This is a genomic window from Microbacterium sp. OR16 (assembly GCF_047306725.1).
Lineage (GTDB): Bacteria > Actinomycetota > Actinomycetes > Actinomycetales > Microbacteriaceae > Microbacterium.
In genome coordinates this window covers 2,157,148-2,199,013 of sequence record NZ_JAZEXK010000001.1, presented here as the reverse complement: position 1 = coordinate 2,199,013, position 41,866 = coordinate 2,157,148, and the positions used below count along the sequence as shown (strand labels likewise).

Annotated in this window: 36 protein-coding genes and 1 pseudogene (1 of these 37 cut by a window edge); 25 read left to right on the top strand and 12 right to left on the bottom strand. The window is 66.3% G+C overall.

From position 1 onward, the window contains the following. Together V2S05_RS10680 and V2S05_RS10675 are read left to right on the top strand one after the other, a co-directional pair. Positions 1 to 431, top strand: a pseudogene (locus V2S05_RS10680) (hypothetical protein); the annotation flags it as partial. An 88-nt stretch (positions 432 to 519) separates the two neighbouring features. After that, positions 520 to 2,325, top strand: a complete 1,806-nt coding sequence (locus V2S05_RS10675) for an RNA-directed DNA polymerase (RefSeq protein ID WP_413635175.1) — start codon at positions 520 to 522, stop codon at positions 2,323 to 2,325. Between the two features lie 186 nt (positions 2,326 to 2,511). Here V2S05_RS10675 and V2S05_RS10670 read toward each other — a convergent pair whose 3' ends face one another. Next, positions 2,512 to 3,141 (bottom strand): hypothetical protein, encoded by a 630-nt coding sequence (locus tag V2S05_RS10670; protein ID WP_413635174.1) that lies wholly within the window; start codon positions 3,139 to 3,141, stop codon positions 2,512 to 2,514. 320 nt (positions 3,142 to 3,461) lie between these two features. Here V2S05_RS10670 and V2S05_RS10665 point away from each other — a divergent pair, with 320 nt between their 5' ends. Beyond that, positions 3,462 to 4,193 carry a hypothetical protein gene (locus tag V2S05_RS10665; protein WP_413635172.1) on the top strand — a complete coding sequence of 244 codons (732 nt, stop codon included), beginning with the start codon at positions 3,462 to 3,464 and terminating at the stop codon, positions 4,191 to 4,193. Positions 4,194 to 4,375: 182 nt separating this feature from the next. Here the strand turns inward: V2S05_RS10665 and V2S05_RS10660 are convergent, their stop codons facing one another. Then, positions 4,376 to 4,549: a hypothetical protein gene (locus tag V2S05_RS10660; protein WP_413635171.1), complete on the bottom strand. Its 174-nt coding sequence runs from the start codon at positions 4,547 to 4,549 to the stop codon at positions 4,376 to 4,378. Between the two features lie 370 nt (positions 4,550 to 4,919). Here V2S05_RS10660 and V2S05_RS10655 point away from each other — a divergent pair, with 370 nt between their 5' ends. Continuing rightward, positions 4,920 to 5,465: a hypothetical protein gene (locus V2S05_RS10655; RefSeq protein ID WP_413635169.1), complete on the top strand. Its 546-nt coding sequence runs from the start codon at positions 4,920 to 4,922 to the stop codon at positions 5,463 to 5,465. Between the two features lie 238 nt (positions 5,466 to 5,703). Here the strand turns inward: V2S05_RS10655 and V2S05_RS10650 are convergent, their stop codons facing one another. Together V2S05_RS10650 and V2S05_RS10645 are read right to left on the bottom strand one after the other, a co-directional pair. Continuing rightward, the gene (locus V2S05_RS10650; protein ID WP_413635167.1) at positions 5,704 to 7,116 is read right to left on the bottom strand and encodes an ATP-dependent DNA helicase; all 1,413 of its coding nucleotides are present in this window, start codon (positions 7,114 to 7,116) and stop codon (positions 5,704 to 5,706) included. 2 nt (positions 7,117 to 7,118) lie between these two features. Beyond that, positions 7,119 to 8,207, bottom strand: a complete 1,089-nt coding sequence (locus V2S05_RS10645; RefSeq protein ID WP_413635267.1) for a relaxase domain-containing protein — start codon at positions 8,205 to 8,207, stop codon at positions 7,119 to 7,121. Between the two features lie 686 nt (positions 8,208 to 8,893). Here V2S05_RS10645 and V2S05_RS10640 point away from each other — a divergent pair. The 3 genes from V2S05_RS10640 to V2S05_RS10630 all read left to right on the top strand — a co-directional run bounded on the left by V2S05_RS10640 (position 8,894) and on the right by V2S05_RS10630 (position 11,540). Next, positions 8,894 to 9,322, top strand: coding sequence for a hypothetical protein (locus tag V2S05_RS10640; protein ID WP_413635166.1), 429 nt, complete (start codon positions 8,894 to 8,896; stop codon positions 9,320 to 9,322). Between the two features lie 296 nt (positions 9,323 to 9,618). After that, a complete protein-coding gene (locus tag V2S05_RS10635) occupies positions 9,619 to 10,398 on the top strand; it encodes a DUF6414 family protein (protein ID WP_413635164.1) in 780 nt (259 codons plus the stop codon). Next, on the top strand, positions 10,395 to 11,540 hold the full coding sequence (locus V2S05_RS10630) for an AAA family ATPase (RefSeq protein WP_413635163.1): 1,146 nt from the start codon (positions 10,395 to 10,397) through the stop codon (positions 11,538 to 11,540). The genes V2S05_RS10635 and V2S05_RS10630 overlap by 4 nt, the downstream gene beginning before the upstream one ends. A gap of 59 nt (positions 11,541 to 11,599) precedes the next feature. Here V2S05_RS10630 and V2S05_RS10625 read toward each other — a convergent pair whose 3' ends face one another. Then, on the bottom strand, positions 11,600 to 13,225 hold the full coding sequence (locus tag V2S05_RS10625; RefSeq protein WP_413635162.1) for an exonuclease domain-containing protein: 1,626 nt from the start codon (positions 13,223 to 13,225) through the stop codon (positions 11,600 to 11,602). A 372-nt stretch (positions 13,226 to 13,597) separates the two neighbouring features. Here V2S05_RS10625 and V2S05_RS10620 point away from each other — a divergent pair, with 372 nt between their 5' ends. Genes V2S05_RS10620 through V2S05_RS10605 form a run of 4 tightly spaced genes read left to right on the top strand, consistent with a single transcriptional unit; the run spans position 13,598 to position 18,575 of the window. Further along, the gene (locus V2S05_RS10620; protein ID WP_413635161.1) at positions 13,598 to 15,127 is read left to right on the top strand and encodes an McrB family protein; all 1,530 of its coding nucleotides are present in this window, start codon (positions 13,598 to 13,600) and stop codon (positions 15,125 to 15,127) included. After that, the gene (locus V2S05_RS10615) at positions 15,124 to 16,359 is read left to right on the top strand and encodes a 5-methylcytosine restriction system specificity protein McrC (protein ID WP_413635160.1); all 1,236 of its coding nucleotides are present in this window, start codon (positions 15,124 to 15,126) and stop codon (positions 16,357 to 16,359) included. Before V2S05_RS10620 ends, V2S05_RS10615 begins: the two co-directional genes overlap by 4 nt. A gap of 30 nt (positions 16,360 to 16,389) precedes the next feature. Then, on the top strand, positions 16,390 to 16,848 hold the full coding sequence (locus V2S05_RS10610) for a nucleotide pyrophosphohydrolase (RefSeq protein ID WP_413635158.1): 459 nt from the start codon (positions 16,390 to 16,392) through the stop codon (positions 16,846 to 16,848). Next, positions 16,848 to 18,575, top strand: coding sequence for a DNA/RNA helicase domain-containing protein (locus V2S05_RS10605; protein WP_413635157.1), 1,728 nt, complete (start codon positions 16,848 to 16,850; stop codon positions 18,573 to 18,575). Before V2S05_RS10610 ends, V2S05_RS10605 begins: the two co-directional genes overlap by 1 nt. A gap of 325 nt (positions 18,576 to 18,900) precedes the next feature. Here V2S05_RS10605 and V2S05_RS10600 read toward each other — a convergent pair whose 3' ends face one another. Both V2S05_RS10600 and V2S05_RS10595 read right to left on the bottom strand, forming a co-directional pair. Further along, on the bottom strand, positions 18,901 to 19,536 hold the full coding sequence (locus V2S05_RS10600; protein WP_413635156.1) for a class II aldolase/adducin family protein: 636 nt from the start codon (positions 19,534 to 19,536) through the stop codon (positions 18,901 to 18,903). 68 nt (positions 19,537 to 19,604) lie between these two features. Next, positions 19,605 to 20,321: a GntR family transcriptional regulator gene (locus V2S05_RS10595; protein ID WP_413635155.1), complete on the bottom strand. Its 717-nt coding sequence runs from the start codon at positions 20,319 to 20,321 to the stop codon at positions 19,605 to 19,607. A 176-nt stretch (positions 20,322 to 20,497) separates the two neighbouring features. Between V2S05_RS10595 and mtnA the strand changes: the two genes are divergently transcribed. The 5 genes from mtnA to mtnK all read left to right on the top strand — a co-directional run bounded on the left by mtnA (position 20,498) and on the right by mtnK (position 26,598). After that, on the top strand, positions 20,498 to 21,520 hold the full coding sequence (gene mtnA / locus V2S05_RS10590) for an S-methyl-5-thioribose-1-phosphate isomerase (RefSeq protein WP_413635154.1): 1,023 nt from the start codon (positions 20,498 to 20,500) through the stop codon (positions 21,518 to 21,520). A 45-nt stretch (positions 21,521 to 21,565) separates the two neighbouring features. Beyond that, a complete protein-coding gene (locus tag V2S05_RS10585; RefSeq protein ID WP_413635152.1) occupies positions 21,566 to 22,669 on the top strand; it encodes a substrate-binding domain-containing protein in 1,104 nt (367 codons plus the stop codon). Positions 22,670 to 22,753: 84 nt separating this feature from the next. Further along, on the top strand, positions 22,754 to 24,283 hold the full coding sequence (locus tag V2S05_RS10580) for a sugar ABC transporter ATP-binding protein (RefSeq protein ID WP_413635151.1): 1,530 nt from the start codon (positions 22,754 to 22,756) through the stop codon (positions 24,281 to 24,283). A gap of 1 nt (position 24,284) precedes the next feature. Beyond that, positions 24,285 to 25,331: an ABC transporter permease gene (locus tag V2S05_RS10575; RefSeq protein ID WP_413635150.1), complete on the top strand. Its 1,047-nt coding sequence runs from the start codon at positions 24,285 to 24,287 to the stop codon at positions 25,329 to 25,331. Between the two features lie 46 nt (positions 25,332 to 25,377). Further along, the gene (gene mtnK, locus V2S05_RS10570) at positions 25,378 to 26,598 is read left to right on the top strand and encodes an S-methyl-5-thioribose kinase (protein WP_413635148.1); all 1,221 of its coding nucleotides are present in this window, start codon (positions 25,378 to 25,380) and stop codon (positions 26,596 to 26,598) included. A gap of 209 nt (positions 26,599 to 26,807) precedes the next feature. Here mtnK and V2S05_RS10565 read toward each other — a convergent pair whose 3' ends face one another. Beyond that, on the bottom strand, positions 26,808 to 27,737 hold the full coding sequence (locus V2S05_RS10565) for a hypothetical protein (protein ID WP_413635146.1): 930 nt from the start codon (positions 27,735 to 27,737) through the stop codon (positions 26,808 to 26,810). 78 nt (positions 27,738 to 27,815) lie between these two features. On the opposite strand from V2S05_RS10565, the gene V2S05_RS10560 reads away from it, so the two are divergent. From V2S05_RS10560 to V2S05_RS10540, 5 genes are all read left to right on the top strand, one after another. Further along, a complete protein-coding gene (locus tag V2S05_RS10560) occupies positions 27,816 to 28,820 on the top strand; it encodes a nuclease-related domain-containing protein (RefSeq protein ID WP_413635145.1) in 1,005 nt (334 codons plus the stop codon). Positions 28,821 to 28,952: 132 nt separating this feature from the next. Then, positions 28,953 to 29,111, top strand: coding sequence for a hypothetical protein (locus tag V2S05_RS10555; RefSeq protein ID WP_413635144.1), 159 nt, complete (start codon positions 28,953 to 28,955; stop codon positions 29,109 to 29,111). Positions 29,112 to 29,133: 22 nt separating this feature from the next. Beyond that, positions 29,134 to 30,285, top strand: coding sequence for a hypothetical protein (locus tag V2S05_RS10550; RefSeq protein ID WP_413635142.1), 1,152 nt, complete (start codon positions 29,134 to 29,136; stop codon positions 30,283 to 30,285). A gap of 124 nt (positions 30,286 to 30,409) precedes the next feature. Continuing rightward, positions 30,410 to 32,950, top strand: a complete 2,541-nt coding sequence (locus V2S05_RS10545; protein WP_413635141.1) for an ABC transporter — start codon at positions 30,410 to 30,412, stop codon at positions 32,948 to 32,950. A 38-nt stretch (positions 32,951 to 32,988) separates the two neighbouring features. Next, positions 32,989 to 33,324, top strand: coding sequence for a hypothetical protein (locus V2S05_RS10540; RefSeq protein ID WP_413635140.1), 336 nt, complete (start codon positions 32,989 to 32,991; stop codon positions 33,322 to 33,324). A gap of 21 nt (positions 33,325 to 33,345) precedes the next feature. Here the strand turns inward: V2S05_RS10540 and V2S05_RS10535 are convergent, their stop codons facing one another. Genes V2S05_RS10535 through V2S05_RS10520 form a run of 4 tightly spaced genes read right to left on the bottom strand, consistent with a single transcriptional unit; the run spans position 33,346 to position 37,515 of the window. After that, positions 33,346 to 34,668 (bottom strand): hypothetical protein, encoded by a 1,323-nt coding sequence (locus V2S05_RS10535; protein ID WP_413635139.1) that lies wholly within the window; start codon positions 34,666 to 34,668, stop codon positions 33,346 to 33,348. Next, complete coding sequence (locus V2S05_RS10530; protein ID WP_413635137.1) at positions 34,665 to 36,137, bottom strand: PD-(D/E)XK nuclease family protein; 1,473 nt, start codon at positions 36,135 to 36,137, stop codon at positions 34,665 to 34,667. The genes V2S05_RS10535 and V2S05_RS10530 overlap by 4 nt, the downstream gene beginning before the upstream one ends. Beyond that, entirely contained in the window at positions 36,134 to 36,424 is a 291-nt protein-coding gene (locus tag V2S05_RS10525) for a hypothetical protein (RefSeq protein WP_271638873.1), read from the bottom strand. Before V2S05_RS10525 ends, V2S05_RS10530 begins: the two co-directional genes overlap by 4 nt. Beyond that, positions 36,424 to 37,515 carry a hypothetical protein gene (locus tag V2S05_RS10520; RefSeq protein WP_413635135.1) on the bottom strand — a complete coding sequence of 364 codons (1,092 nt, stop codon included), beginning with the start codon at positions 37,513 to 37,515 and terminating at the stop codon, positions 36,424 to 36,426. The genes V2S05_RS10525 and V2S05_RS10520 overlap by 1 nt, the downstream gene beginning before the upstream one ends. Before the next feature lie 241 nt (positions 37,516 to 37,756). Here V2S05_RS10520 and V2S05_RS10515 point away from each other — a divergent pair, with 241 nt between their 5' ends. From V2S05_RS10515 to purL, 4 genes are all read left to right on the top strand, one after another. Further along, positions 37,757 to 38,242, top strand: coding sequence for a pyridoxamine 5'-phosphate oxidase family protein (locus tag V2S05_RS10515; RefSeq protein WP_413635133.1), 486 nt, complete (start codon positions 37,757 to 37,759; stop codon positions 38,240 to 38,242). Positions 38,243 to 38,322: 80 nt separating this feature from the next. After that, positions 38,323 to 38,631, top strand: a complete 309-nt coding sequence (locus V2S05_RS10510; protein ID WP_271638876.1) for a hypothetical protein — start codon at positions 38,323 to 38,325, stop codon at positions 38,629 to 38,631. 20 nt (positions 38,632 to 38,651) lie between these two features. Then, the gene (locus V2S05_RS10505) at positions 38,652 to 39,599 is read left to right on the top strand and encodes an FHA domain-containing protein (protein WP_413635131.1); all 948 of its coding nucleotides are present in this window, start codon (positions 38,652 to 38,654) and stop codon (positions 39,597 to 39,599) included. A 73-nt stretch (positions 39,600 to 39,672) separates the two neighbouring features. Continuing rightward, positions 39,673 to 41,866, top strand: the 5' portion of a protein-coding gene (gene purL, locus V2S05_RS10500) for a phosphoribosylformylglycinamidine synthase subunit PurL (protein ID WP_413635129.1). The gene runs 128 nt beyond the window's last position; only the first 2,194 of its 2,322 coding nucleotides appear in the window; the start codon lies at positions 39,673 to 39,675; its stop codon lies beyond the right edge, outside the window.

Here is a 41,866-nt window from a genome sequence, read left to right as displayed (position 1 = left end):
CGGTGCCCGGCAAGAAGAACGTCGTCGCGCTAATCGCGATGATCGTCGCCATCGTGGGGTTCATCTTCGCGTGCGTTCCCGGTGCGCTGACCGTCGGCTGGGTTCTGCTGCCGATCGCCTTCGTGCTCAGCATCGTCTCGCTGTTCCTCAAGGGCGGACGCAAATGGATGGGCGTCGTCGGCCTGGTCGTGTCGATCCGGCATGTTCGCCGACGAGGTGTTCGTCAAGCCGTAAGCCTGCAACGCCGGGGGCTACGGGTGGGGACCCGGGCTCCTGGCGTGACGGGTGCGCTTCCGAGGACCTTCATTCGCGGCAGTCCTCGAAGCATCCGAGCCGTCCGCTTCTCGACGGCTGCGACGGGGTTGCTTCGCAGGCTGAGGCTTAGGGGGCGTCAACCCATGTGGTATCCCCCATACCAAACTGGCGGATGATTCCGTTGCGAGGGTAACGCGATCTGAGTTGGGTGCACCTAGGTGCCCACCTTCCAGTTGGGCGCGAACCACTGTCACGATTGAGTCCTTGTCTGCTCGAGACGGCAGCAGCCCCGACGCCAAGTACGAACGCGCGGCGCTCAGGGTGGTGTACATCTCGAGGTTCGCTGCGGCACGCTTTCGTTGGAGACGATATCGGAGCGCTGAATCCAAGTCCCCATACGATGTGAGGAGACTCACGGCGGAGTCTCAATCGCAAACCCGTTTGAGAGGCTTGGAGCTAGTGCCAACCGCGCTAACGAACATTACTGAATCCGAACTGGTGGACGCGCTGAAAGTGGCCGACGGGCGGAATGATCTCTTCCCTCCGAGAGACGGCGACAAAGTCGCCGGCCGCATCGCAGCCGGGTTCGCACGTGGTCTCCATACGCGGCTACAAGATGGCAGCTACCAGCCCGATCCTGCTGACTTCGTTACGGTTCGCAAGCCGGGACTCTTGACTCGACCGGCGGCGGTGATGACCCTCAAGGATCGAGTGGTGTTCGAGGCACTTGTAGCCAGGGCGCGGCCGAAGATCCAGCGGCGGCTTCCGCCTGACACCGTGGCAATCTGGCCGCGGGCCGACGGAAGCACGCCGTCTTGGAAGAAGTTGGACGAGTTCGTACTCACCTCGCCTGAGGCGTTTGTGCTACACGCTGACGTTGCCGGGTTCTATGAGTCGATCGATCATGCGCGCCTGCGACGCGCCCTGGCCGACGCCGGAGTCGACGCAATGCTAACTGACACGTTGATCACGTTCCTCCGGATGATTATGGGTGCCGATCGCGGGTTGCCTCAAGGACTCGGCTCGTCGGACTCACTCGCGACGCTCTACCTTGCGGGCGCTGATCGCGAACTGATCGCGAGCGGAGTACGTTTCGCTCGACACGGAGACGACTATCGCCTACTTGCACTAACAAAAGATGCCGCGGTTAGGGCGGCTCACCTCTTCGAGGCCGCGTTACGTCGATGCGCTCTTCTTCCGAACGGGCGGAAGCTGTGGATCCAGCCACGTCAGCGCTACGAAGCGGAGTCTCGCGATGTGTCTACGGCCAGCGAAGAGTTCAAGGTGAGAATCCGAGAGGCTCGGGTGGATGAGCTTGGAGACAAGTCGGAGGAGGAGCTCGCTGAGATCGCGTCCGAGTACGAGATCGATGAGGATGCTCAATGGCGCTACTTCTATCACGGCTCAATGGATCCTGAGGAATTCAGGGACCTCATCGCTCCCTTCCTGAACCCCTCTGCCCAAGAGGTGCTCGAAGAGCTCTACCGCGATGCCATAAATCGCGAGGGGGACCTCCCGGCACAGCTGCGCCACGCTCGAATCGTCTACTGCCTCCAGCGCTTGGCCAGCGTAAAAGCGCCGGGTGCCCTCGGAACGGTCCTCGAGGCGTTGCGCGACTTCCCTGACGAGACGGACGAGGTTTGCTCCTATCTACTCAGCTTGTGCGAGACACACGCGGATCACGTGGCGGCGATCTGCGGTGAGTTCCTCGTGGGGACCGCCTACATGACGGATTGGCAGCAGGCGTGGGTCCTTCGAGTTCTCAGTCGATGCGTCGCGTCAGCAGAGCCGGCCACGGTCGCAGCTGTGACAACGTTTCTAAGTGAGCCCGCAATGGGCTGGCTGCCGCGGCTTGAGGCGGCACGCGTCCTAGCTGCAAACGGGACGCTGCGCGGTGAGGATGCTCGTGCGCTGAGAGCGCAAGCGCCCGAGGCGTACAAGAGTGATATCGCCGGCCTCGTGGCGGCCAATCATGATCGACTGGCGTGGTCGGAGAGCTTCCTCGATGGCATCCGTGAAGATCACCTGGCGGACGTTGTCATCAAGGGAATTATCGACTCGAAGTCGTAGACGGACCGCAATCTCGCACAGGACAGCTCAGCATCTGCGCGTCCTTCCCAACGGTGATGCTCGGGGGAAGGATAGCCGCGGTTTCGCGAGTGCCCTAGCTGCACCCGGCGCCGAAGCGGGTCCATGGACGAGCAGAGACTCGAGTCGCACGGAGCGGCAGCGGATCGAAGAACTTCATTCGCGGCATCACTCGGCGGACTCGGCTGCGGGTGAGAGGAAATAAGTTGATCCGTCTCCCTGCGCCCAGTACCAATTCAGTGAACCGTGGAGCTTGAGCAGCTGGAGGGAGTCCGAAGTCAGAAACGTGGCGGGGTTCTCGGCCGCACCCACAGGCGCCGCTGGCGCGGGGTAAACCACTTGCGGTCCGGACACAGCGAGCGGCGCCTCGTCGTAATCGAAATCAACGATCGGCTCCGTCGTGGTCACTGCTCGTTTGACAAGGGTGTCGTAATTGAAGGTGAGAACGACTGCGCGCTCGGCGTGCCAGAGCGCCACGAGTTGCGATAGCCATAGCGGCGGAGCGTCGCGAGACGCAAGGTCGGCGCAACGCTCCAACTCGATAGCGATCGCAGCCGTCACTCGCTCAGCTATCGCCCGCCGTTCTGTGTTTGCGTAACCCTCGAGAAATGGCAGTGGGGTAGACAGCAGGGTCAGCCAGTCTTCGAAGCTCCCATTGATGGATTCCGGTAAATTATCCGCGCCCACCTGGTTTCGGATCGCGTCACCGAGCGCGTCGGTGAGGGGCATGTGCTCACTAATCGCACGGGAGAACCCCGCGCCGAGTACGTAGACAGGACGACCGTATTCGTTGACCACTGCCACAGTCTGGCCTAACAACGCGTAGTCGCGCCCGCGCTCACCGGTGGGCGCGCACATCGAGGTCGATGAGCGTGTGCGGGTGGGGGTCCACCACCGGTTGCGCTCGGAGGATGGCGGACGCCTTGGTGGAGTTCAGTTCGTCTCCGACACTTCCGGCGCGACAACGCCCGCACTGACCGGCGCTGACTCCACTCGTGGACGACCGGCACCACGAGTGTCGCGGTGCGCATACGAAATACTTGGGTGTGCCCACCGCCCCCACCGCCCGCCTACTTGCACGCGGATCCGAACTGGCGGGCGCTCTTGCTGGCGCGTCCGTGTCTGCTGTGGTCGGCGACTTTCCTGGAGCGATCGGCGCGGTCCTAGGCGGCAGCGTCGCATCAGCGCTCGGCGAGATGACCGACCGTGTGCTCTCGCAACGAGAGGCTGCGCGTGTCGGCGCAGTCCTAATCATGGCCAGGGATGAGGTCCTTGCTCACATCGCTAATGGACGGGCCGTGCGCGGCGACGCCTTGATGCGGGAGCGAGTGCAAGGACGCGCTCCGATAGATGAGGTGATCGAGCATGTCCTGCGCGTCGCGCAGAAGACGTACGAAGAACGCAAGCTGCCCTATGTCGCCGCAGCCTTGGCAAATATCGCCACTGATTCATCTATCGATGAGCGCACGGCTCATCGCCTTCTATCTGAGTTGGAGCGTGCTAGCTGGCCTAAACTCGTCGCGCTTGCCGCTGTGCGTTCGCGCGAAGCTTCGCCCCTTCCCGACATCGAAGCGGGTGAGCACCCTCCCCAGTGGAGCATGTGGAGCGCCCACGAGGTCTTCACCGAGCTCTACTACGTTGATCAGCTGTTGGGTGCCTCGCAGCGCCTGGACGCAGAAGGCTTGCCTGAAGTGGGCGGGGCGCGTTTCAGCGACTTCGGGCTCACCACTGCGGGGTCCCTCCTGGTTGATGGAGCGGGCCTTGAACGGATACCGAACGCAGACCGCGTCGAGTTATTGACTGCGATCGCTGTCAGCGCGTCCGATGCGGCCGGCCCTACTGCCGACTAGGACCGCTGCGCGCCGTGCACCCAAACAGTGTGCGAGTCCCCGGCGCCGGCTATCAGGACTGGCGCCCTGACCGTGAGCCGGTCCCGCGGCGCTGCTTTGAGGTCAACGGACGACAGATTCATCAGCGAGGACCGGTAGCACTTCGGAAAGGGCCCAACGAGGAGGCACGCCTCTGTCGGTCGTCAGCGCTGGTCGTGGTGCTCGCGATATTGCCGCGCGCCGCAGTCTGTACAAACGCGGTAACCGTCGCTGACCCCGCGAAAATCCACGGACTCTTCAACGTTGTTGTGCTCGCACGGTACCTGGAACTCGGGAAGTGGGTTGTTGGGTTCGAACTCGTCATATCTGTCGCTCATGCTGTATTTGTACGTCCGTATCGTCCGGTTGACAAACACCGAACACTGATTGATCGCGATCTCCCTGCTCGCGGAAACGACGGTGTCCCGACTGCTTGACCGAGATCACTGAATCACTGCTGCGCCGTTGGTTGCGCAGAATCTCGTAAAGTCCGCTCGTCGCTGTGTCAATCCAATCCTCGCCGATGGTCGCGGCGACCTGGCTGGGGTCGCGCAGCGGGTTCCTCCAATCGAAAGCTTCGCCGCTGCGGCTCGAAAGATTGTCCGGCGACTGCTCGTTGCTGCGCGTCGGCTGGCGGCGGAAGTTGGATAGTGAGGTTCGAGTGTGGGGCGTCCGGGTAGTTAAGGGCTCGAACGCTAGTCTCACGATGTGTCATGGGCAGATCTCTGGAACAACTGGGCGAAGATGTGGGGCTACGAAGTGTGGGAGTGGGGCAACGTCGCAGACTGGATCGCGGCGCTCGGCACGACCGGGGCGTTCATCTTCGGTTTCTACTTGCTGAATCATCAGCGGGAAACAGCGGAGCGAGCACAAGCAGACGGATTCGTGACATGGTTCGCGTGGGAGGCGAAGAAGGGCGCTGACGACAAGTACGTCTATGACGCGGTGATCCAAGCACAGAACGCCACGGACTATCACATCCCGATGGTGTGGGTATTGAACGAGTACGCCGACAAGTCGTTCAAGCGCAAGCGATTTGCCGTGGGAGGCAAAGACGTGAATGGGCTAGCTCCCCGAGAGGAGGGGAGCGTGCGCCTTGCCGGCTACTCGGACGCTGAACTGCCTCTCACCCTCATCGAGATTCGGGATGCTTCCGGTCGGTTGTGGGTGCGCAACTTGCAAACGGGCGCGTATCTCAACTCTAAGGAGGCAGAGCGGTATGCCAAGAAGAAGTCGATCTATCCTGCGGTCTGAGACCGCGCTGATACGCCAGGTGCTGGTTGAAGCGGGCTGCGAGCGAAACGAGTTCGAGGTGAACTCGATGTTCGGCCAGGCACATGTATAGCGCTGGGCTCCAGACCACCGTGCGCTGTAGGCGCCTCCGGACCATGCCTATGAGTTGAGGTGGGATGCTCAGGCTACGTCATCGGTAGTTCTGGCTTCTGGCTTCTGGCTTCTAGCTGTGCTGGATGCCCGCATGCCGGTCCTTTAGCTATACAGGCGCGGAGATAGCGCTAGGGCCCTTGTTGTCGGCGCATCCAACCTCACCCGAATAGCCGGCTCTCGGCCGCCTGCCTGCTGAGCGCCCGTGTATCGAAACGCCGCTACATCCCGATCCCGCGCCCCGCACTCGGCCCCCGACCACCGGCCCCGTAGCCATCGCCGCCTCCCGGTTCCTCGCCGCACGCCGCGCCTCAGCCTGGGCCGCGCGCACAGCGTCTTGCATGGTCAATTCCGGAGTCCCGCGCTGCATCGACTCGACGAGGCACTCGCGGGCCGCGGCATCCGTCCGCGCCACGTCGAACGCCACGTTGCTCAGCCGACCGCGCGTGAGGCCCACGTAGAGTCCCGCTGCATCGACATCCGGCCCGACCACCGAGGCATCGGCGGTGTCGCCCTGCACGCCGTGCACGGTGGATGCGTAGGCGAGCTGCAGGTGCTCGCGCGCGTACTCGGTGGACACACGCGCCACCTCGCCGCTGTCGCTCACGGAAACAAGAGACAGGTACTCGTTGCGGATGCCCCGCACGATCCACTTCGCGCGATTCTCGACTCCCGTGAGCCGGTCGTTGCGACGCGTCTGGACGGTGTCGCCGACGAGGATGCGCTGCTGCCCGATTCCCCACGCAGCGACGCGGACGTCCAGGTCGCCCTGATCGACTCGCCGCTGCTGGATGGCGTCGTTGATCGTATCCGCCTCAGCATTCGTGCCAGATACCAGCGTCACCCGCCTGCCGCGTGCGTGCCAGTCGAAGTAAGCGTCGATCATCCGCTCGCGCGCCGCGTCGTGATGTTCGACCCGGTCGACGTGACCGTGTTCGGCAAGCTCGCCCGCAACCACCAGCGCTCGCTCGCGATCACCCGCATCCCGCAGCCGCAGTGTGAGCGCCGCGTAGCCGGGATCGCGGAACCGGTGCACCGTGTCGAGCTCGATCGCAGCATTCGCGTGCCGGATCGCAGAACCCATCGCACCCGCATGTCCGACCGGCAACGCCTGATGCGTGTCACCCACGAACGCCAGCCCGACACCCTGCTCGATCGCGAGCTCGACGAGGACGTTCGCCGTCTGCAGGTCCACCATGCCGGCTTCGTCGACGACGATCCGATCGCGAGAACGCAGCACGTACCGGGTTGGTCCGCCGTATACGGCGCCCGTGCTGGGATCGACTTCTCCCACTCGAAGCCTGGTCCACACCTTCGCGCCGGCCTTGTCGGTGCCCCATCGGTAGCCATGGTCCGAAAGCAAGGCATGAATACTGGATGCCGCGGCCCCCGCCTCGCGAGACGCCATCGAAGCAGCCTTCCGAGTGGGTGCGACAACGAGCATCCGCCGCCGCTGCGAGGTGAGCGCGGCGAACGCAGCGCGCAGCATCGTCGTCTTGCCCGCGCCGGCGGGACCGGTCACCGTCACGAGCCCGTCCGTGCCGGCGATGGCGCACGCGGCAACGCTTTGCGACGCATCCAGGCCGACAGATCCTGGTTCGGTGCGAGCCGGTGCAACTCGCCCGGCAGCAGGGAACGCCCGGGGCGGGCGAGCACGTCCAAGCGGCCCGCGAGACGCACCTTGGCGCGCACGGTCTCGGTCGCCATGAACGCCTTGACGTGCGCCGGCGGATCATCCGCAACGAGCCGGTAGACGGAACGCGTGGCACGTTCCGTGATCTCGGCGATCACGCCATCGAGCCGGTCGCGCTCCGCCACGACGCCCGTGCGCGAGAGCGCTCGTATCGCTCCGGCGCGGATGTCGAGGATGCCGAACCTCCCGCCGCATGACGTGGACCGTTCGTCCGCGTCGACGACCGCCTGTGCCGCGAGTAGATCCAGGTCGACCGCATGCGGGTCTGTCGCAGCAATCGAAAGGGGTGCGCGGGGATTGATCAGACTCGGATCGATCGCTCCGATCTCGTCGCGGACACGCGCCTCCCACGAAGCCTCATCGAGATCGGCCGGCTTGTTCGGACGCGACACCGCCCACGCGCGCCGATCGATCTGCTGCAGCACCTCCACGCTCGGCGCAGATCCTCCGTGCGCCGCCGACCACTCCGCGATCAGGCGCGCGCGGTTGCCTTCGATTTGCGCCGACCTGCGCGACACAGGTCGGACGGCGCCAGCGAACGCGGCGATCTCCCCATCGAGGTCGAGCGTGTAACCGTGCCGGGCGAGCGCGGCGATCCAGGCCGGATCGGTGCGGGCGGCGAGCTCACCCTCGGCGTTGACCACCGTGTGCATCTTCATCGCGACGCGCGAGTCGAGGTTTGACCACTTGCCGTCCGCGCCCAGCACCTTGATGTTCAGCCAGAGGTGACGGTGGATGTGCGGGTCGAGCGCGCGCGAGCGCCGATGCTGCAGCTCGACGACCTCGATGTGGGTGACCTCCTCGCGGATGAGCCCGCCGTGCCCGCGCCGCGCGTTGAGCTCCGTCTGCCATGTGAGCAGGATGCGGTCGCGCAGCCTATCCTGGAGCGATTCGAACTCGGCGGCGAGTTCGGGATGCAGCAGCGCAGCGATGCTGTACGACTTCGGGTGGTTGATCGTCCCGTCGAGCAGCAGGTCGGCGTCGGGGCTCAGCCGCTGATGGCCGCGCTCTTACCCGGTGACCGGGTCGTGGCCGGTGAGCCAGACGCGCAAGCCGCCGGCGGTGAGGCCGTCGGAGGTGATGACGCCGTTCTCGACGATGAACCGTGGGACGGTTGAATCGGATGCGGCACCGTACGCTTCGAGTGCGTCAACGCCGGGGGAGTGATACGTGTGAGCATCGCAGGTGCCCTCGAGCGCGTACGAGATCGCTTGTCGAACCCCTCGGGATTCGACACCTCGCTTCCATCGCTCGAGGCCTCCTCTCATGCCGCCAGAGTAAGTTACGTTTTCCTGTTTATCCAGGGATTTTTATGGCGTGAAGGTACGTGTAGGAGAGTGCTTCTAAAGGGTGTCGCTCACGCCGGGTGCCTGCGTGCATTGCGGGTTCACTCTCTCTGCTTCAGTTCATTCTTGGTCTTCCTTGTTGGCTCTCGACTTGCGGCTCTTGCCTCTTGACTCTTGGCTCCAGCTCGGTTGCGACATGGTGTCCGTGATCCTCGATACGATCGCGACATGTGTAGCCGCGCTGCGCCCGTGGATCGAGGGCAATGAGTCAGTCAACGTGCATCGCGTTGTCCGCCGTCTTTCCTCTGCTTCTTGTGACCATGGCGATCGAACACCGTCGTGTGATTCGGGATGTGCGTCGGCATCAGCGCGTATTCAACTGGATAGTCGAATCTGGCATGCTCGCGGCGCTGGTCGGCCTTGTCGTGACAGTCGTGGGTGTGCAGACCCACGGCATTGACCAGATCCTGGGTTTCGCGGGATGGGCGGCGTTCGCCTGGTCGGTGTTTGTGCTGTTCGGCTATCTCTTGTGGATTGTTCTCCAGGACCGGGAGGATCACGCCGCAGTGATTGAGCGCGAAAGGCAAGAAACGAAGCGGCGTGAACGCGACGAGCAAGCGCGGGTGGAACGAGAAGCCATCGAAGCGGCGCGCCGCTCGCGCGTCTGGTGGCGACGCTGCCCTCGGAGTTCGCGCGAGCATCGTTCAGCAGACCACGGGCCTAGCGCCTCTGCGCACGACGAAATGTGAAGCGGATGCGCCCGCCGGCGCGCCTGGCTCTTCAAGCGCGCACCGCCCTCGCGCCGGCCGACGTACGCACGGGATGACTAGTTCCCACGCTAGGACCCGAACGTGGCGGCAAACGTGAACCACGTTACGCACCGCCCGGGTCGCCACATCTCTGGGCGTTCGCCGACGAGGTCGAGCCCGGGCGCGCACGCATCGTCAGCAACGTGAGGTCCAAGCAGGGACGCGGTGTCGGTGGTGAGCCATAGTGTGGAACCACTGGGGCGGACTTCCCGTCCACCGGGGAGATTGGGCGGGTCGTGGGCGGCGAGGAAAAGGCGAAGCTCTTCATCAAAGTTGTGTACTTCGACGAGCAGACGGCGTCTGACTATTTGGACATCGCGGCCGGCGGGAAGGAAGCGACCACCGAAGAGCAGCGGCGCGAGCGAGCTGTGCAAGCACATGCCGAGGTCACGACGAAGATCGCCGCCAAGCTCAGCTGGATCCCGTTCGTCGGGGGGTCGGCCGAGGTCGGTGGCGGCGTGGACGCGTCCTCGCTCGGACAGAGCTTTCTCAGCAAGACGCTGTCGAACACTATCCTCACCGACTACCTGCGCGAGTCGGCAGCCGACGAGCTTATCGACAAGATGCGGGATGTCACGGTCGCGGCCGCACCGGGTTCGATGGCCTACATGAAGATGTTCACACCGTTCATGGTCATCGCCCGGACCGCTGACGCCGGCGTCGACCTGGCCATGCTCGACGAGGCGCTTGAGCGGGCGAAGGGCTACTACGAATTGGTTGCGACGCCTGGGGACGGGAGTGCCCGGCGCATACTGCGGTTCAACATCCGCGCGTTCCGCAACAACTACGGCCTCGCGGACCTGGCGAAGATGAACCTGGTCTTTCACGGGATCCGCGTGGGCCAGGTTCGCGAGGACCGTCTGGACATGCAGGCTGAGATGGGAGCGCCCGCGCAGGATGCGGACGTATCCGGTGTGGCCCTCTTGGCGAATGTGGATTCGCAGAGCGCACCGGCGGCACCCGAAGCCGAGATGCTCGACGTGTACGACGTGGTGCTGGCAGGTATCGAAGGATGAAGCGACCGGTCATCACCGTCTACTTCGGCCCGCTGCACTGGTTCGACGAGGAGACCTCGCACCTAGCAGCGACACAGCTCGCGGAACACATCACCGCTATTGATGTCGACCGGCGAACCTTCCGGGTCCGCGGTGAAGCTCAGGAAGATGAGCGTGAGCGGCCCGGGCATGTTGTCGCCACCTCAAGTGACTACATGACGCTCAGCGAAGCCTGGCTGAATAACTTCGCCGGGTTGGTGTTGGAGATCGATCCCAAGCACTTGCATCTGCAGAATCCGCCCGTCCACGTGCAGGACCAGCTCCAGCGAATCTTCGAGGTAGAGGTCAAGAACTACATTTACCCGCGCCTCGACCTGGCGGCGCTGGCGCGGGTTCGGCGGTCGTTCGCGGAGCGTGTCATCGGCCAAGAGCAGGTGCGAGAGCGGCTCCTTCCGGCGCTTTACCAGCTGACCGCGCCGGCGGCGGGGAAGCCGGTGGTGTTGATGCTGTATGGCCCGTCCGGAGTCGGCAAGACCGAGACGGGTCGCCTGGTTAACGACTTTCTCGGCGGAAAGCTGCTCCGCATCCAGTTCTCGATGTACCACAGCGAAAAGTTTGCGTCCTATATTTTCGGAGGAAGCCATTCGGAGCGGTCGCTGGCGCATGACCTGCTCGATCGTGAGTCGGGCGTGATCCTCATCGACGAGTTCGATAAAGCACATCCCACCTTTCATAGCGCGTTCTATGAGATGTTCGACGAAGGAGTCTTCGTTGACAAGAACTATCGCGTAGACCTCGGCCCCGCGCTCATCATCTGCACCTCTAATTACAGTTCCGAACGCGAAGTGCACAACGAACTCGGCGACGCGCTCGCCTCCCGCTTCACAGCGATGATTCAGTATCAGGCGCTGTCGGAGGAGGCTGTGGCGAAGATCGCCGACCAGCTCATCGACTCCAAGTACGCTGACCTTTCTGACGCGGAGCGCGAACATGTCGACCTCGACCTCGTCCGTGCCGCTATCCATAGTCATCACGGGTTCAGTAACGTCCGGACGATCGGCAAGACGGTCGACGAGATAATCTCGCACCTTCTCGTCCACGCCGCCCTCGACGCCCAGGAGCACGACGAGGCGGAGGTGGAGAAGCGCGGACCCGCACGTTGAACGAGCCCCTGAGGCGCGCAAGGGCGCCACCCGAGGGCATTGTTTGAATACGGACCGGCTTACGGACCTGCGGGGTCCGTCTGCGCATCGAGCAGCGCAAGCTCGTATGCCTGAACCAGTTCCGTCGAGAGCCTGCCGCGAACTCCGACGGTGTAGCCGTTCTCGATGCCCCATGCGCGGATCGCACCGGGAGAGGTGGTCGTTTGAAAGGTGACGGGCGTGCTCCCAGCGACGGCGGTCGTGGTTGCTGCTGCGGCACGTCTCGGCTTGGGTGCTGCGGCCCTGGCGGGTTGAAGGTGCTTGACCAGGATGGCGTAAGTCTCGGGGTCAACGACGCGGGTCCCCAGCTCCTGTGCTCGCGCGAGCTTGCCGCCTGCGAAGGACCCGTCGCTCACGAGCATCGCGGTGAGGCCGGAAACAGTTCCGAGCACGCGGACGCCGAGCTCCTGGGTCCGCCGCTCCAGCCGTGTTCGTTCACGCTCTCGCCCGTCGAAGCCGGTGAATACGACCTTGTCACCGACGCGCAGCGGCTCCCCGACTGCCCAGTTGGCAGGAAGCGGACCGAGTTTCGCGCTCAGCCGTATTTCGCGTGCGGCATCTGCCTCGGCGATCAGCTTCGGAATGAGCTCGCCCGACAGCCGCAGCGACGATGCGATGGATTCCAGTTCGGTCCGCTCGTCGCGGGAGACATGGCCGTCGTCGAGCGCCTTGTGTGCGAGAGCGAGTACGAGGGCCTGGTGTGCGTCGGCGACATCGGCGTCACTGAGCTCGTAGACCTCGACGAGGTCCTGCAGAGCGGCGGCTTCATCTTCGGAGATGACGCCGTCCTCGAGCGCGTCGAGGAGGGTTTCGACGTACGTCAGTGATCCGACCGGTGCCCCCTCGTCGAGCACCTCGACAAGGCTGAGTTTCGACAATTGCGTAATGAGCGCCGGTTGCTTCGGCTTCGCGCTGGTGACCCTGATGGGACGCGACCGCGCCGAGACCTGCTCGTCTGGCAGGAATTCGAGTGGTGCACGGCTAGGTCCTGCCGGCCACACCACGCCTCGTGCGCCTTCTTGCACCGAGACGAGTGCCGGGTGCGGACGCAGTCGACCCTGGGCCTGCAGGTAGTGGCGAAGAAGGCCGGCAGTCGCACGAGCATCGCCGAGGGCTGAGTGAGCGTCGTTCAGCGGGATGCGAGCGCTCCAGCAGCAGTCGACGAGGCGGCGACGGTCCAGATCAGGCATGTAGTGGTGGCTGCCGTCGAGCGTGCAGTACGCCGGCAGCCACGGAACGTCCCAGCCAGCGCGGCGGAACTCTGCGCGGAGGAACGCAAGGTCGAAGCGTGCGTTGTGCGCGGCGATGGGCAACCCCGCGATGTACGGCACGACGGAAGCGGCGACATCGCGGAATAGTGGCGCGTTCGCGACATCGGCCTGCTTGATGCCGTGGATGTGGGTCGCACCGACGGGCCCCTCGGGGTTGAACCGGGTTGACCACTCGTCGACGACGTTGCCGCCTTGATCCACTCGGACGACCGCGAGCTCCAGCACGCGGTCCTTCTTCGGGGATAGGCCCGTTGTCTCCACGTCGATGATGGCGAAGTGGGGCGGGCGTGAAAGCGGAGGCGGCGAGGCCACTCGCGGTGCCGCGGCATCCTTCTTCGCACTACCCCCGCCGAACAACCAATCGAGCCAGCCCATGCTTCTCCCCACGTCGCCGCGCTGCCGATTGACGAGCGCACTCGACCCATCTTGCCGCGGCGCGCCGATGTCGCACGTACGCTCGCGATGACCCACAGGTATGTCGTCGAGTGTGTAACGGGTTCAGGTCCCGCTACTCATCCCGATGCCCGCGCCCGACAATCGGGCATCGGGCGACTCCTCTAGTAATGGAGGAGTCCGAGGCCGCCACAACGCCACAGAGGTTTCCAGCCGCTCAGAGTCGCGACGCGTCCGCGGTCGGTCCGAGTCGCGGACGTTCGGCGTGCGCGAATTGGATCGTGTGTTCTCCTTCGCCCGCGGGACGCGGGATGGCGTGGCCCGCCGGAATCGCGCCTGCAATAGGTTGGCGTGATGACAGACGAACTCCAAAGCCTCCCGCGTGGCCTTGGCGAATTGATCCAGGGAGTGCTCGAGCTCCAGGTCCACTTCACACCCCTTACTTCGCCCGCGATGTCGCGCCGCCGCGAACTGATCAACGCAATCGCAGCTGAGTTCGCCTCACTTCTCGCCGCGTCAGATGATCACGTATCGCAGGTGAAGGGAAGCAACGGGGCCGGCAACAATGCAAAGGTGCCCTGGGTTCGAGTCTTCGACCCTGCTCAATCGCCCCGACCAACGCTCGGCTGGTACGTCGTGCTGCTGTTCGCCGCGGATGGATCTGCGGCCTATTTGTCGCTCAACCAGGGCGTAACCAAGCTGGATCCGGCTGGCATCGAAGTCAACGTTTCAGATGGATGGGGCCGAGTGTCCGAATCTCCGGCCTCGAGGACTTCATTGATGGACGAAGCAACGCGCGATGTCGACCTCCGCGACCCGGGTCTCGGTGCCCAGTACGCGCGCGGCAACTTGCTGGCCTTCAGATACAGCCGAGACGGGATCCCGAGTGACGAGGACATCAAACGGCATCTTCGCTGGCTGTCAGAGCTCCTGACGATTCTTCCGACTACTGACGCCCTCCCCAGTCAGAACCGCGCCGCGGCGGAGTCGGGAGTCCTCGACGTTCCGACGTTCCAAGACGTGGGGGAGGCGGAGCTCAGGACGATCAGAAACGCGATCCACTGGTCTGAGGACGAGATCCTGAACACGGTTGAGAGCCTTCGGGACGCGAGTCCGCAGATCGTATTGGCAGGACCGCCAGGCACGGGCAAGACCTTCGTTGCTCGCCACCTCGCTGCCTACCTTCTCGGGCAAGCGGGATACGTCGACCACAATCCGCAGATCGAGGTCGTGCAGTTCCATCCGACATACGGGTATGAGGAGTTCGTCGAGGGTCTCCGCCCCACGATTGGCCCCGCCGGCGCCTTCGAGTTCGCCCCAGTTGCCGGGACCATCGTCCAATTGGCCGAGGCCATCGCAGAAGACGGCCAGCCGCGGGTGCTCATCATCGACGAGATGAATCGGGCGAATCTTCCCCGGGTGTTCGGCGAGCTGTACTACCTGCTTGAGTACCGCGAGCAGGAAGTCCGACTCATGTACCGGGATAGATTCGCGTTGCCGGAACAGCTGTTCATCATCGGAACCATGAACACCGCGGACCGAAGTATCAGGAGCGTGGACTTTGCGCTACGAAGGCGTTTCGACTTCTTCGATGTCACGCCATCATCGGAGATTCTGAAGGCGCACTACTCCGAGAACGGCCATGTGAATGAGCTGGGACCGTCCCTCTACTCCGGATTCGATGCCCTAAACGAAGCAGTCTTCGCTCTCATGGGTGACCGTCACCATGGCATCGGCCACAGCTATTTCATGCTGGATCGAATGAGTCGGGCCACTCTGCGGGCAGTGTGGGAACGACAGGTGCAGCCGCTACTGGAGGACTACGTCGGCGGAAACGTCGCCAGTCTTGATGGCCTGAGCGTTGAGAGCCTCTTCGGCGAATGAAAACACTCCGCCTCGCGGAGGCGCGAACAGCCACACATGCGCTCACCGATGATCAAGCAGGGAGGCTGGCACTGCTTGGCAAGAAGCTCGCGGGTGAGCGCCGGTGGTGGGGGAACAGCGGCGCGCACAGCGACGACTCTCGGTCCGTCTTCCGGCTGACCAAACTCTTCGGGGGTAGCTGGCGTGTCGAAGTTGGCAACGTAGTTGGGGTTGTCGGACTTCCGGACTTGACGATAATCGTCGAACCGAAGATCGGCATGCAGCACTTCATGCATCTGCTCGCGAGGTCAAACGGCATGCCGCGCGTCGACTCGTCTATGACGTCGCTGGAGGGCGCATTAGGACTTCAGCGAGTGATCATCGAGTGGTTTGTCGGAGAGCTCGACGACCTGTTCCGGCGAGGCCTTGTGAAAGACTACGTGCATTCTTCGGCGCGTCTTCCAGTCGTGCGCGGCCACGTCGACTTGGTGACAACGTCCCGCCAGTGGCTTCAGGGTCGTGTTCTTGTCGACTGCGAGTTCGATGACTTCACCGAAACCACGCCGTTCAACCAGTTGCTCGCGGCGGCTGTCTCCCAGTCCATTCGCTCCCCGGCGGTTGACGATCGCCTTCGAATGAGGCTGGCATACTTTGCCCGCGAGCTGCCACCTGCATCCTCTCAAGCTAGAGACGTTGATCTCGAGCGTCTCCCCGCGCGATATCGCCCCTATAAGCCGGCCCTAAAGTACGCGATGGACCTTCTGACCGGCGTCGGTCGCTCCCTCGAGTCGGGCGACCATGCGTCAGGGACGTTCCTCTTCAACTCGGCAGCCGTTGCCGAGGACGCGATCCGCGAGGTGCTCGCCGAAGCACTCGCCCCGATGCGCGTGGTCAAGACCGGTGGACGCCGCCTGCTACCCGCGTTTGTGTCCGTGAATCCGGACCTTGAGATCGGACCACCTCCATTCACCGGAGATGTCAAGTACAAGATTGGCGATCGAAGCTGGAATCGCCAGGACCTCGCCCAGGCCGTCCTGTTCGCGGCTGCGTACAAGAGTCCGCACGCGGTGATCGCGGACTTTGCTCAGATGGAGGTACTTCACCCTTCGCTAAAGGTCGGCGACATCCAAGTTTCGCGCCTCCGCTGGGCGATTGGCGACGGCACTGATCCCGAAGACTCTGAGCGCCGCTTCGCAGAGTCTGCTCGCGCGCACATAGAGCAGTCCGCACCCAACCTCTTGGCCAGACTCTGAGAGGAGACGGCCGCGCGCGGAGTGACAGCCGTGAACAACGCAGGCAGCATCCAGAGCGCGAGCAGACCGACGACCCAGACGAACAGCCGCGACAGCACTGGCACCCCACACCAGATCAACGCTATCGCGATGGCCACCGCCGGCATCTTTGCTACCTTCTGTTCCATGCCGTCCCCCGCAACGCTGCAGGCCCTTCGCGAATTCGCCGTCGAACGCGACTGGGAGCAGTTCCACTCCCCTGAGAACCTCGCGAAGTCGATCTCGATCGAGGCGGCCGAACTGCTCGAGCTGTTTCAGTGGGGGCAGACGCCCGATCAGACTCGCGTAGAAGAAGAGCTCGCCGACGTGCTCACCTACTGCTTCCAGATGGCGGCGAGGATCGGCGTCGACATCGATGAGATCGTGCTGAGCAAACTCGAGAAGACACGTGCGAAGTATCCGGTCGAGATGTCAAAAGGTCGCATCGCCAAGTACACCCATCTGCAGTGATGAGCGAGTTCAGCATCGAGCGGCTTCCTTTCGAACGCAAGCAGGTCGACGCGTGGGCGCGCAGCGACGCGCAGCACACCGACTGGCCGGTCGTGTACGTGCTCGACAGCTCGGCCCGCAGCAAGAAGCTCTATGTCGGCGAGACCGTGAACGCGGCATCCCGGATGCGGCAGCACCTCGCCAGCTCGAAGAAGCACGAGGGTCTCGAGTCGATCCGCGTCGTCGTCGGCGAGCGTTTCAACAAGTCCGTCTGCCTCGACCTCGAATCGCACCTGATCCGCTGGTTCCACGGTGACGGTCAGTACAGCATCCTGAACGGCAACGACGGCCTCAGCGACGCGCGCTACTACGACCGCGACATCTACCGCGAGTCGTTCCGCGACGTCTTCGAGGCGCTGCGCGCCGAGGGGCTGTTCAGCCGCAGCATCCCGCAGATCGAGAACAGCGACCTCTTCAAGCTCTCGCCGTTCAAGGCGCTCACCGACGATCAGGCCATCGCGATCGAAGACATCGTCGAGGGCCTGCTGGCCGATCTGCAGCATCCGGATGCCCGCTCCACTCTCGTCGTGCAGGGTGACCCTGGCACCGGCAAGACGATTATCGCGATCTTCCTCATGAAGCTGCTCGCCGACATCCGCGACTACCAGGATCACGACGACGTCGAGCCCGACTCGATGTTCGCCGAGTTCTTCACCGCCGAGAATCGTGAGCTGCTGCGCGATCTGAGGATGACGCTCGTGATTCCGCAGCAGTCGCTGCGGCAGTCGGTACGGCAGGTGTTCAAGAAGACGCCGAAGCTCGATCCGGCGATGGTGATGACGCCGTTTCAGATCGGCGAGTCGGATGCCATGTTCGACCTGATCCTGGTCGACGAGACGCATCGACTCAATCAGCGCGCCAATCAGGCGTCGGGTGTGCAGAACAAGAAGTTCCGCGAGATCAACGAGAAGCTCTTCGGCTGGGACGATCCGTCGCGCACACAGCTCGACTGGATCAAAGCGCGCAGCCGCCACCAGCTGCTGCTCGTCGATGGTGCACAGAGCGTTCGGCCACATGACCTCGCGCCGGCGACGCTCGAGCGGGAGCTTCGGGATGCCAGGGACTCGCACCGCCATTTCCGGCTGACCACCCAGATGCGCGTGCGCGCCGGTGCGGATTACGTCGAGTACGTCCGTGCGCTTCTGCGCGGCGAGCACCCAGAGCGCCCGGATCTTGGCGACTACGACCTGCGCTTCTTCGACGACCTCGGCGAGATGCGTCGGGCAATCCGTGCCCGCGATCGCGAGGTGGGGCTGTCGCGTCTCGTCGCCGGATACGCGTGGGACTGGGTGTCGCGTCGAGATCCGTCGGCGTTCGACATCGAGATCGACGACGAGCGGATGCGCTGGAACAGCACCGACAAAGACTGGATCAACGCTCCCGGGTCGCTGGAGGAGGTCGGCTCGATCCACACGGTGCAGGGATACGACCTGAACTACGTCGGCGTGATCATCGGGCCGGATCTGCGTCTTGCGTCGGATGGTTCGATCGTCGCGGATCGCGAGGCGTACCGCGACAAGAAGGGCAAGGAGAACACCGGGCACCTGAAGAACGCCTTCGGCGACGATGATCTGCTCGTGTTCGTCCGGAACATCTACGGGGTGCTGCTCACGCGGGGGATGCTCGGGACGTATGTGTATGTATGCGATGGAGGGCTGAGAGAACGGCTTCGGAGCTACCTGGATTGAGCTGGGCCGTCAGGAGCATCAATCGGCTCTCCCTGTTCGTTCTGTCGAGCCTGCCTTCGGCGTGATCGCTGAAGATGGACACCGTGCTTGATCGCTTGCTCGCGATGATTCCGCCCTGCGTTGCGCCGCCGTACTCGGTTGCGAGATCTCGTCGGGTCACGTAGTCGCCGATACCCAAGCGGACGGGACTGACGTACATGCTCACGCCATTGGGGAGGCGTCACACGTGATGTACGCGCAAGGCATCGAACGGTCGCCGTATGCCACCACAACGGGCGCTGGGCATGAGCGCAGCCTTGGGGCTGCGAGCGTGCGGGCTCTCGGCTCAGGCGTGGTGCAGGTGGGGCTCCGACTCCCAGGGGAAGTCGAGGTCGCCGTCGCCGGCGAGGAGCGCGCGGTAGGTCAGCTCGGCGGCGTTCTCGAGGTTCAGCGCCCGCCGCAGCGCCATGTCGCAGTCGTCACCCACGGTCGTCGATCCGTGGTTGCCCATGATGACGCAGTTGTGCTCGGCGAGCTGCTCAGCGGCGGTGTCGGCGAGCTCATCAGACCCGTTCGGGTAGTACGGCGTGCGGCCGACCGATCCCACGTAATACGCGTGGTCGAGAGTCACCAACCGGATAGGCCGACGCAGCGCGTCGAGCAGGATCGCGTGGGCGGGATGCACGTGCACGACCGACCCGACGTCGGGGCGCGCACGATAGGCGCGCTGGTGCAGCTTCCACTCGCTCGAAGGTTTGGTCGCGCCGTCGATGACGTCGCCGTCCAGGTCCATGATGGTGAACGAGGTCTCATCCAGGCGATTCAGCCAAGTACCCGACGCCGTCACGACGAAGCGGTCGGCGTCGAGCCGGATTGACAGATTGCCGGCGCTGGCCAGAGCCAAGCCGGACTGCACGATCTCAGAGCCGGCGCGGATGAGCTGCTGCACGGCATCAGCGACGGATGTGGAGTGATTCGTCATCGAGTTTGTCCCAATCGCTCAGAGGCTGTTGTCAGACAACACTACTGGACGAAAGTGACGACCCGAGGTCAAGCGTGTCGAATGATCGAGAACGTATAGCGACCATCGAGGAAGTAGGTACGCGAGTAGGCGACCGCGCGCTCGTCCTGGTCGTAGTGCACCTGGTCGAGCAGTAGCGCCAGGCCGTTGCGCCCCTGAGGAGCGTCCCAGATCACGTGGTCGGCGACGACTGGGTGGATCTCAGCGACCGCGCGCACCGGAATGATGCCGCGAGCCTCGCGAAGATATCCGAACACCGATCCGTCGAGCACTTCCGGGGACTCGCCCTCGGGAAAGACCCCGATCGGCAGCAAGTCGTACGAGTAGGCGACGACCTCGTCATCCGCAAGGATCACTCGGCGGGTCTCGAGCGCAAGATCGTTGGCGGTCAACTCGAGCTTCGCCGCCTCTTCCGGAAGTAGCGGCCTGATGGTGCGGCTGCGGTAGCGCATGCCCGGCTCCCGCCCGGTGCGGCGGATCGAGTCCGTGATGGACTCGAGGCGCTCCAGCCCTGCGGTCACCGCTGGGGGCTCCGACACAAAAGTGCCCACGCCGTGGCGCGTGTGCACGAGTCCGGCGGTCTTCAGCTCGCTCAGCGCGGCGCGCACCGTCGGGCGCGACACCGCGAACGACTCGCCGAGTTCCGACTCGGTCGGCAGACGGTCGCCCACCGGATAGGTGCCGTCGCCGATGCCCGCACGGATGCCCGCGACCACCGCATCTACGCGGGATGCCCTCCGTGCCATTGCGAACCCCTCCATCGCTCGGTCTGCCGTTATCGACCCAACCGCTTCAGTGTGGCCGCCGGTCGTAGAGACATCATGCCAGATCGCCCGGTTGTTTGATCTTGTTGACACAGTTGTCCGACAACTGTTAGCGTCCTCGCGTACCCGACGACGGAGTACGCGAAAGGAGAGACACGGTGGTTAAAGCGATTGAATGGATCGAGGATGCCGACGGCCCGGCCGTGCGGATCATCGACCAGACCGTGCTCCCGACCGTCGAGTCCTACCTCGACCTGCGCACCGTCGACCAGCTCGTCGACGCGATCGCGCGTCTCGCTGTTCGCGGAGCCCCCGCACTCGGCGCAGCCGGGGGCTACGGTGTCGTCCTCGCCGAGCGCCAGGGCGGTGCAGAAGGATGGAGCGCCGACCGACTCGACGCAGAAATCGAGCGGGTGGCCCTGGCTCGACCGACGGCCGTGAACCTCGAATGGGGTGCCCGCCGCGTGGACGCCGTCCGCCGCACCGGCTCAGGGCAGACTCTCGCTGAGGCACACCGCATCGCCGAAGAAGACGAGGCCGCGAACCGCGAACTCTCGCGGCTCGGCGCGGACTGGTTGCTTGAGCGCATCGGCAAGCGCCAGCTGCGTGCACTCACCCACTGCAACACCGGCGCCCTGGCGACGACGGCTTGGGGAACCGCATACGGTGTGCTCAAAGAACTACACGAGCGGGGCGCGCTCGAGCTGGTCTACGTCGACGAGACGCGTCCGCTGCTGCAGGGTACCCGGCTCACAAGCTGGGAACTCGCGAAGGACGGCATCCCCCACGTCGTCGAGGTCGACGGCGCCGCCAGCAGCACCATCCTGCGCGGACTGGTCGACTTCGCAGTGATCGGCGCCGACCGCATCGCCGCCAACGGCGACACCGCCAACAAGATCGGCTCGGTCTCGGTGGCGCTGGCGGCGCACCGCGCCGGCATCCCCTTCCTGGTGGCGGCACCGATGTCGACCGTCGACGTCACCCTGGCCTCGGGCGACCTCATCGAGATCGAGGAGCGTGACGAGAACGAGGTGCTCGCCTTCGGCGGCACCACGATGTCGGCTCCGGGCGTGCGCGGATTCAACCCGGCCTTCGACGTCACCCCGTACGACCTGATCAGCGGCATCGTCACCGAGCACGGTGTGGTCGAGCCGACGGTCACCCAACCCGCTTTCGCCTGAACGCGATCAGCCGAAGCATCCAAGAAAGGAATCGCAATGAAGCGCATGTCATCCCGGAGCCTGCGCCGCAGGCTCGCCGCGACCGGAGCGGTCGGACTGACCGCCGTACTGGCACTCACCGCCTGCAGCCAGGGCGCGCCGGCCACGCAGGAGACCGCAGACTCCGGTACTGTCAGCGAAGCGAGCAGCGAGATGCCCGCAGAGCTGGTCGGCGCCAAGGTCGCCATCGTGCAGCAGTCCGGTCAGGGCGACTACTTCCAGCAGTACCTCAACGGCACGCGCCAGCAGGCCGAAGCCCTCGGTTTCGAACTGTCGGCCTATGACGCCCAGGGCGACAACGCCACCCAGGCCACTCAGCTCGAGCAGGCGATCTCGTCGGGCGTGGATGCGATCATCGTGCGCCACGGTTTCCCAGACACGCTGTGCCCCGGCGTCAACGACGCCATCAGCAAGGGCATCGCGGTCATCGCCTACGACGTCAACGTGTCCGAGTGCGCCGACGGCGTGATCCAGACCCAGCAGTCCGACGAGATCATGGCCCAGCTCGTGCTCGACCGCATGCTCGAAGACGTCGGCGAAGGCGCGGTCGTCGGCTACGTCAACGTCGAGGGCATCGCGCCGCTCGACCGCCGTGACGCCGTCTGGCGCCAGTTCGTCGCCGACAACGGCTGGGACCAGCTGTTCAAGACCGGTTCGTTCACCAGCTCGTCCGCCAGCGACAGTGCTCCGATGGTCGCCGCAGCAATGCAGGCCAACCCGTCGGTCACCGCGATCTACGCCCCCTACGACGAGTTCACCAAGGGCACGCTGACCGGCCTCGACCAGGTCAGTGGCAGCGACGACGTACTCGTCTACGGCGCCGACATCTCGAACGCCGACATCGAACTCATGCGCGCGGAAGGCAGCCGCTGGGTCGCCACTGGCGCGACCGACCCCAACGCGATCGGCGCCGCTGTGCTGCGCACGCTCGCCCTGTCGATGGCCGGTGAGCTCGATGCCGAACTCGTCGAGTTCCCGCCGGTGCTCGTCACCCAGGAGATGCTGCGCGAGGACGACATCAAGAACATGGAAGACCTGCGCGCCGCTGTCACCGAGTTGAACCTGTCGCAGGTGTCGACCGCAGACTGGATGTCGGTCGTCAGCTTCTGACGCACCCCCGGTGGGACGGCGCCCCGACGCCGTCCCACCGCCCCTCCCATCGCACACACCCGCTCAGCGAGGAGCACCCACATCATGACCACGCCGCGCGACGCCCACCCGCCCGTTCTCGAGCTGCGCGACATCCGCAAGTCCTTCGGAGCGAACACCGTACTGAAGGGCGTGGATCTCACCCTGCGCCCCGGCCGCATCACCGCTCTCCTTGGCGCGAACGGCGCCGGGAAGTCCACGCTCATCAAGGCGCTGTCGGGCGTGCACCAGCCCACCGGCGGCGACATCCTTCTCGACGGTGCCCCGGTGCAGCTGGAGAACCCGATGGCCGCATCCCGGCTGGGAGTGCGCACCGTTCACCAGCGGATCGACGACGCGATCATCCCCGGGCTCAGCGTCGCTGAGAACCTCGTCTTCGAGCAGATCGCCCTCGGCGAGACGCCCTCCATCTCGTCGCCGAAGTCGCTGCTGCCGCGTGCCCGCGAGGTCGCCGCCGCGCTCTCGCTCGACTGGGACGACGCCTTCCTGCGCCAGGACGTCTTCGAACTGGGCATCGCCGACTGCCAGATGCTCCTGCTGGCGCGCGCTCTCGTCACCGACCCCAAGGTGCTCATCCTCGACGAGCCGACCTCGACCCTGTCGCAGTCCGAGGCCGAGCGGCTCTTCGAAACCATCCTCGCGCTGCGCGACCGGGGCGTCGCGATCCTGCACGTCTCGCACCGGCTCGCCGAGATCGACCAGCTCGCCGATGACATCGTGGTGCTGCGCGACGGCCGGATCACGGCGACGCAAGAGCGCCCGTTCGACTTCGCCGCCGCCGTCACCTCCATGCTGGGCGAGGGCGCTGAACGCGACATCGAACAACTGGTGCACCTGACCGGTGAGCAGGTCGCCCTCGAGATCGACGGCCTGCGCGTGTTCCCCGAAGCGCCCGAGATGTCGGTGGCACTGCGCAGCGGAGAGGTCACCGGCGTGATCGGACTGATCGGCGCCGGCAAGACCGAGCTGGCCGAGTACGTGTTCGGCGAGTCCACGGCGTCCGGCACCGCCACGATGAAGCTCGACGGCAAAGCCTATGCACCCCGGCATCCGAAAGACGCGATCGCGCGCGGCGTCTTCCTCGTCCCCGAGGATCGCGCCGCTCAGGGCATGCTGCCCGGCTGGTCGATCGCGCGCACCTTCTCGCTCCCCTTCCTCTCGCGCTTCGCCCGCGGTCCGCTGCTGCAGAAGGGTTCTGAGACGACCCGTGCGGCACAGGCGATCACCGACTTCGGTGTCGTCTCGACCGGCCCCGGGCAGTCGGTTGATGCCCTCTCGGGCGGCAACCAGCAGAAGGTCATGGTGGCGCGCTGGATGCAGACCCCGCCCGAAGTGCTGCTGCTCGATGAGCCGTTCCGCGGCGTCGACATCGGCGCCAGGCGCGAGATCGCCAAGCGCGCACGCGAGCAGGCGGCCGACGGCAGCTGCGTGGTGATGCTGTGCAGCGATGTCGACGAGCTGCGTGAGATCGCCGACCGCGTCCTCGTCCTCGTCGAGGGACGCATCACCCTCGACGCCCGTATCGACACAGTTTCCGACGATGAGATCGTCCAGAGCATGACGGAGGTGGCCTGACATGGCCGATACCACGACCCTTCGCGCACAGCAGCGCGAGACCCATCTGGGCGACGTCGTCCGCGACAGCGTGGTGAAGTACGGCTTCATCGCCGTGACCGTCATCGCGTTCATCTTCTTCGCCTTCACGCAGCCCGCGTTCGCAACGCCGGAATCGCTGTTCTCGATGCTGAAGTTCGCCTCGGTCACCGCGATCCTCGGCCTGGGCGTCATGTTCAGCATGATCGTCGGCGGCCTCGACCTGTCGATCGGCTCGGTCGCCGGACTGGCGGTGCAGCTGGTCGCCGTCACGATGGTGTTCTACAACCTCACCGGTGTCACCGCGGTCAGCGTCGCGCTGCTTGCCGGCCTGCTGGTGGGCGTGCTCAACGCTTTCTTGATCGTGGTGTGCAAGATCCCCGACCTGCTGGCGACGCTCGGCGTGATGTTCGTGATCCAGGGTGTGAAGCTCATCCCCGTCGCCGGCCAGTCGGTATCATCCGGAATGATCCTGCCCAACGGTTCGACCGCTCCTGGCAAGTTCGATCCAGCCTTCCTGCTCATCGACCGCGGCACCATCGGCCCAGTGCCGATCCCGGTCGTCATCATGCTCGTGCTGGTCGTCGCATCTTGGTTCGTGCTGACCCGTACAACGTGGGGCCGTGTGCTCTACGCGGTTGGTGCAAACCCCGAGGCGGCACGCCTCTCGGGCATCCGCGTGGGCATGTACCGCGGTAGCGCCTACGTCATCTCGGCACTGTTCGCGTCGGTCGCCGGCATCATCCTGGTCTCGCGCATCGGGCAGGGTGATGTCAACGCCGGCTCGTCGAGCCTGCTCGAAGCCGTGGCTGTTGCCCTGGTCGGCACTTCGGTGCTCGGCATGGGCAAGCCGAACGCCTGGGGCACCTTGCTCGGCGCCGTACTCGTCGCAATCGTGCTGACGGGCATGACGATGGCCGGATTCCAGTACTACTTCCAAGACACCGCGAAGGGTCTCGTGCTGATCGTGGCATTGCTGTTCTCGTTCACCCTGTCCCGCCGCAAGTCGCGGTACTCGCCGGCGACGTAGCGCACGGCCGACCCCACCCATCAGCCCCCAACGAAGGAACGGACGAATGTCCCACGAGTACGAATTCCTCACCGAGGCGAACATCGGCGAGTACATCACCGCTCACCCCGAGCTGCAACAGCGAATCGACGGCAGTGACCTCGCTGAGATCCGCGAGATCGGCGACGGCAACCTCAACCTCGTCTTCCACGTACGCGACGCAGCGGGTCGCTCGCTGATCCTGAAGCAGGCACTGCCGTACGTGCGGATGACGGGCGAGGGCTGGCCCATGACGCCCGATCGGGCCCGCCGCGAGGCCGAGTCTCTGGTGGCGCACCACGGCATCAGCCCCGACCTGGTGGTCGAGGTCGTCAAGTACGACCACGACCGGTACATCCTCGCGCTCGAAGACCTGTCGGACCACCGCGTGTGGCGCGGCGCGCTGAACGACGGCGAATGCCACGACGGCGTCGCCGTCGAGCTCGGGCGCTACGTCGCCGGCGTCGCGGTCGGCACCTCGGTGCTCGGGCAGAGCCGCGGAGAGGTCGCCGACACCGCGACACGTTCGCAGAACGCCGAACTGTGCGTCATCACCGAGGACCTCGTCTTCACCGAACCGGTTTTCGACATCGGTCGCAACGCGGTGCTCCCCGAGAACGAGGCGGATGCTGCCGCTCTCGCGACGGATGCCGTATTCGCAACGGCGATGAGCGAGGCGAAGTGGCGGTTCATGACACGCGCGGAGGCTCTGATCCACGGCGACCTGCACACCGGCTCGGTCATGGTGCGCGGCACCGGTCGGCGCGGTGAGGCCACCGAGTCGGTGAAGGTATTCGACTCGGAGTTCGCGTTCTACGGCCCCGTCGCCTTCGACCTCGGTGCACTGTTCGCGAACTACGCCTTCGCCGCCGCCCGTGCCGTTGCCCTCGGAGATGACGAGCGCGCTGCGTGGGCGCTGTCGCTGATCGAGCAGACCTGGACGGGCTTCGAAGATGCCTACCTTGCTGCTGCAGCGAACTGGCACGAGACGAAGCTCTTCGATGAGGCGTTCGCGCGACGCCGGGTGGCGGCGATTTTGCAGGAGTCGGCACTGTTTGCTTCGGCCAAGATGGCACGGCGCATCGTCGGCGCGGCTAAGGTCGCCGACATCGAGACGCTGGAACCGGCGCTGCGTGCACCGGCGGCTCGTTCGGTGCTCGCGGCGGCCCGTTCACTGGCCGCCGAGTGGACTGACGTCGCCCGGGTTTCGGATATCCACGGAATCCTTCAGACCTCTCTCCTATCGTGAGATGGTGATGCCGTGCTCTACCAACCCTTAGAGCACGGCATAGAAGGCTCGTAAGGACTGCACGAGCGTTCTATTACCCGGGTACAACTGCCCGATCCGACCGCAATGCCGCCCGTGCCAGCGCGATCACCGGATGGCGCCGTTGCCGTCGACGGGGACGCGGATCGGGCGGCGGAACGTGGATCGAAGCATCGGGGTCAGAAGGTTCGTCAGGGCGTGTCGACTCGCTCCGCTCGCTCGACGGCCGGGGAGGCACTCAGCTGCCAGCGAATCGCAGTCCCCACCACCGCAATCACCAGCGCGACCACCACCGGCAGCAGCTCCGTCTCCAGTGCCGTCGGGAAGATCTGCGCCGCGACCTCGGCCATCTCGCGCAGGTCGCCGTTGAGCACGCGCATCCCGAGGACGAAACCCGTAGGGGTGAGCACCGCAGACAACACCCAGAATGCGAGCAGGCCAACCGCCCACACGATCAGCCGTGACAGCGGACGCACGCCGCACCAGATCAGCGCGGCCGCGACGATCACCGCAGGCATCCGGCGCAGCGTCACCCACACCTCGGGCGGGTAGCTGCTGATCGGGTAGAACGTCGCGATCACGTCGCCGAGCCAGGTGCCGACCGGCACCGCCGACAGCGCCACGGCGAGCGCCGGCCACGGCATCGCCGTGCGCGACGCCATCCAGCATCCGAGCTGCGCGAGCAGCATCCCGACCAGCACGCCGCCGAGCATCCCGCCGAAGTAGAGGAGCTCGCGCGACTTCGCTGAGCCGTCTGCGATGCCGAGCCCGTTCGCCAGCACGGCGAAGCTCTGCACCGTCGCGATGAGGTGCACGAGCAGCACACCGAGCGCCGCCGGCCAGGCGCGGGTCCGCAGCATCCGCACGACGAGGCCGGCGACCACCCCGCCGAGCAGCAGCATGACGAAGACGTTCAGCGCGTCGTACTGACTGATCGGAAGCAGCGAGAACGGCATCGCCTCGGCCGGCGTCTGCTCGTGCCACAGGTTCTGCAACGGCAGCCGGCCACCGCTCACCCACGACGGAAAGAGCATGACGGCGGATGCCGCGACGCCGACGATCAGAGAGACACAGGCCGGTCTCCTGGCAGCAGAAGGATCGGCGGCGGTGTCGGGATGCATGAGGGCAGTCAACCAGGCCGGATCTACGCGTGTCGACATGCGTTCGGAAACGTCGGTGTTTGCTGGTTTACTCATGGCGTGGATACGACGATGACGTACGGCGTAGGGCTGGCCCTCGTTCTGCTGCTGGTTCTGGTGCTGCTGCTGCACCGACGCCAGCGCCGGAAGTGGAAGGCGCAGCGCGCTGACGATGCCCGGCTGCATCAGCAGCACCTCGCCGGTGTCGCCGCCGAGCACCATCAGCACGTGCTGGCGCTGCAGGCAGGGCAAGCCGCCAGCGACGCGCTGCGCGATCGGGCGATGCACCTCGCCGCGCGCGGCATGCGATGGGAGCTCAACTCCCGCGAAACGCTGGTGAAGGCCTGCGAGGCCGCGTCGCTGAACGCCATCGTCGCGACCAACGTCGTCTTCGCGGTCGTCTCGGAAGAGCGATCGTTCTGCGCGCAGATCGACCATGTCGTCGTCACCGACAACACCGTGCTCGTCATCGACAGCAAGTACTGGAACGGTCTGGTCTTCGACGGCACACGGCCGTCGCAGCTGGCTGCTCCGTTCGCCGCGCTGCTCGACGAGAAGAAGCTGACTCCGCCGTTCGCCGTGCACCTTCGACAGCGCGACGACGCGTCGATCAGTCTGCGGACCGACGCTGGGCCGGCATCACCGGCTCGTCAGGTTCGCCTTGGTGCCTCTCGCTTGCACGCGTACCTGGCTCCTCGAGTGGGTGACCTGCCGTTCATCGATACGTGCGTGTTCTACTCGCATCCGGATGCCACCGTCGTCACCCCGGGCATCGAAGTGCAGGGCAAGGCTCGTACGCTGATCGCCGACGTGCACACGATCGGGTCGATACTGCGCCGTGCGCACACCGCGCGCCCCGATCAGTCATCGCCCGAGCGGGTCGACCGGATTGCCGAGGCGCTGACCGAGCTGGGTGCCGACCTTGTGCGCACCGGCGCATTCGCTGTCGACCGGCCCGTGTCGCCCGTGGCGCTCGATTATCGCGTGCAGACCCGGCGCGAACGTTCTCTCGCCCGCGCCGGTTCTGGATCGGCTGAGCCGCGCACAGCTGCTGCCGACCGCTGACGCGCGCCGACCGCATGGTCGGAGCTGAACCTGGCTGACGACAGTGACGACAGCATCGGCTCGTACCGCGCGGCGCTTCGCGATGCCGGGGTCACCCGGGCCGACTGCTGGGTGTACTCGGACGCGCAGGGCGTGGCCCTGGTCTGGGCGGGCAGCGAAGCCGAGGGAACCCGTTCGCTCGCGCTGCACCTCGTACCGGCCGACTGGGTGCTCGATCGTCTGGCCGGCGGGCCGGTCGACGCAATCGACGTCTCGTGGTCATGGGCCGACGTGATAGAACTGGCGCACTGAGGCGAAGAATCGAGGTCGACGCGTGAACATTCCGGTGTCAGGCGAGGTGGTGATCGACGTCATCGAAGAGATGCTCACGGATCGCCGTGGCCTGCCGCCCGAGAACAGCTGGCTGACCGCGGGTGTCCCCGCCCTGCGCAAGGGAGAGGCCCTGATCGTTCCGCTCGTCTGGGCGCGCGATGCGGAACCGGCCGAACAGGCCGCGGTTCGCGAGAAGGCGAGTGCCCTCCGGTCGGACGTCGACGGTGCGCTCGAGTACCGCTGGATCTTCCTGAACGGAATCGACGTCGAGACGCCGAGGGCCATCGACTCACCGACGTACGCCGCCGAACTCCTCCGTACCGGAGCCAGGGACGCCTACTGGGCCGGTCCGGGAGACTCACCCCGCATGATCGTGTGCGTCACCTACGGCGCGCCGCTTCCCGCCCCTGTCGATGCGGTGGCTGTGCACGTCATCCCTCTCGAATGGATCCATGGCGAGATGCCGCCCACCGACCTGAACTGGACATGGGACGAGGTCACCGAGCTCGCGGCCACGAAGAGCTACCACGACGACGTCGACCCACCGGGCCCTTTCCACCGCACGACCTACGGTCGGGGGGCCCTGCTGCCATCGGATGCCCGCGACCTGATCGTGCAGCATCACGGGCTGCCACCAGGGGCGACCACCGCGGCAGAAGACGGCTGGCTCGCAGAGAACGCGCCCGTGCTCGTGCGCGGCGAGGCGAAGATCATCCCCCTCATCTGGCTGGGCTATCCCGATCGCGGCTGGAATCCCTACGCCGACGACGACGACATGCGGGCTTTCGTCTCGCGCGTTCGTGCGTCGATCATCGACGCCGCAGGCCCCGCCAGGTCGGTCGATCTCGCCGACACCCTCGACCCGATCGACAGCACCGGCTCATACCGGCAGGCTCTGCGGAAGTCCCGGGTCGACCGCGCTGAGTGGTGGGCCCTCGCCGACGCGACCGCGATCGCGCTCGTCTGGATGCGCGGATTCGCCTCGGTCGCAGTGCACGTCATCCCCGCCACCTGGGTCGACGAGACGCTCAGCACCGAACCCGCCGCGGACATCGATCTCTGGTGGAGCTGGAAACAGGTGATCGAGCTCGACCACCTGCTCGAGGACTGGACCGATCGGCCGAGCACAGGCCGAGGGTCGGCCCGCTCGTGAGCGCGCCTTCCGCAGGTTCGCTGCAGACCGGTGCGGTGATCACCTTCCACGACGCGCGCCAGACGTGGTGATCCTGTGGCACTTCTCGACGCCCGACTGATCCGCGCTCACTAGACTCGTCCGGATGCTCGACACCTCCCCGGCCGCCGATCCGTTCGTCCGCGTCCGCGGCGCCCACGAGAACAACCTCCGCGGCGTCGACGTCGACATGCCGCGCGACCGGATCGTCGCGTTCACCGGCGTCTCGGGCTCGGGCAAGTCGTCGCTCGCATTCGGCACGATCTTCACCGAGGCGCAGCGCCGCTATCTCGAATCCGTCGCCCCGTACGCACGTCGACTGATCCAGCAGGGCCACGACCCGCACGTCGACTCGATCACCGGACTCCCGCCCGCGGTCGCGCTGCAGCAGCGGCGCGGCGCGCCCAGCTCGCGCTCCAGCGTCGGCACGGTCACCACGCTGTCGAACTCGCTGCGCATGCTGTTCTCACGCGCCGGCACCTACCCCGAAGGCGTCACCGAGCGCCTCGACTCCGACGCCTTCTCGCCCAACACGGCCGCCGGCGCCTGCCCGCGCTGCCACGGCGTGGGCGTCGTGCACGACGTCACCGAGGATTCGCTCGTGCCCGACCCCTCGCTCAGCATCCGCGACGGCGCGATCGCCGCCTGGCCCGGCGCCTGGCAGGGCAAGAACCTGCGCGACATCGCCATCACCCTCGGCTACGACGTCGACCGCCCCTGGCGCGACCTGACGCAGGCCGACCGCGACTGGCTGCTGTTCACCGACGAGCAGCCGGTCGTGCAGATCCTCCCGCAGCGCGACCGCATCGAGAAGCCCTACAACGGCCGCTTCTGGAGCGCGAAGAAGTACGTCTTCCACACCCTCGCCGACTCGCAGAGCGCCATGATGCGCGCCAAGGTGCTGCGCTTCATGCGCTCGGGCCCGTGCCCGCTGTGCCACGGCACCGGGCTGCGCCGCGAAGCCCTCGCAGTCACCTTCGCGGGGCGGTCGATCGCCGAGCTGAACGCTCTGCCGATGACCGAGCTCGCCGAGGTGCTGCGCCCCACCACCGAGATCACCGACCCCGGCGCGGCGCTGCCCACCGCGGCCAGCGGCGAGCGCACCGACGTCGCCGTCGCTATCGCCGCCGACCTGCGCGCCCGCATCGGCGTGCTCTGCGACCTCGGCCTCGGCTACCTCGGCCTCGGCCGGGTGACCACCACCCTGTCCCCCGGCGAGATGCAGCGCCTGCGCCTGGCCACCCAGCTGCGGTCGGGACTGTTCGGCGTCGTCTACGTGCTCGACGAGCCCTCGGCAGGGCTGCATCCCGCCGACGCCGAGCCGCTGCTCGAGGTGCTCGAGCAGCTCAAGCGCTCGGGCAACTCGGTGTTCGTCGTCGAGCACAACATGGACGTCGTCCGCCGCGCCGACTGGATCGTCGACGTCGGCCCCGCCGCCGGCGAGGGCGGCGGCGAGGTGCTCTACAGCGGCCCCGTCGACGGCCTCGAGACGGTGGATGCCAGCCTCACCCGGCCCTTCCTCTTCCCCTCCGCGCAGGGCGAGCATGAGGCCGCACGCGAGCGCCGCGAAGCGGCCGGGTGGCTGCGCGTCGACGGCATCCGGCTGCACAACCTCCACGACGTCGACGTGGCGATCCCGCTGCAGACCCTCGTCGCCGTGACCGGCGTCTCGGGCTCGGGCAAGTCGACCCTCGTCAGCCGGGTGCTGCACCAGGTGGTGCGCGATCACCTGCATCCGGATGCCGAGGCCGCCGACCCCACAGAAGACGAGACCGACTCCGATGAACCGGGGATCGCCGAGGCGACCGCACCGTCCGACATCGACGTGCTCACCGTGCGGTCGACCGACGGGCTCGACCTCGTCGACCGCCTCGTGCGGGTCGACCAGAAGCCCATCGGCCGCACGCCGCGCTCGAACCTCGCCACCTACACCGGGCTGTTCGATGCGGTGCGCACGGCGTTCGCGCGCACCGACCTCGCCCGCGAGCGCGGCTACACCGCCGGGCGCTTCTCGTTCAACGTGCCCGGCGGGCGCTGCGAGACCTGCCAGGGCGAGGGCTTCGTCGCCGTCGAGCTGCTCTTCCTGCCCGGCAGCTATGGCCGTTGCCCCACCTGCCACGGCGCCCGGTACAACGACGAGACACTCGAGGTCCGCTGGCACGGGCACTCGATCGCCGACGTGCTCGCGCTCACCGTCACGCAGGCTGCGGACGTGCTCGCCGAGATCCCCGCGGCGGCGCGCAGCCTGCGCGCGCTGCTCGACGTCGGACTCGGATACCTGCGCCTCGGCCAGCCTGCCACCGAGCTGTCGGGCGGCGAGGCGCAGCGCATCAAGCTCGCCACCGAGCTGCAGCGAGTACGCCGCGGGCACACGCTCTACCTGCTCGACGAGCCGACGACCGGACTGCACCCCGCCGACGTGCGCCTGCTGCTCGCGCAGCTGCACGCCCTCGTCGACGCGGGCGACACGGTGGTCGTGGTCGAACACGACATGAACGTCGTCGCCGACGCCGACTGGGTCGTCGACCTCGGGCCGTCCGGCGGCGACGCGGGCGGGCGGATCGTCGCGACGGGAACCCCGGATGCCGTCGCCGCAGCGTCCGGGAGTCGCACGGCTCCCTATCTCGCGGCCGCGCTCGCGCGCTGAGCCCGGCCGCGCCCGGCATCCGGTGGCAGGATGCCGGTATGACCGCATCCCGCACCGTCGTCATCCACGTCACCGCCGATCCCGCCGACGTCGCGCGCTCGATCACCTCGGCGCGCATCCTGCACAAGGCCCGGCCCGAGCACCGCATCCGGATCATCGTCAACGGGCCGGCGATCACCGGCGTCACGCGCGGCGCCGACGCCCTCGCGATCGACAGGCTGCCTGAAGGCGCCGCGATCGAGGCGTGCGAGGGCGGCATGCGCGCACACGAGATCACTGAAGACGACCTGCAGCCCGGCATCCGCACCGTCGCCGCCGCGATCGTCGCCCTGACCGATGCGCAATTCGAGGGCGCGGCGTACATCCGCCTCTGAGCCGGGATCGGCCCGGCGCGGTCACGCGGAGGCGGGCACCACCTCAGCGAGATGCCGCGGCAGACGAGCGACGAACTCGTCGGCCATCTCGATCGGGTCCTTGTAGTCGACGAGCTCCGAGATCAGCGGACCGACCGACTGACGCTCGGCGCGCTCTCTCCACTCCTCCACGAAGTCGATGACTGCTGGCATCCGATTCGTGTTGCCTGAGAGCCACAGCACTGTCGGTGCGTCGGGCGAATCGCTCTCGTAGAACGCGATGCCCTGGCCTGCACGGCTGATCCGAAGCGCCCCGATCCCCACTCCGCGCAGCGGCTCCGCGGTCGCGTAGCGGACGTTCCGGGAGATGTCGTCCGCATTCCGTCCCGTCAGGCGTGCCGCGAACTGCGAGATGAAGCTCTGCACGCCCGGGTCTTTTCGGTGGATCTGCTTCGGACCCTCGGACGGAGGCCGAGGAACCGAGGCGAGCGGCGAGAATTCGCTCTCCCAGTTCGCCGTCTGCGCCGCCTCGGCCGGCGGGATGCTGCGGCTGAGCCGGCCTCCGCCGTCACGCCACCACTGCGCGCCGTCGAGAGTGAAACGCAGCAGCTGAATCTCGTAGTAGGGACGCTTCTGACCGTCCACCGTGATCGGCAGATGCACGCCGAGCACGTGCGAGGTCAGCGGCGCCCGCGGCCGGTCGTCATCCGGCAGATCGACCCGCAGGTGGCCGCTCGTGTCGACGGCCACTGCTGCGGCCCAATCGCTGCTCGGCTCCGACCCGGGCGTCGGCGACATGGCCTCACCGCGGTCCTCGGCCTGAGCGCGGTTGATGGGCAGAAACCATGTGCCGGGTGGGATGACCGCTTCTCGATTGCGCAGTTCGAGGGGGGATTCGCCATTTTTCACGGTGACCACCAGGTCGACATCGCGCACCAATGTCGACCCGTTGTTGATGACCACCACGCCCAGATAGCTCCCCCGCTGATCGGAGTGAGCGGTTTCCGCGACCCAGGCAGTCACCTGTTCAGCGCGAGCGCGATCCGCGACCTCGAGATTCGCCTCCCGCTCGGCGACCACATGCCGACGCTGCCCGAGCGCCACTGAGATGGTCACGACCAGCACGAGGGTGTTGAGTATGGGGCCGAGCAGACCTCCGAAGGTGTCGCCGACGGCGCCGAGGGGAACGGTTTGCTCGATGGCCGGGGGCAGCGGCAGACCGGCGAGAGTGTGCAGGCCGATCCACACCAGCACGACCAGCGACCAGACCAGCATCGCCGCGACGGGAGACAGCAGCACCACCAGCCCCCAGAACCACGGGCGACGCCACCAGGCCGATCCCCCGTCGACCGAACGCCCCCTCACGAGGCATCCGCGATCGGATAGACCTGGGGATCGCCCGTCTGCTGGAAGTGACGGATGACAGGCAGGTGCGCGATCACGCCGACCCGGCCGGGGCGTCGGTGTCCGAGGTTCCAGTGCACGCGGTAGCGCTTGCCGTCATCGAAGGTGATAGCTCCGATGCGCTCGCGCATGTCGATCTCGGTCCTCTTGTACCGCTTCGCGTCGGATGCGCTGTAGGGGTGATGGTCCGGGTCGTACAGCAGCGCCGTGCCGTCGTACGGATTGGCGGGATCGGGGAGGATCACGGTGCCGACGACCGCACCGAACTTCTCCTCGAACTCGCCGATCGACGTGATCCCGTGCTCGACGACGAAGGCCTGCGCGATCTTCTGCAGCATCTCCGTCTTCGAGAACCTGCCGTTGCGCTTGTCACCCCAGTGGAACTTCGACGTGTCGTTCGCGAAGGAGCTCGGCCGGCTCTGCCAGACGTGGGCGACGAGGCGTCGCAGTTCGATCTCCGTGATCGGGCGTCCGAGCTCTTGATCGAGGTGCGCCCGCAGCTCTTCAGGGTCGACCTTCTTCGTGCGGGCGGCCGTGAAGTACTGCTTGTCACCGGCGCGCGTGTCCTCGGCGTTGATGACACCCATCTGCTGGGCCACCGAAGCGAGCTCCGCGCCGAGATCGGGGTACTCATCGAACGCGTGCGTGATCTGCTCACCGAGCCTTCTGTCGAATCGGCGGTGGATCGTGCGGCGGAAGTCGAGCACGATCTTCGCCGCGTCTGCGTCACCCCGATCGGTGAGCAGCTGGATCACCTCATCGAGCAGCCCCTCGAGCTGCTCGTAGGTGACGGTGCGGAACTCCGGATCCTCTGCGTGCTCGTCCTGACGGGGCGTGAGGTAGACGAAGTGGCGGCCGGCATCGTCGATGCTGCGGTAGTCGCCGGTGTCGGTCTTCCATCGGCGGATCTGCTTGCGCAGGCGAGCAGCCTGCGCCGGCTCGAGGTCCGCTGATGCCACCGACTGCTCCATGCTCTCGAAATCACCGCGGATGACCCAGTTGTACCAGGTGGTCTGCGCTGTCAGCAGTCCGCTGCGGGTGTGCTCGCTCGTGTCGGTCTTGTTCTCGATCACCAGGGTGCGCACCGGCATCCCCTCCTCGTCGTAGTCGACGAGGAGGACGTCGATGTTGCGCCACTCCCTCGGGTGCACGCGGGCGCGCTCGGAGATCTCCGGCGCACCCTCGCCGAGGGCCGTCTGCACGAAGCGGGAGGCGAAGAACGTGCCCAGTCCGTGGTCCTCCTGCGGGTCGAGCAGCCAGCCCACCATCTTGCTGTACCGGGTCTCACCCGCGCTCGCGCCGTAGTCGACGATGTCCCAGAAATTGGGCACCGGACGCAGGATCTCGCCAACCAGGCGACTGCTGTCGCCGGTGATGAGATCTGCGAGTACCCGTGCGATGACGGTGTCATCCTGATTGAAGCTGCTCATGCAACCCTCCCGTAGTGCGAAACATGATGAGAAGCGGGCGCAGCGCAGTCGTGCAGATGCACCTCGGTGAGTCGCGCGAGTTCCAGCGCGTAGTGGCGTCCGCAGTAGACCTGAACCTCGGGCTCGAGCGGCTCGTCGTCTTCTCCGACGTGGCCGCCCCGCCCGATGCGGTACTCCGGGGTGGTGGTGCAGACGCTCTCATCCCATGCGCACCCGCGTGGACGGTCTTCACCGTCGCTGTCGTCGATGCCGATGACGTCGTCTTCCACGGTCGAGCGCGTGGCCATCAGTCCTCCTCGATCGCGAGCACGGCACGCAGTCCGGCTTCGGCGCGCCGGATGCCGGCCTCGAGCTCTTCCCGCGTGAGGTTCTGCTCCTCGTCGAGCCATCGCCCCCACCTGTCTTCGAACTCTGCGCGGCGGCGATGGTGCTGCTCGCGCCTCGCAGTCGACGGTACTGAGATCTCGACCAGCGCCCCGTCGTCGTCGGTCTCGATCAGCAGATTCGAACTGCCCCACGGCACCGGCAGAGCTATGTCGGTTCCTTCGACCCCGAGCAGAACCCAGTCGCCTGCCGCAGGGCGTGCGTCGCCGTCGCGACTCAGGGTGCTGTTGCGGGCCACCGCAGACCACGACAGCACGGCGTCCGCCCACCAGCGGATACGCGTGCCGCCCGACATCCGGACAGTCGCCGAGGGTCGAGGGGGCAGGTGCCCCTCCCGTTCAGCGAGCGCGACCGCTGAATCCTGATTGGTCGCGACCACGATCGGAAGATGTGCGACCGCTTCGTCGCCGTCCATCTTCTGCAACAGCTGCCCATCCCGCATCTCGTCGCGAAAATAGGGGTAGTCCGCGAGCACGAGCGCGATCACACGCACCCGAGTGCCCGAGAGCGCCTCATCGATCCAGGCTTGCAGGGCGGACACGGTCGGGAAGGAGTCGACGGCGACCTCGTGGGCGTCGTAGGCCGAGATCCCCAAGGATGAGCGCTTCACCATGCTCGAGAGCTCGTCCTGTCCCCACCGTCGTACGCTGCGCGCGCTCGCTTCTCGCTGGGCCTCTTCGAACAGGATCGCGTCGTACCAGTCCTGCAGGGCGGCCTTGCGCCTCAAGGACCTTCGGTAGGGGTGCGGCAGAGCGGTTTCCCGGCCGTCCACCCGGATGCTGCCCTGCATCGCAGCTGTGTCCGGCGAGTCCCGTCTGTGCCCATCGGTGTCCCAGATCTCGTACAGGACGTCCTCTGCGCCGGCGACCTTGGATGCGACGCGCCAGCCGAGCCGTCCGTCGACTCGGAAGAACACGAAATCGTCCGGCGTCAGAGCGCAGCCGTGCCGCGTTCGGGCGGGCTCGAGGTGCGCTTGGAGAGAGGTGGAGAACACGCTCTCAGTTTCGGGGACTTCCGTGTCCGCGAGGAGCGAACCGCTGTCCGGGATCGTCCGGTTTCGTGCGGGACATCGGTTCCGGGCACGCGGTTCGAGGGCCGCGCACCTCCGGCTCTGAGCTCCGACGGCGTAACCCAGAGCCGTCGGCATCACAACCCCCTCGTCGCGCGTGCCCGCGGCGGGCATCGTGAGGGTTTCACGCCATCCGCATCCCGCGGGCGGCAGGAAGGGGCAGGCGATGACCGATACCACCGATGACCGTAAGAAGGTCGCCGAGCTGATCAAGGACTTCCGCTTCGCGATGCTGACGACGCGCAAGGGCGACGGCAAGCTCGTCGCCCGGCCGTTCACCGTGCAGGAGGCTGAGTTCGACGGCGACCTGTGGTTCCTGATCTCGAAGAGCTCGTCCCCCGCGGAAGAGCTCGCCGCCGACGCCGACGTGAACGTCTCGATGAGCTCGAACGATGCGTGGGTCTCGCTCTCCGGAACGGCGTGGCTGGTCGACGACCGCGCCAAGATCGATGAACTGTGGAACCCGATGGTCGAGGCGTGGTTCCCCGACGGACCCGACGACCCCGACGTGGGCCTCGTGCGCTTCACGGCGGAATCGGCGGAGTATTGGGACTCCCCGGGCGGGCGCATCGCGACGGTGTTCAGCTTCGTGAAGTCGAAGCTGACGGGAGAGCAGTACGACGGCGGCGAGAGCGGCAAGGTCGACCTCTGACCTCGGTCCAACATCGGCTCTTGCCGGTGTCGGTGGGCAGGACTAGTGTCTGATCACCGACACCGGCAAAGGAGCCGACCATGAGCGACACGACTTCCTCCTCTTCCTCCTCCGACCTGTTCGGATCGAGCAGCGGGCCCGAGGGCCGCTCGATCGGCGACTGGACCGACCTGGGCCGCGAGATGTGGTCTTTCCTCACCGGTCGCGGTGCGGTGGTCAACTACGCGTTCGACGACATGACGGTCGAGGTGCCGCGTGACATCGGCCCCGACGCGCCGCGCGCGACGTGGAAGATCAACGGCACACTGCGCGTCACCACCAGCGACAACACCCTCACCTCCGACGCCGGCACGTACACCGACCGGGACTCCGGCCCCGCCGCGGGCTGAAGCCTCAGTGGGGCACGGCCATGATCACCGTCGACGCCGACCTCACGGTCGCCCTGCTCGGAACCGACGACGAGCCGCCCTTCTCGGTGAGGATCACCGGCCAGGGCCGGCGCGTGAACGTGTTCATCAGCGATCCCGAGCGCCTTCCGAGCGTGCGCCGCGCGCAGCTGCACGAGGTCGACGCCCTCGCCAAGCAGCTCGCCGCGCAGGGACTCACCGTGCGCATCGACGGCCCCCAGGGGCCGCTCGTCGAGGTGGGCGACGTGCGGCGCAGCGTGCTCGCACGGCTGCTCACCGGGTCATCGCACGTGCGCCTCGGCTCGCTGAGCGCGCTGAACAGTGTGCGGCGCATCCAGTCCACCCGCTCTCTGCCGCCCATCCCCCAGGTCGCCGGTGTGCTGCTGCCACTGGCGCCGACGTTCCAGCGCTACCGCCCACGGCGGATCACCACCACCCACTACGCGTGGGGTGCCGGACATCCGAGACTCATCTTCACCGTCGACGCCGAGCAGTGGGACGGCGTGGCACCGAAGGTGTTCGACCTCACCGCCGACCGCGTCACCATCGGCTCGTCGCCGACGTGCGACCTCGTGCTGCCCGGCCTCGAATCGGTGCACGCCGAGATTCGCCACGAGCAGGGCGACGAGTACGTGCTCTACGCGAAGGGCGCGGTCGGCGGCGGCGCGTACCGCGAACGCATCGGCGATGAAGAGCAGGGGCGCATCCTGCGCACCGGCGCTCTCATCACGATGGGTCGGTGGCGGCTGGCGTTCTTCCGCGAGGAGTACGCCGATCACGGTCGCCCCTACGGCGGACGCCAGGGCGGCGAGTACGCGTACCAGCGCCCGCAGCCGCCACGCGAGCAGCTGATGCGCGATCACGGCTCGACGGCAGGGCAGCCCCTGCGCACCGAGCCGGGCGCCGACCCGGAGCAGTCCGGCGGCGAGGGCGTCGTCGCCGTCGAGTGACCAACGCACTGAGGGTGTCGGGACGCGCCGGTAGACTGGACGCGCCCCGCCTCCCTCTTCTTCTGGAGCCCGCGTGACCACTCCTGCCTCTCGTCAGCATGTTCCCGACTCGGTCGAGAACGCCATCGCGACTCCTGAGAAGGAGCAGCCGTACGGCGCGCTCGGTCTCAAGCCCGAGGAGTACGAGCAGATCAAGACCATCCTCGGCCGCCGCCCCACCTCGGGCGAGCTGGCCATGTACTCGGTGATGTGGTCTGAGCACTGCTCGTACAAGTCGTCGAAGAACTACCTGCGCCGCTTCGGCCAGAAGGTGTCCGACGAGATGCGCGAGCGCCTCATGGTCGGCATGGGCCAGAACGCCGGCGTCGTCGACGTGGGCGAGGGCTGGGCCGTCACGTTCAAGGCCGAGTCGCACAACCACCCCTCGTTCATCGAGCCGTTCCAGGGCGCGGCGACCGGCGTCGGCGGCATCGTGCGCGACATCATCTCGATGGGCGCCCGCCCGGTCGCGGTGATGGATGCCCTGCGCTTCGGCGCCATCGACCACCCCGACACCCCGCGCGTCGTGCACGGCGTCACCAGCGGCATCAGCTTCTACGGCAACTGCCTGGGGCTTCCGAACATCGGCGGTGAGACGGTGTTCGACGCCGTCTACCAGGCCAACCCGCTCGTGAACGCCCTCGCGGTCGGCGTACTGCGTCACGAAGACCTCAAGCTCGCCAACGCCACCGGCGTGGGCAACAAGGTCGTGCTGTTCGGCGCCCGCACGGGCGGCGACGGCATCGGTGGCGCCAGCATCCTGGCATCCGACTCCTTCGACGAGGCCGGCCCGACCAAACGACCCGCAGTGCAGGTCGGCGACCCGTTCGCCGAGAAGGTGCTCATCGAGTGCTGCCTCGAGCTTTATCAGCGCGAGCTGGTCGAGGCGATTCAGGACCTCGGTGCCGCCGGCATCTCGTGCGCGACCAGCGAACTGGCCGCCAACGGCAACAGCGGCATGCACGTCTCGCTCGACAACGTGCTGCTGCGCGACCCGTCGCTGACCGCCGAAGAGATCCTGATGAGCGAGTCGCAGGAGCGCATGATGGCGATCGTCGCGCCCGAGAAGCTCGACGCGTTCCTCGAGGTGGTCGGCAAGTGGGAGGTCGAGACCAGCGTGCTCGGCGAGGTGACCGGAGACGGACGCCTCGTCATCGACTGGCAGGGCGAGCGCATCGTCGACGTCGACCCGTCGACCGTCGCCGTCGACGGCCCGGTCTACGACCGTCCGGTCGCGTACCCGACGTGGATCGACGCGCTGCAGGCGGATGCCGCTGAAGACCTTCCGCGCACCGATGACCCGGCTGTGCTGCGAACGCAGTTCCTGCAGCTGCTCGGCTCGCCGAACCTCGCCGACACCAGCTGGATCACCAACCAGTACGACTACTACGTCGGCGGCAACACCGCTCTCGCCTTCCCCGACGACGCGGGCATGGTGCGCGTCGACGAGGAGTCGGGTCTCGGCTTCGCGGTCTCGACCGACGCCAACGGCCGCTACTGCCAGCTCGACCCGTACGCGGGCGCACAGCTCGCGCTCGCCGAGGCGTACCGCAACGTCGCCGTCACCGGCGCGACCCCCACGGCGATCACCGACTGCCTCAACTTCGGCTCGCCCGAGAACCCCGAGGTGATGTGGCAGTTCGGGCAGACCGTCGACGGTCTGGCAGACGGCTGCTACGAGCTGGGCACCCCGGTCACCGGCGGCAACGTGTCGTTCTACAACCAGACCGGCGACGTGCCGATCCACCCCACCCCGCTCGTCGGAGTGCTGGGGATCATCGACGACGTCTCGCGTCGCATCCCGTCGGGCTGGCAGGATGCCGGCGACAACATCTACCTGCTCGGCGTGACCTCGACCGAGCTGTCGGGCTCGGCCTGGGCCGACGTCGTGCACGACCACCTCGGCGGCCTGCCGCCGAGGGTCGACCTCGCCGCCGAGCGGCGGCTCGCCGGGCTCCTCGGCGCTGCTCGCGAGGAGTGGCTGATCTCGTCTGCGCACGACCTGTCGGAGGGTGGCCTCGGCCAGGCCCTCGCCGAGGGCGTCATGCGCTTCGGCGTCGGCGCGCGCGTCTGGCTCACCGAGCTGATGGAGCGCGACGGGGTGGATGCCGCCACCGCCCTCTTCTCGGAGTCGGCCGGCCGCGTGATCGTGACCGTGCCGCGCGAAGAGGACGTGAAGTTCCGCGGTCTGTGCGAAGGGCGCGATTACCCGGTGCTGCGCATCGGCG

Bases quoted from the DNA above. Each gene is read 5' to 3' on its own strand.
- V2S05_RS10580 (WP_413635151.1), top strand. From the start codon at position 22,754: ATGACCACGCCGCGCGACGCCCACCCGCCCGTTCTCGAGCTGCGCGAC.
- V2S05_RS10505 (WP_413635131.1), top strand. From the start codon at position 38,652: ATGATCACCGTCGACGCCGACCTCACGGTCGCCCTGCTCGGAACCGAC.
- V2S05_RS10630 (WP_413635163.1), top strand. From the start codon at position 10,395: ATGAAGCGACCGGTCATCACCGTCTACTTCGGCCCGCTGCACTGGTTC.
- V2S05_RS10575 (WP_413635150.1), top strand. From the start codon at position 24,285: ATGGCCGATACCACGACCCTTCGCGCACAGCAGCGCGAGACCCATCTG.
- V2S05_RS10615 (WP_413635160.1), top strand. From the start codon at position 15,124: ATGAAAACACTCCGCCTCGCGGAGGCGCGAACAGCCACACATGCGCTC.
- mtnK (WP_413635148.1), top strand. From the start codon at position 25,378: ATGTCCCACGAGTACGAATTCCTCACCGAGGCGAACATCGGCGAGTAC.
- V2S05_RS10660 (WP_413635171.1), bottom strand. From the start codon at position 4,549: ATGAGCGACAGATATGACGAGTTCGAACCCAACAACCCACTTCCCGAG.
- V2S05_RS10540 (WP_413635140.1), top strand. From the start codon at position 32,989: ATGACCGCATCCCGCACCGTCGTCATCCACGTCACCGCCGATCCCGCC.
- V2S05_RS10640 (WP_413635166.1), top strand. From the start codon at position 8,894: ATGGCGATCGAACACCGTCGTGTGATTCGGGATGTGCGTCGGCATCAG.
- V2S05_RS10595 (WP_413635155.1), bottom strand. From the start codon at position 20,321: ATGGCACGGAGGGCATCCCGCGTAGATGCGGTGGTCGCGGGCATCCGT.
- V2S05_RS10585 (WP_413635152.1), top strand. From the start codon at position 21,566: ATGTCATCCCGGAGCCTGCGCCGCAGGCTCGCCGCGACCGGAGCGGTC.
- V2S05_RS10545 (WP_413635141.1), top strand. From the start codon at position 30,410: ATGCTCGACACCTCCCCGGCCGCCGATCCGTTCGTCCGCGTCCGCGGC.
- V2S05_RS10515 (WP_413635133.1), top strand. From the start codon at position 37,757: ATGACCGATACCACCGATGACCGTAAGAAGGTCGCCGAGCTGATCAAG.
- V2S05_RS10600 (WP_413635156.1), bottom strand. From the start codon at position 19,536: ATGACGAATCACTCCACATCCGTCGCTGATGCCGTGCAGCAGCTCATC.
- V2S05_RS10525 (WP_271638873.1), bottom strand. From the start codon at position 36,424: ATGGCCACGCGCTCGACCGTGGAAGACGACGTCATCGGCATCGACGAC.
- V2S05_RS10565 (WP_413635146.1), bottom strand. From the start codon at position 27,737: ATGCATCCCGACACCGCCGCCGATCCTTCTGCTGCCAGGAGACCGGCC.
- V2S05_RS10605 (WP_413635157.1), top strand. From the start codon at position 16,848: ATGAGCGAGTTCAGCATCGAGCGGCTTCCTTTCGAACGCAAGCAGGTC.
- V2S05_RS10510 (WP_271638876.1), top strand. From the start codon at position 38,323: ATGAGCGACACGACTTCCTCCTCTTCCTCCTCCGACCTGTTCGGATCG.
- V2S05_RS10530 (WP_413635137.1), bottom strand. From the start codon at position 36,137: ATGAGCAGCTTCAATCAGGATGACACCGTCATCGCACGGGTACTCGCA.
- V2S05_RS10625 (WP_413635162.1), bottom strand. From the start codon at position 13,225: ATGGGCTGGCTCGATTGGTTGTTCGGCGGGGGTAGTGCGAAGAAGGAT.
- V2S05_RS10620 (WP_413635161.1), top strand. From the start codon at position 13,598: ATGACAGACGAACTCCAAAGCCTCCCGCGTGGCCTTGGCGAATTGATC.